This window comes from Pseudomonas migulae, assembly GCF_043225285.1.
GTDB lineage: Bacteria > Pseudomonadota > Gammaproteobacteria > Pseudomonadales > Pseudomonadaceae > Aquipseudomonas > Aquipseudomonas migulae_C.
In genome coordinates, this window is sequence record NZ_CP171224.1 from 1535987 (window position 1) to 1593657 (window position 57671).

52 protein-coding genes and 2 pseudogenes (2 of these 54 running past the window's edge) are annotated in these 57671 nt (G+C 60.8%); 28 read left to right on the plus strand and 26 right to left on the minus strand.

Annotated elements, in window-relative coordinates; translation table 11 throughout:
* The 4 genes and pseudogenes from ACF6ZU_RS07075 to ACF6ZU_RS07090 all read right to left on the minus strand — a co-directional run.
* Nucleotides 1-349: the 5' portion of a glutathione S-transferase family protein gene (locus ACF6ZU_RS07075; RefSeq protein ID WP_392891115.1), read on the minus strand. The gene continues 587 nt to the left of window position 1, outside the view; 349 of the gene's 936 nt are visible here — the first part of the coding sequence; the start codon lies at nt 347-349; the stop codon falls past the left edge of the window.
* A gap of 89 nt (nt 350-438) precedes the next feature.
* Nucleotides 439-750 (minus strand): GIY-YIG nuclease family protein, encoded by a 312-nt coding sequence (locus ACF6ZU_RS07080; protein ID WP_392891116.1) that lies wholly within the window; start codon nt 748-750, stop codon nt 439-441.
* 39 nt (nt 751-789) lie between these two features.
* Nucleotides 790-1260: a nuclear transport factor 2 family protein gene (locus ACF6ZU_RS07085; protein WP_392891117.1), complete on the minus strand. Its 471-nt coding sequence runs from the start codon at nt 1258-1260 to the stop codon at nt 790-792.
* Nucleotides 1261-1463: 203 nt separating this feature from the next.
* Nucleotides 1464-2095 (minus strand): annotated as a pseudogene (locus ACF6ZU_RS07090) (response regulator).
* A 388-nt stretch (nt 2096-2483) separates the two neighbouring features.
* On the opposite strand from ACF6ZU_RS07090, the gene ACF6ZU_RS07095 reads away from it, so the two are divergent.
* The 12 genes from ACF6ZU_RS07095 (at nt 2484) to ACF6ZU_RS07150 (ending at nt 13032) form a co-directional block, all read left to right on the plus strand.
* Nucleotides 2484-3131 (plus strand): DUF1120 domain-containing protein, encoded by a 648-nt coding sequence (locus ACF6ZU_RS07095; RefSeq protein ID WP_392891118.1) that lies wholly within the window; start codon nt 2484-2486, stop codon nt 3129-3131.
* Between the two features lie 178 nt (nt 3132-3309).
* Nucleotides 3310-3945, plus strand: coding sequence for a DUF1120 domain-containing protein (locus tag ACF6ZU_RS07100; RefSeq protein ID WP_392891119.1), 636 nt, complete (start codon nt 3310-3312; stop codon nt 3943-3945).
* A 240-nt stretch (nt 3946-4185) separates the two neighbouring features.
* Nucleotides 4186-4455 carry a DUF1120 domain-containing protein gene (locus tag ACF6ZU_RS07105; protein WP_392891120.1) on the plus strand — a complete coding sequence of 90 codons (270 nt, stop codon included), beginning with the start codon at nt 4186-4188 and terminating at the stop codon, nt 4453-4455.
* Nucleotides 4456-4581: 126 nt separating this feature from the next.
* A complete protein-coding gene (locus ACF6ZU_RS07110; RefSeq protein ID WP_392891121.1) occupies nt 4582-5214 on the plus strand; it encodes a DUF1120 domain-containing protein in 633 nt (210 codons plus the stop codon).
* A 38-nt stretch (nt 5215-5252) separates the two neighbouring features.
* Complete coding sequence (locus tag ACF6ZU_RS07115) at nt 5253-5876, plus strand: DUF1120 domain-containing protein (protein ID WP_392891122.1); 624 nt, start codon at nt 5253-5255, stop codon at nt 5874-5876.
* An 87-nt stretch (nt 5877-5963) separates the two neighbouring features.
* A complete protein-coding gene (locus ACF6ZU_RS07120) occupies nt 5964-6674 on the plus strand; it encodes a fimbria/pilus chaperone family protein (RefSeq protein ID WP_392891123.1) in 711 nt (236 codons plus the stop codon).
* A gap of 132 nt (nt 6675-6806) precedes the next feature.
* Entirely contained in the window at nt 6807-9272 is a 2466-nt protein-coding gene (locus ACF6ZU_RS07125; protein WP_392891124.1) for a fimbria/pilus outer membrane usher protein, read from the plus strand.
* 10 nt (nt 9273-9282) lie between these two features.
* A complete protein-coding gene (locus tag ACF6ZU_RS07130) occupies nt 9283-10425 on the plus strand; it encodes a DUF1120 domain-containing protein (protein WP_392891125.1) in 1143 nt (380 codons plus the stop codon).
* Between the two features lie 82 nt (nt 10426-10507).
* Nucleotides 10508-11137: a DUF1120 domain-containing protein gene (locus ACF6ZU_RS07135; protein ID WP_392891126.1), complete on the plus strand. Its 630-nt coding sequence runs from the start codon at nt 10508-10510 to the stop codon at nt 11135-11137.
* Nucleotides 11138-11228: 91 nt separating this feature from the next.
* Nucleotides 11229-11852: a DUF1120 domain-containing protein gene (locus ACF6ZU_RS07140; RefSeq protein ID WP_392891127.1), complete on the plus strand. Its 624-nt coding sequence runs from the start codon at nt 11229-11231 to the stop codon at nt 11850-11852.
* Nucleotides 11853-11945: 93 nt separating this feature from the next.
* Nucleotides 11946-12293, plus strand: a complete 348-nt coding sequence (locus tag ACF6ZU_RS07145) for a DUF1120 domain-containing protein (protein ID WP_392891128.1) — start codon at nt 11946-11948, stop codon at nt 12291-12293.
* Nucleotides 12294-12381: 88 nt separating this feature from the next.
* On the plus strand, nt 12382-13032 hold the full coding sequence (locus tag ACF6ZU_RS07150) for a DUF1120 domain-containing protein (protein ID WP_392891129.1): 651 nt from the start codon (nt 12382-12384) through the stop codon (nt 13030-13032).
* Between the two features lies 1 nt (nt 13033).
* Here ACF6ZU_RS07150 and ACF6ZU_RS07155 read toward each other — a convergent pair whose 3' ends face one another.
* From ACF6ZU_RS07155 to ACF6ZU_RS07180, 6 genes are all read right to left on the minus strand, one after another.
* The gene (locus tag ACF6ZU_RS07155) at nt 13034-14320 is read right to left on the minus strand and encodes a CynX/NimT family MFS transporter (RefSeq protein ID WP_392891130.1); all 1287 of its coding nucleotides are present in this window, start codon (nt 14318-14320) and stop codon (nt 13034-13036) included.
* Nucleotides 14310-14969 carry a FadR/GntR family transcriptional regulator gene (locus ACF6ZU_RS07160; protein WP_392891131.1) on the minus strand — a complete coding sequence of 220 codons (660 nt, stop codon included), beginning with the start codon at nt 14967-14969 and terminating at the stop codon, nt 14310-14312. Before ACF6ZU_RS07160 ends, ACF6ZU_RS07155 begins: the two co-directional genes overlap by 11 nt.
* A gap of 827 nt (nt 14970-15796) precedes the next feature.
* Nucleotides 15797-16561, minus strand: coding sequence for an amino acid ABC transporter ATP-binding protein (locus ACF6ZU_RS07165; protein WP_392891132.1), 765 nt, complete (start codon nt 16559-16561; stop codon nt 15797-15799).
* A 10-nt stretch (nt 16562-16571) separates the two neighbouring features.
* A complete protein-coding gene (locus tag ACF6ZU_RS07170) occupies nt 16572-17669 on the minus strand; it encodes an amino acid ABC transporter permease (RefSeq protein WP_392891133.1) in 1098 nt (365 codons plus the stop codon).
* A 10-nt stretch (nt 17670-17679) separates the two neighbouring features.
* Complete coding sequence (locus ACF6ZU_RS07175) at nt 17680-18861, minus strand: amino acid ABC transporter permease (RefSeq protein ID WP_392891134.1); 1182 nt, start codon at nt 18859-18861, stop codon at nt 17680-17682.
* A 65-nt stretch (nt 18862-18926) separates the two neighbouring features.
* Nucleotides 18927-19958 carry an amino acid ABC transporter substrate-binding protein gene (locus ACF6ZU_RS07180; RefSeq protein WP_392891135.1) on the minus strand — a complete coding sequence of 344 codons (1032 nt, stop codon included), beginning with the start codon at nt 19956-19958 and terminating at the stop codon, nt 18927-18929.
* A 468-nt stretch (nt 19959-20426) separates the two neighbouring features.
* On the opposite strand from ACF6ZU_RS07180, the gene ACF6ZU_RS07185 reads away from it, so the two are divergent.
* From ACF6ZU_RS07185 to ACF6ZU_RS07205, 5 genes are all read left to right on the plus strand, one after another.
* Complete coding sequence (locus ACF6ZU_RS07185; protein WP_392891136.1) at nt 20427-21083, plus strand: alpha/beta hydrolase; 657 nt, start codon at nt 20427-20429, stop codon at nt 21081-21083.
* Nucleotides 21084-21174: 91 nt separating this feature from the next.
* Nucleotides 21175-22662 carry an ATP-dependent RNA helicase RhlB gene (rhlB, locus tag ACF6ZU_RS07190; protein WP_392891137.1) on the plus strand — a complete coding sequence of 496 codons (1488 nt, stop codon included), beginning with the start codon at nt 21175-21177 and terminating at the stop codon, nt 22660-22662.
* A 271-nt stretch (nt 22663-22933) separates the two neighbouring features.
* Nucleotides 22934-23881, plus strand: coding sequence for an ornithine cyclodeaminase family protein (locus ACF6ZU_RS07195; protein ID WP_392891138.1), 948 nt, complete (start codon nt 22934-22936; stop codon nt 23879-23881).
* A gap of 127 nt (nt 23882-24008) precedes the next feature.
* Entirely contained in the window at nt 24009-25139 is a 1131-nt protein-coding gene (locus ACF6ZU_RS07200; RefSeq protein WP_392891139.1) for an NAD(P)/FAD-dependent oxidoreductase, read from the plus strand.
* Nucleotides 25140-25230: 91 nt separating this feature from the next.
* Complete coding sequence (locus ACF6ZU_RS07205; RefSeq protein WP_392891140.1) at nt 25231-25857, plus strand: transcriptional regulator; 627 nt, start codon at nt 25231-25233, stop codon at nt 25855-25857.
* An 812-nt stretch (nt 25858-26669) separates the two neighbouring features.
* Here the strand turns inward: ACF6ZU_RS07205 and hmpA are convergent.
* Nucleotides 26670-27851 (minus strand): NO-inducible flavohemoprotein, encoded by a 1182-nt coding sequence (gene hmpA / locus ACF6ZU_RS07210; RefSeq protein ID WP_392891141.1) that lies wholly within the window; start codon nt 27849-27851, stop codon nt 26670-26672.
* A 156-nt stretch (nt 27852-28007) separates the two neighbouring features.
* On the opposite strand from hmpA, the gene norR reads away from it, so the two are divergent.
* The 5 genes from norR (at nt 28008) to ACF6ZU_RS07235 (ending at nt 32486) form a co-directional block, all read left to right on the plus strand.
* Nucleotides 28008-29558, plus strand: a complete 1551-nt coding sequence (gene norR, locus ACF6ZU_RS07215) for a nitric oxide reductase transcriptional regulator NorR (RefSeq protein ID WP_392891142.1) — start codon at nt 28008-28010, stop codon at nt 29556-29558.
* A 202-nt stretch (nt 29559-29760) separates the two neighbouring features.
* Nucleotides 29761-30663 (plus strand): chemotaxis protein CheV, encoded by a 903-nt coding sequence (locus tag ACF6ZU_RS07220; RefSeq protein WP_392891143.1) that lies wholly within the window; start codon nt 29761-29763, stop codon nt 30661-30663.
* A gap of 26 nt (nt 30664-30689) precedes the next feature.
* A complete protein-coding gene (locus ACF6ZU_RS07225) occupies nt 30690-31148 on the plus strand; it encodes a GNAT family N-acetyltransferase (protein WP_392893728.1) in 459 nt (152 codons plus the stop codon).
* A 178-nt stretch (nt 31149-31326) separates the two neighbouring features.
* On the plus strand, nt 31327-31653 hold the full coding sequence (locus ACF6ZU_RS07230; RefSeq protein WP_392891144.1) for a hypothetical protein: 327 nt from the start codon (nt 31327-31329) through the stop codon (nt 31651-31653).
* 83 nt (nt 31654-31736) lie between these two features.
* On the plus strand, nt 31737-32486 hold the full coding sequence (locus tag ACF6ZU_RS07235; RefSeq protein WP_392891147.1) for a YkgJ family cysteine cluster protein: 750 nt from the start codon (nt 31737-31739) through the stop codon (nt 32484-32486).
* On the opposite strand, the gene ACF6ZU_RS07240 is transcribed toward ACF6ZU_RS07235, so the two are convergent.
* The 3 genes and pseudogenes from ACF6ZU_RS07240 to ACF6ZU_RS07250 all read right to left on the minus strand — a co-directional run bounded on the left by ACF6ZU_RS07240 (nt 32483) and on the right by ACF6ZU_RS07250 (nt 34475).
* Nucleotides 32483-33577 carry a methyl-accepting chemotaxis protein gene (locus tag ACF6ZU_RS07240; RefSeq protein ID WP_392893730.1) on the minus strand — a complete coding sequence of 365 codons (1095 nt, stop codon included), beginning with the start codon at nt 33575-33577 and terminating at the stop codon, nt 32483-32485. The genes ACF6ZU_RS07235 and ACF6ZU_RS07240 overlap by 4 nt on opposite strands.
* A gap of 207 nt (nt 33578-33784) precedes the next feature.
* Nucleotides 33785-34066: pseudogene (locus tag ACF6ZU_RS07245) on the minus strand (PAS domain-containing protein); the annotation flags it as partial.
* 151 nt (nt 34067-34217) lie between these two features.
* The gene (locus tag ACF6ZU_RS07250; RefSeq protein WP_392891148.1) at nt 34218-34475 is read right to left on the minus strand and encodes a hypothetical protein; all 258 of its coding nucleotides are present in this window, start codon (nt 34473-34475) and stop codon (nt 34218-34220) included.
* 440 nt (nt 34476-34915) lie between these two features.
* Here ACF6ZU_RS07250 and ACF6ZU_RS07255 point away from each other — a divergent pair, with 440 nt between their 5' ends.
* From ACF6ZU_RS07255 to ACF6ZU_RS07280, 6 genes are all read left to right on the plus strand, one after another.
* Complete coding sequence (locus ACF6ZU_RS07255) at nt 34916-36076, plus strand: efflux RND transporter periplasmic adaptor subunit (RefSeq protein ID WP_392891149.1); 1161 nt, start codon at nt 34916-34918, stop codon at nt 36074-36076.
* Nucleotides 36073-39177, plus strand: a complete 3105-nt coding sequence (locus ACF6ZU_RS07260; RefSeq protein WP_392891151.1) for a multidrug efflux RND transporter permease subunit — start codon at nt 36073-36075, stop codon at nt 39175-39177. The genes ACF6ZU_RS07255 and ACF6ZU_RS07260 overlap by 4 nt, the downstream gene beginning before the upstream one ends.
* Nucleotides 39178-39186: 9 nt before the next feature.
* Nucleotides 39187-39864, plus strand: coding sequence for a heavy metal response regulator transcription factor (locus tag ACF6ZU_RS07265; RefSeq protein WP_007916978.1), 678 nt, complete (start codon nt 39187-39189; stop codon nt 39862-39864).
* Entirely contained in the window at nt 39854-41218 is a 1365-nt protein-coding gene (locus ACF6ZU_RS07270) for a heavy metal sensor histidine kinase (RefSeq protein ID WP_392891153.1), read from the plus strand. Before ACF6ZU_RS07265 ends, ACF6ZU_RS07270 begins: the two co-directional genes overlap by 11 nt.
* Nucleotides 41219-41437: 219 nt before the next feature.
* Nucleotides 41438-41662, plus strand: coding sequence for a hypothetical protein (locus ACF6ZU_RS07275; RefSeq protein ID WP_392891155.1), 225 nt, complete (start codon nt 41438-41440; stop codon nt 41660-41662).
* A gap of 330 nt (nt 41663-41992) precedes the next feature.
* Nucleotides 41993-43495 (plus strand): diguanylate cyclase, encoded by a 1503-nt coding sequence (locus ACF6ZU_RS07280; RefSeq protein WP_392891157.1) that lies wholly within the window; start codon nt 41993-41995, stop codon nt 43493-43495.
* 174 nt (nt 43496-43669) lie between these two features.
* Here the strand turns inward: ACF6ZU_RS07280 and lpxC are convergent, their stop codons facing one another.
* The 12 genes from lpxC to ACF6ZU_RS07340 form a co-directional block, all read right to left on the minus strand.
* On the minus strand, nt 43670-44581 hold the full coding sequence (gene lpxC, locus ACF6ZU_RS07285) for a UDP-3-O-acyl-N-acetylglucosamine deacetylase (RefSeq protein WP_392891159.1): 912 nt from the start codon (nt 44579-44581) through the stop codon (nt 43670-43672).
* A gap of 112 nt (nt 44582-44693) precedes the next feature.
* The gene (gene ftsZ, locus ACF6ZU_RS07290) at nt 44694-45887 is read right to left on the minus strand and encodes a cell division protein FtsZ (protein WP_392891161.1); all 1194 of its coding nucleotides are present in this window, start codon (nt 45885-45887) and stop codon (nt 44694-44696) included.
* A gap of 70 nt (nt 45888-45957) precedes the next feature.
* Nucleotides 45958-47217, minus strand: a complete 1260-nt coding sequence (ftsA, locus tag ACF6ZU_RS07295; RefSeq protein ID WP_392891163.1) for a cell division protein FtsA — start codon at nt 47215-47217, stop codon at nt 45958-45960.
* 15 nt (nt 47218-47232) lie between these two features.
* Nucleotides 47233-48102: a cell division protein FtsQ/DivIB gene (locus tag ACF6ZU_RS07300; RefSeq protein ID WP_262165710.1), complete on the minus strand. Its 870-nt coding sequence runs from the start codon at nt 48100-48102 to the stop codon at nt 47233-47235.
* A gap of 4 nt (nt 48103-48106) precedes the next feature.
* Entirely contained in the window at nt 48107-49063 is a 957-nt protein-coding gene (locus ACF6ZU_RS07305) for a D-alanine--D-alanine ligase (protein WP_392891166.1), read from the minus strand.
* On the minus strand, nt 49060-50520 hold the full coding sequence (gene murC, locus ACF6ZU_RS07310) for a UDP-N-acetylmuramate--L-alanine ligase (protein ID WP_392891168.1): 1461 nt from the start codon (nt 50518-50520) through the stop codon (nt 49060-49062). The genes ACF6ZU_RS07305 and murC overlap by 4 nt, the downstream gene beginning before the upstream one ends.
* Nucleotides 50513-51583 (minus strand): undecaprenyldiphospho-muramoylpentapeptide beta-N-acetylglucosaminyltransferase, encoded by a 1071-nt coding sequence (murG, locus tag ACF6ZU_RS07315; RefSeq protein WP_392891169.1) that lies wholly within the window; start codon nt 51581-51583, stop codon nt 50513-50515. The genes murC and murG overlap by 8 nt, the downstream gene beginning before the upstream one ends.
* Nucleotides 51573-52790: a putative lipid II flippase FtsW gene (ftsW, locus tag ACF6ZU_RS07320; RefSeq protein ID WP_392891171.1), complete on the minus strand. Its 1218-nt coding sequence runs from the start codon at nt 52788-52790 to the stop codon at nt 51573-51575. The genes murG and ftsW overlap by 11 nt, the downstream gene beginning before the upstream one ends.
* Nucleotides 52787-54133: a UDP-N-acetylmuramoyl-L-alanine--D-glutamate ligase gene (gene murD / locus ACF6ZU_RS07325; protein WP_392891173.1), complete on the minus strand. Its 1347-nt coding sequence runs from the start codon at nt 54131-54133 to the stop codon at nt 52787-52789. The genes ftsW and murD overlap by 4 nt, the downstream gene beginning before the upstream one ends.
* Before the next feature lie 5 nt (nt 54134-54138).
* Nucleotides 54139-55221, minus strand: coding sequence for a phospho-N-acetylmuramoyl-pentapeptide-transferase (mraY, locus tag ACF6ZU_RS07330; protein ID WP_392891175.1), 1083 nt, complete (start codon nt 55219-55221; stop codon nt 54139-54141).
* Nucleotides 55221-56588, minus strand: coding sequence for a UDP-N-acetylmuramoyl-tripeptide--D-alanyl-D-alanine ligase (gene murF, locus ACF6ZU_RS07335; protein WP_392891177.1), 1368 nt, complete (start codon nt 56586-56588; stop codon nt 55221-55223). The genes mraY and murF overlap by 1 nt, the downstream gene beginning before the upstream one ends.
* On the minus strand, nt 56581-57671 hold the 3' portion of the coding sequence (locus ACF6ZU_RS07340; protein ID WP_392891179.1) for a UDP-N-acetylmuramoyl-L-alanyl-D-glutamate--2,6-diaminopimelate ligase. It continues 373 nt past the right edge of the window; the window shows 1091 of its 1464 coding nt (coding positions 374-1464); the start codon falls outside the window, past its right edge; its stop codon occupies nt 56581-56583. The genes murF and ACF6ZU_RS07340 overlap by 8 nt, the downstream gene beginning before the upstream one ends.

Consider the following 57671-nt stretch of genomic DNA (forward strand, 5'->3'; position numbering starts at 1 on the left):
CCACCGACTCCGGTTGAAACACCAGGCTTACGGCATGCTGGAACACCACCGAATCCGCCCACGCGGCGAACGTTGCAGCGATCATTTCCTGGCCTTCCGGGAAGAACGCCGGCAAGGCTTTTTCCTGCTCCAGACGACGGGCGATCAACGAAGTGTCGCAATAGATATCCGCGCCGATCTGCAGCACCGGCGTCCTGCGGTAGCCGCCGGTCAACGCGGTCAGATCAGGTTTCGGCATCACCGGCGAGATTTTCACCGAGCGCCAGGACAGCCCCTTGAAGCCCAGCAGCAGGCGAGCCTTCTCGGCGAAAGGGGACGTCGGGTAATGATGGAGAATCAACTCGGACATGCTCGGCTCCGCCGCACGGAAGTAGGAATCCGCAGCTTAACGCGCAATGCCTGGGCGGCCTACAGGTCTGCCTGATGGGGGCTTATCAGTCAGGTTGATAAGCCCGTCGCAGCACTTGCGACCAGGCATTCCTTGGCGCTCTTCCGGAGTTTTTTGATCAGGCGTTCCTGGCGCAATGCTTCGCTTTTGTCGCGACAGGCTTCGGTGTAGACCAGCGCCATGGCCGGGCTGGAGAGGAAGAAACGTGCGCCTTTGCCGCTTTGGTGTTTGGCGAAACGGCGCACAGGGTCATCGCTGATCCCGCAGTAGAGCGAACCGTTGGCCGCACGAACGAGGTAGACGAACCAGGGTTTGCTCACCGGAGTTTCGGTGCCGACGGGATTTTCGCTGGGGCTGGTCACGTGACGATCAAGGCTTGTAGGAAACAAGCCGCGATCTTATCAGCGCCCGCCTTGAAATGCCTTCAGCCCCTTCAACGCCTGAGCGCGAACGGCGTTTCTCACCAACGGCGTCCAGCCCAGCAGCAGCCCCTTGAAACCCAGCGCCTGGCGCGACCAGGTCCACAGATCGAAGCTGTCGTGATGCTCGCAGATCTTGCCGTCGCGAAAAACGAAGCGCGCCTGGATGTCATTGACCACCGTGTTGCCGGTCTGGCTGAACAGGTACGTCGCCACCCAATGCGCGCCGCCGGTGCGTTCATCGCTGCGCACGTTATCGAATGTCAGGGAGAAGTCCTTGGCGCGGGTGGTGAGCATGCGCCACATGTCACCGGCATCACGACCGCGCAGCTCGCCGAACGCCGGATCGCTGAACACCACGTCGTCGGTGTAACAGGCGGCCATCGCTTCGACATCGAGGCGCTGGAAAGCCTCGTAGAAGCGGGTGATCAGTGCGTTGTGGGCGTCACTCATGGGCAGGCTCCGGGAATATCATCAATAGGCCAGCACGATAAGCTGCGAAGACGGGAAAAACCATGGTCATTCACCATGAAAATAGTGGGACTTGTGTTTTCCACAGGATTAAACGAGTTGAAGCTGCAACTTAGGGCAGAGCTGTTTCAACCTGGACTTGATAGTTGATGGAAAGCTCAGCCGTTAAACAACTGAATTGCACACTAATGAACCATCCCGCTTTCACGGGCATAGGAAAAAAGATCGACGTCCGTAGAAAGGCCCAGCCGATGCATCGCCATTTTCTTTGTTTGCTGATGGTCGAAACACTGCGCTTGAAGTGACCGGCAATTTCACTGACGGTCATGCCGCTGGCAAGCATTCTTACAACCTCGTGTTCTTTTGCTGAGAGAGAAGAGGAACTTGACTGGGCCCTTGCGTCGGCTTGAAGCAAAGATGCACGCAACGACTCACTGACAAATCGCCGCCCTTCATTCACCGACTTGATCGCCATCGGCAATTCCATCGCCGACGCGCCTTTGTCGAGGATCGCCATCACACCTTCTTCGAAAGCCATTCTCAGCGCCGTGATGTTGGCAAACATCGTCACCAGAATGATCTTCATCGACGGGTAGCAACGGCGCACCCGGCTGAGCATTTTCAGACCGTCGGCCTGCAAGTCGCCCGGCATGGAAAAGTCCGTTATCAATAGGTCACAGGGCGTGGTGCACAGCAGTCTCAACAGACTGTCCGGGCCATCGGCTTCACCCACGATCACACACGCCTGATTCAGGTCTACAAGCATCCGCAGTCCAATACGGACTACAGGATGATCGTCAGCGATTATTACGCGCATTGTCGGATTTATCTTGTCTGGTGGCTGGAGTAGGCGAAAAATAGCGCCGTCCGGTGCCGGCCACAACGTGCAGTTTCGGGTGTAAAAATGCCGGACTCAATGTATTCAGGGCGCTGTAATTTATCCTATGAAATAACAAGAACCGCCCTACATTTCGAAACTACAAGTACCACACCGATAGACTACCGAAATCATTACCAGAACAAGTTTTCCACTGGTTTTTGTTGTTGCGCTCATCAAACCATGCGATTTCGTATTAGTTGCATTTGCGCTGAACAGGGTCTTCGATAAAGTCACTGCCGCTCTGTCCGACTCGTAAAAAAGCACACCACAAAACCAGGTGCTGCCGGGTTTGGCGCAGCCCAACGACTTAGCAAAGGAACAATCAATGAAGATCAACGCTCGCCTCTCAGCCATGGCGGCTGTCTGGCTGATTATCGGCGCTCCATCGGCGCTGGCCGCCAGCGATACGGAACTGACAGTCACCGGGTTCATTACCCCGGGCGCCTGCGAACCCAACCTGAGCGCTAACGGCATCGTCGATTACGGCGATGTCCCGCTGACACAGCTCGACCCCGGCAAACCGACCTGGCTTCCCCCTGTCACGCTACAGATGACGATAACCTGTGAAGAGAAAACCAAATACGCCCTGATGCCTCGCGACAATCGACCTGAGGGTCAACCGTACAGTGCGTACAATGGCTTCGGGCTCACGATGTTTGCCCCCGACATTCCCATCGGAGCCTACTTTCTGTCTGTACCGACCCCGCCTCTGGCGGACGGCGTTCCAATTGGGCGTTTGTATTCGGTAAACAACGGCGACAGCTGGCTACCAGTCGAACCATTTGAACTTTTGAAGCCCGACACGCTGTCCGCATTCGGTACTTACACGGGCAGTGACACTGCGCCGACTCCCATTAAAGAGCTGATCCTGCCCCTCGAACTGAGCACGCTGATCTATCAGACCCGCGATTTGCCAGTCACCGAAAAAACCCCCATCGACGGCTCCGCAACCTTCGAATTGATCTACTTGTAAAACCGCCAAGCCGGCGGAGTAGATATCGCTCCGCGGTATGTTGTCAGTCATCGACACCCTTCATATATCGCGCCATTCACTTTCGTATTAGTTGCATTTCCCCTCGCTCCTTCGAGCGTTAGATTGCGCCCTGCCTATACCGGGCAAACAACACTTTCTCATCAAGGAAGACCATCACATGAACAAACGTTTATCCCTGCTGACTGCCGCACTGTTGCTCACCGGTGCATCGTCAGTCTTCGCGGCATCCAGTACTGAACTGACTGTTACAGGCTTCATCACGCCAGCGGCCTGTACGCCTGCGTTGACCAACGGCGGTAATGTTCACTACGGGAAAATTTCAGCGAAGGATCTGAATCTGGATCAGCCTACCAACCTTGATCCTGAAACCATCCAACTGTCAGTGAACTGCAGCGCATCGACAGAGTTTGCAATTCATACCATCGACAACCGACCGAACACCGCTAGCGGTGGCGGTAGCGGTGCCTTCGGCCTGGGCCTAATCAACGGAAATCAGAAGTTAGGCACTTACTACCTGGATTTTGTTAATCCGGTCGCCAGTGTCCCAGTGACAACAATCATGTCACCGGACGAGGGAGACTCGTGGGTAGAGTACACAGAAGGCTACCTCAAGCCTCGAAACTGGTGGCTTGCGTTCGGTACCCAGAACAGTGGTGATTGGTCGCCGGAGCCCCTTCAAGACGTCGCGGTAGAGGTCAAAATTCATACTCTCATTGCACGCGCGGACAGCCTGACCCTGACCGACGAAGTTGAGCTGGATGGCTCCGCCACGCTCGAAATCCAGTACCTGTAATCCGACCCCGAAAAGGGCATCGCCGGATACAGGCGTTGCCCTCTCATATTAAAAATTTGCCGAACGACAAGTGCTGCCAATGCGCTGCCCACGGACAATTTTCAGCCCGCAGCACTTTTCATCAGACCGTCCGGTCATTTTCGTATTAGTTGCATTTCACCCCGTGAGCTCGACCGTTAGATTGCGCCCTGTCCGAACCGGCCAACCCCCAACAATCTTTCATCAAGGAAGAGCCAACACATGAACACGCGTTTATCCCTGCTGACTGCCGCGCTGTTGCTGACCGGCGCGTCGTACGTTTTGGCGGCGTCCAGTACTGAACTGACCGTTACTGGCCTTATTACTCCAGTCGCGTGCACGCCGAGCCTGCCCAGCGATGGCCTCGTTGATCTCGGCAAAATTTCCGCCAAAGATCTTTTTCAAGACAAGGAAACGCCTCTACCCGACAGCAGACTGCAATTGAGCGTGAAGTGCGATGCTCCCGCTGTCTTCCGCATTGCGCGGCATTGATAACCAGGCAGCGTCTGCCACGGATGCATCCATGTATGGCTTGGCCGAAGTTGGCGGAACTCAAAAACTCGGGAATTACAACGCCGGATACCCAGCGTTGTCCCATTGCTAAAAGGACGACCCATCATGGAACGATGCTCCCGTACTCTTTTGACCACCCTTTTAATCACTTCCGCACCCGCGGCCATCGCCGCCAGCAACACCGAATTGAGTGTTACCGGAACCATCACACCCAGCGCCTGTGACCCCGTCTTGTCGAACGGAGGTGTCGTTGGACATGGCAAAGTGACGGTCCGGGATCTCAATCAGAATCCGACGCAACCCACCCGACTGCAAACCGGAGAAATGCAGCTTGAGGTTCACTGTGAAGGCACTACGTATTTCACCCTGACCACGCTCGATAATCGCGAAGGTTCCTCGGCGATCAATCCGGCCTTCCACGGCCTGGGGCTGGTCAACGACACCGAAAAACTGGGCAGCGTGTCGTTCCGGTTGTTCGACCCGCTGGCAGACAGCAAGCCGGTGCAGACCATCCTGTCTCGCGACGGTGGTGGCACCTGGATGGTTTCTTCCTATTTGGGTCATGCCGGCATGACGGCCTTTGCTACACAGGGCGGCCCTCCGCATTTCCCCGTTGCCATGCGCAATCTCAGCGCCCGCCTGCGTGCCTTCACCTTCATTGCACCCACCAACGACCTGACCGTGCTTGACGAGCTGCCCATCGACGGGCACGTCACGTTGCAGCTCGAGTATTGGTGAGTGCGCTTTTTTCCAGATCTCTATTCAGGATTTACACCATGAACAAGCCACTCAACACCCTGGTCGGCGCGATATTACTCGCCACCAGTGCAAGCGTTTTTGCTGCGTCCAGCACCGAACTGACTGTTACCGGGTTCATTACTCCGAGTGCTTGTGATCCTGCTCTGTCGAATGGCGGGAACGTGCACTACGGCAAAATTCCGGTCAAGGATCTGAACGCTGATTCGGATCGCTACACCGAACTGGAGGAAAAATCCCTGCAGTTAACCGTCATGTGTCATGCACCGACTCTGATGGCGCTGGAAGCAAAGGACAACCGCGAAGGCTCGGAATTTTCGCCGGGCTCTTTTGGCCTGGGGCTGATTAACGGCAGCGAAAAATTAGGTGCCCTGCAAATGCGTGTGCCGTCACCGTCCGCCGACGGCGTTCCTTCCAGAACCATAACCTCGCCGAGGAATGGCTCGAAATGGACCGCCGTCTATTTCCTGACAGGCACCAACATGATGTCTGTAGCCAAACCCGGCACTTTTTTGCCGATACCCATTGAGTTGTACAACGCTGAGTTACTGGTTCAGGCATTTATCGCCCCAACCAGCGGGCTGGACTTGAGCAACGAAGTCCCCATCGACGGCTCGGTAACCCTGACCGTGCGTTACCTGTAAGGCACCGCCAATCCGAGGAACGGCAGAAATTCCGACAACAACCGGAACGGCTGCCGCCCTCACCTGCACTCTCAAAAGGATTCACCCATGAACTTCCCCAACCGCGCCCGAAGCCTGAGCCTCTGCCTCGGCACCCTGGCCCTCCTGCTCTGCGGTCGTGTCCTCGCCGACGGCATGGTCCCCGACACCTCCGTGGTCATCATCAACGAAGCCGACGGCGAAGCCTCGGTTTCCGTGACCAACACCGATGCCAAGACGGCCTTGATGCACGTCACCATCGAAGACATTGCCGAAGACAAGGAGTCCCTGGTGTTCGTGACCCCGCCGCTGGCCCGCGTCGACGCCACGAAAACCCAGCTTGTGCGCTTCATCCTGCAAACAGACAAACCCTTGCTGACCCAGCGCCTGAAGCGGGTGATTTTCGAAGGCATTCCTGAAGGCAAATCCGAGGTCGAACCCGGGCATGCGCGGGTCGGCGTGACGGTCCGCCAGAACCTGCCAGTGATTCTGCACCCCAAGGGCCTGGCGCCGAACCGCACGCCGTGGACCGACCTGCAATGGTCGCTCAAGGACGGTCAACTGACCGTGCGCAACGACACGCCTTACGTGGTCCGTCTCGGCCAGGAACTGCATCTGTTGCCTGCGGCGATCAACGCGATGTTACCGAAAACCTACGTGCTGCCCGGTGAACAGATCAGTGTCAAGGTGCCTGAAGGAGCGGCGACCCAAGTGCGTTTCCAACCGGCCACGGTCTACGGCTTTGCGGTGCCGCACTACGAGGCGCCGATCAAATCCTGAAATCAACCCTGAAAGCGCCATAAAGGAATAGTGCGCGCTGAAGTTTCAAGGTGACGGCCATCAAGCCGTTGCCACAGGCGTGGCTGAGCACAGCAAAACGATCAACACGCCGACATAAACCAAGTGAACCCAATGAACACAGTATTGATTTACCGTGACGGCAAAGCCGTGCCCGCGATTCGAGCCTGCACCCGCTTCCAGATGATTCGGCGGGCGCCGATGGTGTTGCTGCTGACCCATGCGCTGATGGTGCTCGACGCCCAGGCCAGTGCATCGTCGTCAGCGTCGTTCGACAAAAACACACTGATGCAACGCGGCATCGATCCGGCACTGGCAACGTTGTTGATGCAGGCGTCGCGTTTCACCGCGGGAAAACACCCGGTGACACTCAGCGTGAACGGCCAGCGCCAGGGACGCGTGGACGTTACGTTCAATGACGATGGTGCGTTGTGCTTCGATCGCGCCCTGCTTGATGCGGCCAACCTGAACGTGCCCGATCAGATGCTGGACGACGGCCGCTGTCACGATTTTCTCGGCAGCGCGCCGCAGACCATCGTCGACCCGGATCCGGCGAATCTGGCGGTGTCGCTGATCGTGCCCACCGACGCGATACGGGCGACCGAGCGGGATGTGTCCGGTTTTCAAACCGGCGGCGTTGCCGGCTTGATCAATTACGACGTCACCGGTTTGCAAAGCCGTTCCGGCGACAGTATCAGCCGCTACGCCTCGGCTAACACGGAACTGGGCTTCAACGCCGGTGACTGGATCGTGCGTAGCCGACAGGTACAGACCTGGCAGGACGACATTTCGCGCACTACGCATGTCGCGGCCTACGCTCAGCGCACCTTCGCCAGTCACGAAGCGGTGTTGCAGGCCGGTCAGATCAACATGTACAACCCGGTGCTGGCCGGCGCGCAAATCACCGGCGTGCAAGTGCTGAATGAACAGGCACTGCAGGTCGAAGGCCAGGGCTCGGTCATCGAAGGGATTGCCAACAGCCAGGCGCAGGTCGAGGTCCGGCAGAATGGTTCGTTGATCCATTCCACGGTGGTGCCCGCCGGGCCGTTTGCGCTTACCGATGTGCGCCGTCTCAACACCCGCTCCGACGTAGAAGTCACCGTCAAGGAAGCCGATGGCAGCGAGCGTACATTCACCGTGCCCGCCGCCATGCTCGGCATCGGTCTGCCCGCGCCCGGCTATTCGCTGGCGGCCGGCAAGGTGCGCAGTACCGGCGCGGAACAGGGTGAAGATCCGTGGGTGATCAGCGGCGGCTGGAGTGGTTCGATCCACCCGCAAGTGCTGCTCAGCACCGGCCTGACCGGTGCCGCCGACTATCGCGCGGCGGGTGCCGGTGTGGGTCTGTTGCCTTCACCCGAAACGCAGGTTCAAACCACGCTCACCGCTGCTGATGCCGGTGGCAGGCGAGCCAATCAGGGCCTGCAGGCGGACTTGAACGTCTCGCACCGCCTGAGCGACAGCTGGTCGCTGAATGCCGGGAGCTCCTACCGGACCCTGGGTTATCGGGAGCTGGAAGACGCCGTATTCAACAACACTGAGGACGATAGCCAGTCGCGCTACCGCGACCAACAGAGCGCGTCCTTGTCCTGGTCGCATCCGTGGCTCGGCGCGTTCGGCAGTGGCTTCAGCCGCTCCAGCTCGTTCGACGGCCAAAGCAGCAGCCGCGCCCTGGCTTCATGGGGCACCAACATCGGCGGTGTGTCGATCTCGGCGACCGCCGAATGGCAGGTCAGCGGTGCCGACCACAACGATGACAGTGTCTTCCTCAACCTCAGCATTCCCTTGGGTGAAAACCGTCGGGCACGCACCTGGGTGCGCAGTTCCGCTGGCGAATACCGCAGTGGCGCAGGTTTGAGCGAGCAGATCAATGATCAACTGGCTTACCGGGTCGGCGTCGAGCACAACACCCGCGATAAAGAAGTGCAGTCCAGCGCCGGCGTTTCACTGTTGCCGCGTTACACCCAACTGAACCTGAACTACACCCGCGACGACGCCGAGCGCTCCAGTTATCAAGGCAGCGCTCGCGGCGGTGCCGTGTTGCACGGCGGTGGCCTGACGCTGTCGCCTTACCCGGTGCGCGACACCTTTGCCCTGCTGTCGGTGGGCGACATGGGTGCGATCAAAGTGTCGACGCCCAGCGGTCCGGTCTGGACCGACTGGCAAGGTCAGGCAGTGATTCCGCAGGTGACGGCTTACGGTCGCAGCCCGGTGGAGGTCGACACCAAAACCCTGCCGCGCAACGCCGATATCAGCAACGGCCTGGCAGTGATTTCCGCCGGGCGCGGTGCCGTCGACCGGGTCGAGTTCGGCGTCAGCCTGACCCGTCGTGCGTTGCTCAAGGCCACCACCGCCAACGGTGCGCCGCTGCCACGCGGTGCCTCCGTGAACAACGAGGATGGCGAGTTCATCACTCTGGTGCAGGACGGCGGCCTGGTGTTCCTGCCCAACGTTCTCGACCGTCGCGCACTGTGGGTCAGCGCACCGGGGATGGAGCGCTGCGAGCTGCAATTCGAACTGCCGGACGAAGCCGACACCAACGCCTACTACGAAACCGCACCCGCCAAGTGCCGAGCCCTCTGAGGATGACTGCATGAACCTGTCCCGTATTTTGCTGCTGACGCTGGCACCACTGACCTTGAGCGGATTCGCGCCTCTCGCCTGGGCGCTGCCCGACGATTGCCAGTTCAACCTGAGCCAGCCGGTTCTCGATTACGGCCTGATGAATCGGGCAGTACGCCCCGATCTCGCGCCGGAACGAAACCTCGGCGAACGCCACACCCGTCTGAGCGTGAGTTGCTCCCAGCCCATCGACATGAGCCTGTTTTACCGGGCCATGGCCGCGACGGCAGAGCGCTTTCACTTCGCCGAACGCGGCAGCTATCAGATGCGCATTCGCGATGCGATGCTGGATGGCCAATCGGTGGATATCGGGTTGATTACCGGTGTCGGTCAGTCGCCCGCCGAAACGGGTGCGAGCCTGATCTGGCGCCCGGAACACGGGGTGGTTCCGGTGCAGGCCGGCGTGCCAGTGCAAGGGCGTAATTTCACGGTGCAACTCGAGCTGACCGCGTGGGTTAAAGACCAGGGGATGCAGTTGCGCGACACCGTGACCTGGGAGGCGTCCGGCGTGTTCGATGCCGTCGCTGCCGGGCGCACCAAAGAGGCGATCTTGCGCGCCCGTTTGGCCCCGGCGGCTTGCGAGCCGGTGCTTTCCAATAGCGGCGTGGTCAACTTCGGCACGCTGTCGAAAAGCGACCTCAACACAGACAAGAGCACACGCCTGCCGCCCAAGACGTTGATGTTGAGCGTCGGCTGCGATGCCCCTGCGTCGTTTTCCCTGGTCATGCATGACAACCGCGCAGGCACGGCGACGGTGAACAGCGACATTTACTACGGCCTCGGCACGGACAGTCGCAACAACAAGATCGGCCTGTACTCGCTGAACATCGACCCGGCCGACGCCAGTGCCGACAGCTTCGGCCGCCTCTATCGAACCGACTCCACCACCGCCGGCGCGGCCTGGAGCATGTCCAGCAGCAGCCCGATCCCCATCGGCAAGAACAGCTATCTGGCCTTTACCGACATCGCCGGCAGCAACGCGGGCCCGGTGCTGATCCAGAACCTCAGCACCACCGTGACCGTCGAGGCGGTCATCGCTCCCACCGACAACCTGGATTTGAGCAGCGCCATCGAGCTGGATGGCGCAGGGACGATCGAGATCATTTACCTGTAACACCCAACGCGACTCTGACGAATCCGGGTGCTTGCGTGTACCCCGGGGCAGTCAGGTCACAACCCTGGAAGTGAGTAAAAAAATGAAAAAGTACTTTGCAGCACTCTCCGCCACCGCACTGATCAGCTTTGCGCCGTTTGCACTGGCGGCTTCGAGCACTGAACTGACCGTCACGGGTTTCATCACGCCGAGTGCTTGTACGCCGTTTTTGTCCGGTAATGGAAATATCGATCTTGGCAAAATCCCGGTAAAGGATCTCAACCCGGACCCGGATCGATATACGCGCCTGCCAACACAAGCCATGCAATTCACCGTGAAATGTGATGCGGATACGAAGTTCGCACTTGACCCAACCGACAATAAAGCTGGCACTTCGTTCTACGACCCATCCGGCTTCGGTTTGGGACTGACTGATGCGGGAGAAAAGGTCGGCGAATTCTGGGTCAGCATCGAAAGTGCTCAGGCAGACGCACAACCTGCAGTTGCCATTATGTCGTATGACAAGGAGGAGCCGAACTGGCAGGCCGGCGGTTGGATCATGACAGGAGCCATTACCTCGGTCAGTGCATCCGGGACTCCAGCCCCGCTTGCCGCGACAGAAGTCGTCATGGACCTGGATATCGCACCGTTCATCGCCCCCACAAACAGCCTGACCCTGACCGACGAAGTCACCATCGACGGCTCGGTGACGATCGACGTGATGTACCTGTAACACCCTGACGCTGAACCGTTCGCGTTCAAGCGCGCGGGCGGTTCATTATCGACTGACAGAACCTCCTGGCACATTAATGAAGTATCCAAAAATGAAAAATTATCTGGCAGCACTGACCGCCACAGCATTGCTCAGCGTTGCGCCTTTTGCACTGGCGGCTTCGAGCACTGAATTGACCGTCACCGGCTTCATCACGCCGAGTGCTTGCATGCCCAGCTTTTCCGGTGATGGCAAGGTCGACCTTGGAAAGATCCCGGTAAAGGATCTCAACCCGAACCCGAACCAATTTACGCGCCTGCCAAAGCAACCTATCCAATTCACCGTGACCTGTGATGCAGCGACATTTTTCGCACTTGACGGCTTAGACAACCAGGACGGCACTGCGCTTTGGGAAGACACCTACGGTTTAGGACGGACTGACGCGGGAGAAACACTGGGCGGTTTCTATGTCAACGCCCTCACCGTTCTGGCAGATGGACAGCCCACAAATGTAATTCTGAAAAAATATGGGGAGGAAGACTGGTTTTTCAACAACAAGATTTACAAGGGATACCTCACAGCAGTGAGTGCACCCGGTATTGCACTCCCGATTGCCGCAACAAACGTAGCGATGGATCTGGAGATCGAACCGTTCATCGCCGCCACCAACAACCTGACCTTGACCGATGAAGTCCTCATCGACGGCTCTGTGACAATCGAAGTGAAGTACCTGTAACGCACTGATGCTGAACCGCCCGCAGCGTTCAAAGTCGCGGGCGGCCAAGTTCGGACAGGCAGAATCACTACATCAATAAATGAGCATCAAAAAATGAAAAGTTATCTGGCAGCACTGACCACCACAGCATTGATCAGCCTTGCACCTTTTGCACTGGCGGCTTCGAGCACTGAACTGACCGTCACGGGGTTCATCACACCGAGTTCTTGCACACCGAGCTTGTCCGACAGTGGCATTGTCCACTACGGCAAGATCTCGGCAAAAGACTTGAATCAAAACACCGCTACTCCGCTGGAAGATCGTACGGTGACGCTGTCGGTCAACTGCGATGCTCCCACCGCGATGGCACTGCTGGGCATCGACAATCGCATCGGCTCGAGCGGGGTCCTGCCGCTGAATCGCTCGAGTGGTAGCGCCCCCCTTCAGATCGAGCACCTGTAACACCGACCGAATTTGCTCAGGGCCAGACCTTGGACAAAGACTGGTTCCGGTGCCAGAACCACCCACCCCATGAAAAGGATTTTCCCCAATGAATGATTACTTCACAGCACTCTTGGCCGCTTTACTGGCCGGCGCCACCCACAGCGCACTCGCTGCATCGGCAGTGGACCTGAGCGTCAAAGGCAACATCACCCCTGAAGCATGCACGCCGAGCCTGTCTAACAATGGCCTCGTCGAATACCGAAAAGTTTCTCACCAGGACCTGAACGTCGACCGGCGCACACAGCTGCCTGACAAGACACTGGACCTGACGATCCAGTGCGACGCACCCGTACGATTTGGCTTGCTCATGCGCGATAACCGCGAAGGTTCAGCACTGGTCAACAGCCAGATTTACTACGGCCTGAATGTCGACAACAGTGGCAATAAAATCGGCGTGTATTCGCTGCACTTCGATCCGGCCAGCACCACCGTGGACGCCTGGTCGCAGGTCTATCGGACCGACTCCACCACCGACGGCCGGGCATGGAGTTCATCGAATAGCCGTTCCATACCGGTTGCCTCCAGAAGCTACCTGGGGTTCGTTGATGTGGTCGGCAGCACCGCCGGCCCGATTGCCATCCAGAACCTGACGAGCCGGGTCACGGTTGAAACGGTCATCGCGCCCACGTCCGAGCTGGACCTGAGCTCCGATGTGCGACTCGACGGTTCGGCGACGCTGGACGTTGTGTATTTATAGTTCAGACCTTTTCGCTGACCACCTGCACGTACTGCGAACGCCCGGCGCCGAGGCCGGCAATGATTGCACCGAGGCCGATCACGCCGAAGATCCAGCCCACGGCGGTCCAGCCACCGGTCCAGTCATGCACGATACCGACCGCGAACGGCCCCATCGACGCCAGGGTGTAACCGAAACCCTGGGCCATGCTCGACAGGTTGGCCGCGACGTGCGCGTCCCGCGATCGCAAGACAATCAGCGTCAACGCCAGACTGAACGTGCCGCCCTGCCCCAGACCGAGCAGGATTGCCCAGCCCCACAGGCCTTCGATCGGTGCGTACAGGCAACCGAACAGACCGCCGAGGGTCATCACCATGACGATCACGATCGCCAGCCGCTGATCCTTGCCGCGGGTGGCCAGCCATGGTGCCGCCAGTGAGCTGGCCAGTTGGACGATCACCGAACCCGAGAGCACCAGACCGGCCTGGGTTGGCGTCAAACCGCGACCGATTAGGATCGACGGCAACCAGCCGAACACGATGTACGCCAGGGACGATTGCAGGCCCATGTACAAGGTCACTTGCCAGGCCAGAGGATCGCGCAACAGCCCGCGAACCCGGTAGGCGACGTTGTGTGCACCGTGTTTCTGGCCGACCTGTGGCAACCAGAACATCGCCGCTACCAGCGCGGGAATCACCCAGAAACCGAGGCCCAGGGTCCAGCTTTTGTCGAAATGTTCGCTCAGGGGCACCGTCGCGCCCGCGGCCATCGCGGCCCCCAGGCAGAGGGCCATGGTGTAGACGCCGGTCATGGTGCCGGCGTGTTTGGCGAAGTCACGCTTGACGATGCCCGGCAAGAGCACACCGATCACGCCGATGCTCGCGCCTGCCAGCACGCTGCCGGCAAACAGGCCGATTTCGCCGAATGAACTGCGCAGAATGATCCCGCCCGCCAGCGTCAGGAGGATGCCCAATACCACGCGTTCGGCGCCGAAACGCCGGGCCAGAATCGGTGCCAGTGGGGCAAACAGACCCAGGCACAGCACGGGCAATGTGGTCAGCAAACCGGCTTGCGCCGCCGACAGGCCGAGACTTTTCGACACTTCGCTGAGCATCGGCGCCATGCTCGACAGCGCCGGCCGCAGGTTCAACGCGACCAGAATCAGACCGAGCAACAGCAGCCACGGGCGACGCAGGATCGGGTGGGTTTGCTGGACCTGTTCGTCGTCGGCCTCGGCGTCGATCAGCAGTTCTTGCAGCTCGGCGGAGCGCTTGGAAGGAGACAGGGTGTTTTCGGTTTCAAGGTTCATTGATCAGTTGCCTCGATAAAGCTTTGGCCCGTTCCGGGTCGCGTTGCTCGACGGCGTCGAGCAGTTCGATGTGCAGGTCGAACACTTCCTGGCGGCGTGGGGTGATGTTCAGGCAATGACGCAACTGAGCGCCGACGACACTGGAGAAATAGCGATACAGCTCGCTGAGGGTCGGGTTATGCGCGGCGTCCACCAGGCGACGGTGGAACACCAGGTCGCAGGCGATGTAGGTGTCGAGATCACCGTGGTAGTGACTGCCGCTGACGTTGAGCGCTTCGCGCAAGGCGAGCAGGTCCTCGTCGGTGCGGCGCAACGCGGCCAGGCCGATGGCTTCGACTTCAAGAATGTGCCGCGTCTCCCGCGCCTGCTCCAGTGAGCAGCGCGACAGCACTTTGAGGGTGTCCAGCGGATCGACCAGGGCCCGCAGGTAACTGCCGTCGCCCTGGCGGATTTCGATCAGGCCGGAAAACGCCAATACGCGCATGGCTTCGCGCACGGTGTTGCGGCTGATGCCGAGCTCGGCAGACAGCTCGGGCTCGGTCGGCAGGCGTTGACCCACCTGCCATGTGCCTTGGTTGATGCGCAGGCGCAATTGATCCAGGGCCTGATCGACCAGGGATCGCTTAATCAACGGAGAAATTTCTGACATAGGATTCGCCCTTTCATCCAATCATAGGATGAATTTTTTGACATGGTAGTCAGCTATGTCGGATAGGGCAACGGTTCACTCGTTTCTGTAGGAGCTGGCTTGCTAGCGATAGCGGTGGATCAGCCGGCATCTGTGTTGAATGACACGCCGCTATCGCCGGCAAGCCGGCTCCTACAATTTCGCGCCCGGCGCAGCATTTTTTTGCATCACACAAACCTCGTAGGAGCCGGCTTGCCGGCGATGGCGGTGGATCAGCCGGCATCTGCGTTGAATGACACGCCGCTATCGCCAGCAAGCTGGCTCCTACAATTTCGCGCCCGGCGCAGCATTTTTTTGCATCACACAAACCTTGTAGGAGCCGGCTTGCCGGCGATGGCGGTGGATCAGCCGGCATCTGCGTTGAATGACACGCCGCTATCGCCAGCAAGCCGGCTCCTACAATTTCGCGCCCGGCGCAGCATTTTTTGCATCACACAAACCTTGTAGGAGCCGGCTTGCTGCGGGCGGCGTTCCGACGATAGCGGTGGATCAGCCGGCATCTGCGTTGAATGACACGCCGATATCGCCAGCAAGCCGGCTCCTACAATTTCGCGCCCGGCGCAGCATTTTTCGCATTACACAAACCCTGTAGGAGCCGGCTTGCTGCGGGCGGCTTGCCGGCGATAGCGGTGGATCAGCCGGCATCTGCGTTGAATGACACGCCGCTATCGCCAGCAAGCTGGCTCCTACAATTTCGCGTTCGGTGTGCCATTTGTGTATGCCACAGGTTTCTGCGGGCAAAAATAAACCCGGAACAGGTCCGGGTTTATTTCACTGCCGAGGGTCGATCAATGCAGGATCTGGCTCAGGAACAGTTTGGTGCGTTCGTTCTGCGGGTTGTCGAAGAAGTCGTTCGGCGCGGCCTGTTCGACGATTTCGCCCTTGTCCATGAAGATCACGCGGTTGGCCACGGTGCGGGCGAAGCCCATTTCGTGGGTCACGCAGAGCATGGTCATGCCGTCTTCGGCGAGGCCGATCATGGTGTCGAGTACTTCCTTCACCATCTCCGGATCGAGCGCCGAGGTCGGTTCGTCGAACAGCATGATTTTCGGTTTCATGCACAACGCGCGGGCAATCGCCACACGCTGTTGCTGACCGCCGGACAGTTGCCCCGGGTACTTGTGCGCCTGCTCCGGAATGCGTACGCGTTCCAGGTAGTGCATGGCGATTTCTTCGGCCTTGCGCTTGGGCATCTTGCGCACCCACATCGGCGCCAGCGTGCAGTTCTGCAGGATGGTCAGGTGCGGGAACAGGTTGAAGTGCTGGAACACCATGCCGACTTCACGACGAATCGCTTCGATCTGCTTGAGGTCGTTGGTCAGTTCCACGCCATCGACCACGATGCGGCCCTGCTGGTGTTCTTCCAGGCGGTTGAGGCAACGAATGGTGGTGGACTTGCCGGAACCCGACGGGCCGCACAGAACGATACGCTCGCCCTGTTTAACGTTCAGGTTGATGTCTTTCAACACGTGGAACTGGCCGTACCACTTGTTCACGCCCTGCATCTGAATAATGCCATCAGGGCTCACAGGCTGTTTGATTGCTTCGCTCATTACAAAACTCCTAACGCTTGTGGCCAGTGTCGAGCTTGCGTTCCAAATGCATGGAATAGCGCGACATACCAAAACAGAAAATCCAGAACACCAGGGCCGCGAACACATAGCCTTCAGTGGCCATGCCCAGCCATTTCGGGTCGGCGGCGGCTTGTTTGACGCTGTTGAGCAAGTCGAACAGGCCGATGATGATCACCAGGCTCGTGTCCTTGAACAGCGCAATGAAGGTGTTGACGATGCCCGGGATTACCAGCTTCAGGGCTTGCGGCAGAATCACCAGGCCCATGCTGCGCCAGTAACCGAGGCCCATCGCGGCGGCCGCTTCGTACTGACCCTTGGGAATCGCCTGCAGACCACCGCGCACCACTTCGGCGACGTAGGCCGACTGGAACAGGATCACGCCGATCAGTGCCCGCAGCAGCTTGTCGAAGTTCATGCCTTCAGGCAGGAACAGCGGCAGCATCACCGAGGACATGAACAGCACCGTGATCAACGGCACGCCGCGCCAGAATTCGATGAAGGTCACGCAGACCACTCGAATCGCCGGCATGTTCGAACGACGGCCCAGCGCCAGGACGATCCCCAGCGGCAACGCGCCGGCGATACCGACCGTGGCGATCACCAGGGTCAGCATCAGGCCGCCCCATTGACTGGTCGCCACTTGGGTCAGGCCGAAAACACCGCCGTGCAACAGGCACCAGGAAACGATCGGGTACAACACCAGGAAGCTCAGGCCGTACACCGCTTTACGCGGAAAGCGCGAGATGAACAGCGGGGCCACGCCGATGACCGCCAGCCACACAGTCAGGTCCACGCGCCAGCGCAGTTCCGGCGGGTAGTAGCCGTACATGAACTGGCCGATACGCTGCTGGATGAACACCCAGCAGGCGCCCTCCTTGGTGCAGTCGGCGCGGGTGGTGCCGACCCAGTTGGCGTCGATGATGGTCCATTGCAGGATCGGTGGAACCACCAGGTAAATCAGGTAGAACGCGAACAGGGTCAACAGGGTGTTGAGCCAGCTGGAGAACATGTTCGCGCGCATCCACGCCACCACTCCGATGCTGCTGCTCGGTGGGGGCATGTCGGGTTTGAAAGTATGAGTACTCATGCGCTTTTCCTTACCGCTCGATCAGCGCAATGCGCTTGTTGTACCAGTTCATCAGCAGGGAAATGCTGATGCTGATCGCCAGGTACACGCTCATGGTGATGGCAATGACTTCGATCGCCTGCCCGGTCTGGTTCAGCACCGTACCGGCAAACAACGAGACCATTTCCGGGTAACCGATACCGGCCGCCAGCGAGGAGTTTTTCGCCAGGTTCAGGTATTGGCTGGTCAGCGGTGGAATGATCACGCGCAGGGCTTGCGGGATGATCACCTTGCGCAGGGTCGGACCGTTGCGCAGGCCCAGGGAGTGCGCCGCTTCGGTCTGGCCGTGGCTGACCGACTTGATGCCCGAACGCACGATCTCGGCGATGAACGCCGCGGTGTACACGGTCAGGGCCAGGGTCAGCGCCAGCAGTTCCGGGATCAGCACCCAGCCACCGACGAAGTTGAAGCCTTGCAGCTTGGGCATTTCCCAGTGCACAGGCGCACCGAAGATCAAGGCACAGAGCGCCGGGATCACCAGGAACAGCGCCAGGCCGACCCAGAATTTATGGAACGGCACACCGGTCGCTTCGAAGCGTTTGTTGGCCCAGCGGCTCATCAGCACGATGGCGACGATGGCCACAACGACGCTGACCACGAACGGCCAGAAACCGTCCGCCACCAACGCGGCCGGCATATTCAGGCCACGGCTGCTGACGAAGAAGGTGTCACCGAAGTTATGGCTGGCGCGCGGCCCAGGCATGGTCAGGAACACCGCGAAGTACCAGAACAGGATTTGCAGCAGCGGCGGAATGTTGCGGAAAACTTCCACATAGACAGTCGCCAGCTTGTTGATGATCCAGTTCTTCGACAGCCGTGAAACGCCGACGATGAACCCGAGGATCGTCGCCAGGATCACGCCGATGAAGGTCACCAGCAGCGTGTTGAGCAGGCCGATGACAAACACCCGGGCATAGCTGTCCGATTCGGTGTAGTCGATCAGGTGTTGAGCGATGCCGAAACCGGCACTGCGCTCCAGAAAGTCGAAACCGGAGGTAATGCCCCGGTGTTGAAGGTTGGTCTGCGTGTTGTCGAACAGGTACCAGCCCATCGCGACCACCGCCACAACGGTGATGATCTGAAATAGCCACGCACGCACTTTGGGATCGCTGAGGCTGAGCCTCTGCTTTGGTGCGCCGATTGAATTTTGCATGAAGTGCCCCGGATGTAATGGAACAGAACATCACCCGGCGGTTGGCCCACCGGGTGATAGAACCATCAGCGCACTGGTGGTGCGTATTGAATGCCGCCAGCGTTCCACAAGGCGTTCAGCCCGCGGTCGATTTCCAGCGGAGTGCTCTTGCCGAGGTTTTTCTCGAACACTTCACCGTAGTTGCCGACCTGCTTGACGATCTGCACGACCCAGTCTTTCTTCACTTTCAGGTCTTTGCCGTATTCACCGTCGGTACCCAGCAGACGAGCGACGTCCGGGTTCTTGGTGCCTTTGGCTTCAGCTTCGACGTTTTTCGAAGTGATGCCGGCTTCTTCAGCGTTGAGCATGGCGTAGCCAGTCCAGCGCACGATGGCCAGCCACTCGTCGTCGCCATTACGTACGACCGGGCCCAGTGGTTCCTTGGAAATGGTTTCCGGCAGAACCACGTAGTCTTTCGGCGAAGCCAGCTTGCTGCGCTGTGCGAACAGCTGGGACTTGTCGGAAGTCAGTACGTCGCAACGACCGGATTCCAGCGACTTGGCGCTTTCGTCGGAGGTGTCGAACGTGATCGGGGTGTACTTCAGGTTGTTACCGCGGAAGTAGTCGGAAACGTTCAGCTCGGTGGTGGTACCGGCCTGGATGCAGATGGTTGCACCGTCCAGTTCCTTGGCACTTTTAACGCCCAGCTTGTTGTTTACCAGGAAGCCGATGCCGTCGTAGTAAGTGATGAAGCCAGGGAATTTCAGACCCATGCCCGAATCGCGGGAGCTGGTCATGGTGGTGTTGCGCGACAGGATGTCGATTTCGCCAGACTGCAGCGCGGTGAAGCGCTCTTTGGCGTTCAACTGACTGAACTTGACCTTGGTCGCGTCGCCGAATACGGCAGCGGCCACAGCGCGGCAGTAGTCAGCATCGATACCGACGATCTTGCCAGTGGAGTCCGGAACCGAGAAACCAGGCAGGCCATCGCTGACGCCGCACTGTACGAAACCTTTCTTCTGCACTGCATCCAGGGTTGCACCCGCCTGAGCGAACCCGCTGACACCGAGTACTGCGGCTGCAGACACGATGGCCAGGGTGGATTTCAACATCTTCATTCAAACCTCCAGTTTTGCTCTTGTTGTGTCGGAGCTTGAGTCCTGTCGCACCCTTATGAGGCGTAGTCGACCCGTGTTGGCTTTTTTTAGGGTCAACCGACGTAGGACCTGCGCTATGAGTCTAGTAGGAGAAAATCCACATAATGGACAACTCACTTCTCACCAATCGGCCGAACGGGCTGTAGCCCTTTCACGTTCGCGAAGCCCGTAACGGCCACTGGCGAACATCCATCACCGGATTTTTTGCTATCCCACCAGGAACAATGGCCTGATAGTGTTACCGACAGGCGTGGGATTTTTCGTACAGGTGTTTGCATAGCAAAGCCCGTACCAGACAGCGCGCGGAAGCGTTTAAGCGACAGGTCAATAGCAAAACTTGTAGCCTTGCGACATCTTATTAACGGATCAACCTGGCGCGCACTCGAACCTCGCACTCAATCAGAGCGCGCGCACACAATTGGAGCAGCCATGACCGAGCCCCTCATTCTGGAACCCGTCAAGCCGGCAGATGCCTGTGTTATCTGGCTGCACGGCCTGGGTGCCGACCGTTATGACTTCCTGCCAGTGGCTGAAGCACTGCAGGAAAGCCTGCTGACCACCCGCTTCGTGCTCCCGCAGGCACCGACCTGCGCCGTCACCATCAATGGTGGCTACGAGATGCCGAGCTGGTACGACATATTGGCCATGAGTCCGGCTCGCGCGATCAACCGCGAGCAGCTGGAAGAGTCGTCGAACCGGATCATCAATCTGATCGACGTTCAGCGAGCTGCTGGAATAGACGCTTCGCGGATTTTTCTTGCAGGCTTTTCCCAGGGCGGCGCCGTGGTGTACCACAGCGCATTCCTGAAATGGCAAGGCCCGCTGGGTGGCGTGATTGCCCTGTCTACTTATGCACCGACCTTCAGCGACGAACTGGAGCTTTCCGCCAGTCAGCAGCGCATTCCGGTGCTGTCGCTGCACGGCCAGTACGATGAGGTGGTGCAGAACTCGATGGGGCGCACCGCCTACGAGTATTTGAAGCGCCATGGTGTCACCGTGACATGGCAGGAATACCCAATGGGTCACGAAGTGTTACCCGAGGAGATTCGCGACATCGGCACCTGGCTCAGCGAGCGCTTGCGTTAACGGTTAATGCGAAAAACAGGCCATTGATCCCTCCCACTACGCCGCGCCCGATTCTTGCATTACACTGGCCGGCACTTAACCTATTGATGAGATGACCGTGCTCAAAGCACTCAAGAAAATGTTCGGTAAAAGCGAGACTGAGCAGCTCGCGCCAGTCTCCAGCGCTCCGTCTCACACCCCCGGCCACCGCACCGACGGTAATCAGCCTGGCCGGACCGCCTCCGTCGCGGCACCGAAGCAAGAGCCTGTGGCGACACCGGCCCTGCAGCCTGTTGAAGAGACTCTCCCCGAGCAGCCGCGCAGCGAAGCGCCGAAACCGGTCAAACCGCGTCGCGAGCCAAAGCCCAAAGCACCGGTCATCCCCTGGAAACTCGAAGACTTCGTCGTCGAACCCCAGGAAGGCAAAACCCGCTTCCACGATTTCAAACTCGCCCCGGAACTGATGCACGCCATCCAGGACCTCGGCTTCCCATATTGCACGCCGATCCAGGCCCAGGTGCTGGGTTTCACCCTCGCCGGCAAAGACGCCATCGGTCGCGCCCAGACCGGCACCGGCAAAACCGCTGCGTTCCTGATTTCGATCATCACCCAGCTGCTGCAAACCCCGCCGCCGAAAGAGCGCTACATGGGTGAGCCACGGGCGTTGATCATCGCGCCGACTCGCGAACTGGTGGTGCAGATCGCCAAGGACGCCGCCGACCTGACCAAGTACACCGGCCTCAACGTCATGACGTTCGTGGGCGGCATGGACTTCGACAAGCAGCTCAAGCACCTCGAAGCCCGTCACTGCGACATCCTCGTCGCGACCCCGGGCCGCCTGCTCGACTTCAACCAGCGCGGCGACGTACACCTGGACATGGTCGAAGTGATGGTCCTGGACGAAGCCGACCGCATGCTCGACATGGGCTTCATCCCGCAAGTGCGCCAGATCATTCGCCAGACCCCGCCGAAGAACGAGCGCCAGACGCTGCTGTTCTCCGCGACCTTCACCGACGACGTGATGAACCTCGCCAAGCAATGGACCACCGACCCGTCGATCGTCGAGATCGAGGCGCAGAACGTGGCCAGTGAAAACGTCGAGCAGCACATCTACGCGGTGGCCGGTGCCGACAAATACAAACTGCTCTACAACCTGGTCAACGACAACGGTTGGGAGCGGGTAATGGTCTTTGCCAACCGTAAGGATGAAGTGCGCCGCATCGAAGAGCGCCTGGTGCGTGATGGCGTCAACGCCGCGCAATTATCCGGCGATGTGCCGCAACACAAGCGCATCAAGACCCTGGAAGGTTTCCGCGAAGGCAAGATCCGCGTGCTGGTGGCCACTGACGTAGCCGGTCGCGGCATTCACATCGACGGCATCAGCCACGTGATCAACTTCACCCTGCCGGAAGTCCCGGACGACTACGTGCACCGCATCGGTCGTACCGGTCGTGCCGGCGCCGATGGCGTATCCATCAGCTTTGCCGGGGAAGACGACTCCTACCAGCTACCGTCCATCGAGGCGTTGCTGGGTCGCAAAATCAGCTGCGAAACACCACCGACGCATCTGCTGCGGGCGGTAGAGCGCAAGCGTCCGTAACGCGGGTCGCACACAAAGAGGCGCAGCCGGCAACGGACTGCGCTTTTTTTTCGCCTCGATTTTTGTGATCAACAACCCCAACACTGTAGGAGCGAGCTCGCTCGCGATGGTCGTGAACGATAACGCGTAAAACCAGATGCTCCTCGGCGCCCTTGAATTTCTCGTCGGAACGCCGCCCGGAGCAAGCTCGCTCCTACAAACGGCACTTGCGATAGACAACTAAAAGTCCATAATAGACAAATTAGTTTACTTCCAGCTCCCGGAGCCGACCATGTCCAGCACGCACTACGTGATCACCCAACCCCAGGCCCGCGAACTGCTGGCCCAGGTCGACGTGCCGCAGATCCTGCGCAAACTGTTCCGCGATCTGGCGGCCGGGCAAGCGGTGCAACCGGCGCAGCAACTGGTGGAATTTCCCAAGGGTGCGGGCGACTTCATCAATTACCTGGGCGTGCTGGCCGAAGATGGCGTGTACGGGGTCAAGACGTCGCCGTACATCGTGCGCGAACAAGGTCCGCTGGTGACCGCGTGGACGCTGCTGATGTCGATGCAGACCGGCGAACCGCTGCTATTGTGCGATGCTGGCGAACTGACCACCGCGCGTACCGCCGCGACCACTGCGGTGGCAGTCGATACCCTCGCCCCGCTGGCTGCAAACCGCCTGTCGATCATCGGCAGCGGCAAGGTCGCGCTGGCGCATTTGCATTACGTCAAAGGCCTGCGCGACTGGCAGAGCATCAACCTCTACTCGCCGGGCTTGAGCGAACTGAGTGCTGAAGCGCTGGCGCAACTCAGGGGCCTCGACCCGCGGTTGAACCTCGTCGACACCTGCGAAGCCGCAGTTCAGGACGCCGACGTGATCATGCTGTGCACGTCGTCCGCCGGCCCGGTGATCGACCCGTCGAGCCTGAGCAAACCGGCGCTGATCACCTCCATCAGCACCAACGCCCCGCGCGCCCACGAAGTGCCGCCGCAGAGCCTCAATGACATGCAAGTGTTCTGCGACTATCGTCTGACCACCCCGGGTTCGGCGGGCGAGATGCTGATTGCCGGTGAGCAACATGGCTGGGACAAGAGTGCGGTTGTCGGTGACCTGCCGGATCTGCTCAGCGAAAAAGTCCAGCGCCCCGATTACGACCGGCACGTATTCTTCCGCTCGATCGGCCTCGGCCTGGAAGACATCGCGCTGGCCAATGCCATCTACCGCCTTCAGCACTGACACACACCCTGTAGGAGCCGGCTTGCTGGCGATTGCATCGCCGCGGTTTGCCTGACAGACCGCGGTGCCTGCATCGCCAGCAAGCTGGCTCCTACAAGTTCAATATCGCGGCTTACAGGAGACGTTCATGAGCCACGCAGATTTCATCATCATCGGCGGCGGGATTGCCGGCGCTTCCACCGGTTTCTGGTTATCACAGCACGCCCGGGTGATTGTGCTCGAACGCGAATCCCATCCGGCCTATCACTCCACCGGCCGTTCCGCCGCGCTGTTCACTGCCGCGTACGGCACACCGCAGGTGCGGGCGTTGACCCAGGCCAGCCGCGATTTCTTCGACGCCCCGCCCGCCGGTTTCTGTGAACATCCGCTGCTGACCCCGCGTGGCGAGATGACCGTGGATTTCACCGGCGACCCGGCCGAACTGAACAACCAATACCTGAGCGCCAAAGCCACGGTGCCGGAGATGCAACTGCTCAGTGCCGACGAAGCCTGCGCCCGCCTGCCGATCCTGCGCCGGGAAAAAGTCCACGGCGCGATCTACGACCCGACCGCCAGCGACATCGACACCGACGCCTTGCACCAGGGTTACCTGCGCGGCATCCGCCGCAACACCGGTGCAGTGCACACCGACACCGAAGTCCTGAGCCTGACCCGTGACGCCAACGGCGTGTGGCAAGTGGAAACAACCAACGGCCAGACCTTCAGCGCCCCGGTCATCATCAACGCCGCCGGCGCCTGGGCCGACAAGATCGGTGAACTGGCCGGCGCCAAACCGCTGGGCCTGCAACCGAAACGCCGTGCGGCGTTCATCTTCGCCGGGCCGGAAGGCGTGGACATCCACCACTGGCCGATGCTGGTCAGCCTCGACGAATCGTTCTACATGAAGCCCGACGCCGGCATGTTCCTCGGCTCGCCGGCCAACGCCGATCCGGTGGAACCCCACGACGTGCAGCCTGAAGAACTGGACATCGCCATGGGCATCTACCAGATCGAAGAAGCCACCACCCTGACCATCCGCCGCCCGACCCGCACCTGGGCCGGTCTGCGCAGCTTCGTGCCCGACGGTGATTTGTTGTCCGGCTTCGATCCGCAGGTGCCGGGCTTGTTCTGGGTCGCAGCGCAAGGCGGCTACGGCATCCAGACGTCGCCGGCCATGGGTCAGGCCAGCGCCGCCCTGGTGCGCGGCGAAGCCTTGCCCGAGCAACTCACGCGTTTCGGCCTGGACGCCGGCATGCTCTCCCCTGCTCGCCTGGGCTGATCGGCGTCCTCAGGTGACGGGCCGACACGATTGCGGCAAACTTCCAGCGCCCTTTTTGCAGGGCGCTGACGCTGCCTGGAGCTCCATTGTTATGAACGCACCTGTAAAAGACCCGGCCCTGGACAACTTCCGCGCGATTGCCGACGCCATCGCCACGTTGTTCTTCCCCCATGCCGAGGTGGTGCTGCACGATCTGCGCACGCAAAAGATCGATTACATCGCCAACAACCTGTCCAAACGCGAAATCGGCGATGACGCTGCGCTGGAGGACATGCTCAGCGATGGCATCAGCGAACGAAACATCGGTCCGTACGAAAAACTGAATTGGGACGGTCAGAAGATTCGCAGCCTGAGCAGCGTATTGCGCGACGCGGACGGTCACCCGCTGGCGGTGCTGTGCATCAACCTGAATATTTCCCTGTTCGAAAACGCCAAGGCTGCGCTGGATCTGTTCCTGTCGCCGAGCAAGCTGATTCCGCAACCGGATTCGCTGTTCCGCGATGACTGGCAGGAACGGATCAACACCTTCCTCCACGGCTGGCTGCGCGAACGCCAGCTGAGCCTGAACCTGCTGACCCGCGACCACAAACGCGAGCTGGTGCTGGCCCTGCATGCCGAAGGCGCCTTCAAAGGCAAAAGCGCCTCCAACTACGTGGCGAACGTGCTGAATATGGGACGCGCAACGGTGTACAAACATCTGAAGGAATTGAAGGGCTGAAACAGCCCCGCAGGAGCACGGCTTGCCGGCGAAGGCGATCCTAAGGACGCTATCGCCAGCAAGCCGGCTCCTACAAATTTGCATCCCCATCAACATTTTGCGGCTGACGCAGAACCCGTAGGAGCCAGCTTGCTGGCGATGGCAATTTCGAGGACGCCATCGCCGGCAAGCCGGCTCCTACAAATTTGCATCCCCATCAACATTTGGCGGCTGACGCTGAACCTGTAGGAGCCAGCTTGCTGGCGATGGCAATTTCGAGGACGCCATCGCCGGCGAGCCGGCTCCTACAAATTTGCATCCCCATCAAAATTTTGCGGCTGACCCAGACCCTGTAGGAGCCAGCTTGCTGGCGATGGCAATTTCGAGGACGCCATCGCCGGCAAGCCGGCTCCTACAAATTTGGATACCCATCAAAATTTTGCGGCTTACGCAGAACCCGTAGGAGCCAGCTTGCTGGCGATGGCAATTTCGAGGACGCCATCGCCGGCAAGCCGGCTCCTACAGATTTGGATACCCATCAACATTTGGCGGCTGACGCAGAACCCGTAGGAGCCAGCTTGCTGGCGATGGCGATTTCGAGGACGCCATCGCCGGCAAGCCGGCTCCTACAAATTTGCATCCCCATCAACATTTGGCGGCTGACGCAGAACCTGTAGGAGCCAGCTTGCTGGCGATGGCAATTCGAGGACGCCATCGCCGGCGAGCCGGCTCCTACAAATTTGCATCCCCATCAAAATTTTGCGGCTGACCCAGACCCTGTAGGAGCCAGCTTGCTGGCGATGGCAATTTCGAAAACGCCACCGCCACCAAGGTTATTCCAGTGCCGAAGCCGGGCCGAAGAATTCGTAGCGGCTTTGCTTCTCCGGTACGCCCAAGGCTTTCAGGTGGCGCTTGATCGCCGCCATGAAACCTTTAGGCCCCAGGAAGTACGCATCCAGATCACGCTGCTGCGGCAACCACTCGCCCAACTGTTCCTGGCTCAACAACCCGACCTTGTGCGCCGCCGGGCTGACGCCGTCATCTTCGGCGTAGCAATAAAAGTGCTTGAGTTGCGGGTGACGCGCGGCCAACCCATCGATCCAGTCACGGAAGGCATGCACGCTGCCGTTACGCGCACAGTGGATGAAATGCACCGGCCGCTCGGTTTGCAGTGCCGCTTCGAGCATCGCCAGGGTCGGAGTGATGCCAACGCCGCCGCTGATCAGCACCAGCGGTTTGTCGCTGTCGGTCAGGGTGAATTCGCCCGACGGCGGGAACAGCTGAATGCTCGAGCCAACGTGCAGTTGATCGTGCAGATGGTTCGACGCACGACCACCGTGTTCACGCTTGACGCTGATCCGGTACTGACCCTTGTTCACCAGCGCCGACAGCGAATAGTTACGACGAATCTCTTCGCCATCGAGGATCAGTTTCATGCCGATGTACTGACCGGGCTCAGCGGCCAGGATCGGGCCTTTATCCGCCGGTTCAAAGTAGAACGAAGTGATCTCCGCGCTCTCTTCCATCTTGGCCGCAACGATGAATTCCCGCGCCCCGCGCCAGCCGCCCGGTGCCTGTTCTTTCTGGTCGTAGATGCTGGTTTCCGCACCGATCAGGATGTCGGCCAGTTGGCCGTAGGCCGCGCCCCAGGCGCTCATCACTTCCGGCGTGGCGATTTCTTCGCCCAACACTTCGGAAATCGCGCGCAGCAGGCAGGTGCCGACGATCGGGTAGTGTTCCGGCAGGATCTGCAGGGCCACGTGCTTGTTGATGATCTTGGCCACCAGGTCGCCTAACTGGTCGAGCTGATCGATGTGCCGCGCATACATCAACACGCCGTTAGCCAGGGCGCGGGGCTGGTCACCGCTGGCCTGGTGGGCCTGGTTGAACAGCGGGCGGACTTCCGGGTATTCGGACAGCATCATCCGGTAGAAATGCGTGATCAACGCTTCGCCGCCGCTTTCCAGCAACGGCACAGTGGATTTGACGATTGCACGGTCTTGAACGCTAAGCATAAGGTGACTCCTGAGCAACGAGGGTTTCTAACTGATTGCCTTATGCTTATCAGCTTTCATGCCAAGTATTTAATCGTTACAAATCAATAAGTTAAAAACAATATAGTCATAACGACACAGGCTGACTTATAGTCATCGCGACTACATGGAGTCACTATGACTGCAAAATCCCTGCTTACCGCCCTGCTCCCCCTGGTATCGGACCTGTCCCGCGAACTCCCCGAGGGCGAGCGCTATCGGCGCCTGCTCGAGGCCATGCGCGCCCTGCTCCCCTGCGACGCCGCCGCACTGTTACGCCTGGATGGCGAGTGGCTGGTGCCGCTGGCCGTCGACGGGTTGAGCACCGACACCCTTGGCCGACGCTTCAAGGTCAGCGAACACCCGCGCTTCGTGGCCCTGCTCAGCAGCCCCGGCCCGACCCGCTTCGCCGCCGACAGCGACCTGCCCGATCCTTACGACGGGCTGGTCGATGGCCTCGACGATCACCTCGAAGTCCACGACTGTATGGGTTGTCCCCTGTTTATCGACGAGCGTCCGTGGGGGCTGATCACCCTCGACGCCCTCGATCCGGAACGTCTGGAACCGATCGAACTGGACGCCCTGCAAGCCTTCGCCAGCCTCGCCGCCGCCACGGTCAACGCCGCCGAGCGCATAGAGCGGCTGGCCAATCGGGTCGAAGACGAGCACCAGCGCGCCGAGGTTTATCGTCAGGCCAGCGGTCAGCAGAACCGCGAGATGATCGGCCAGAGCAAGGCCCACAAACGGCTGGTGGAAGAAATCAGCCTGGTGGGCGGCAGCGACCTGACCGTGCTGATCACCGGTGAAACCGGGGTCGGCAAGGAGCTGGTGGCGCAGGCGATTCACGCCGCGTCACCCCGGGCGGACAAACCGATCATCAGCCTCAACTGCGCCGCGCTGCCCGACACCCTGGTGGAAAGCGAACTGTTCGGCCATGTGCGCGGCGCCTTCACCGGCGCGACGAGCGACCGCCGCGGCAAGTTCGAACTGGCCAACGGCGGCACGCTGTTTCTCGATGAAGTCGGCGAGCTGTCGCTGACCGTACAGGCGAAATTGCTGCGCGTGCTGCAAAGCGGGCAATTGCAGCGGCTGGGGTCGGACAAGGAACACCAGGTCGACGTGCGACTGATCGCCGCGACCAATCGTGATCTGGCCGAGGAAGTACGCAGCGGCCGCTACCGTGCCGACTTCTATCACCGTTTGAGCGTTTACCCGCTGCTGGTGCCGGCCCTGCGGGATCGCGGGCGCGACGTACTTCTGCTCAGCGGTTTTTTCCTGGAGCAGAACCGTTCGCGCATGGGCCTCAACAGCCTGCGCCTGAACAGCGATGCCCAGGCGGCATTGCTCGCCTATGACTGGCCGGGCAACGTGCGGGAGCTGGAACACTTGATCGGGCGCAGTGCGCTGAAAGCCTTGGGGCACTGCAAGGAACGGCCAAAGATTTTGAGCTTGAGTGCGGCGGACCTGGAGTTGCCCATTGGCGGCGTTGAAGTCGTAGCCGAGCCCGCCGCTGCCACTTCACCGGCGCTGGTGACCGGGGATTTGCGCGAAGCGACCGAACATTATCAGCGCCAGTTGATCGGCGCGTGCCTGGAACGGCACCACAATAACTGGGCGAGCGCAGCGCGGGAGCTGGGGCTGGATCGGGCAAATCTCGGGCGGATGGCCAAAAGGCTGGGCATGAAATGAACGCTTTTGTAGGTGCCAGCTTGCTGGCGATGGCGCCCTCGAACACGCCATCGCCGGCAAGCCGGCTCCTACAATGTCGAGATAGCATTTTTCCGTACATCGGCATTTAGCCTAAAGCCTGCCCCCATCAAGTCGATAACCCGGCATCGATAGCTTTTGGCGACTGTCCTTCGCCCATCACCTTTTTCCACAGAAGGTTTTTATGTCCACCACCAAAGCCCGCGCAGACTCACTTTCGCTTCTGCTGTTTACCTTGCGCAGCGGCAAGCTGATGGCGATCAACCTGCTCAAAGTCAGTGAAATCATCCCCTGCCCGCCGCTGACCAAGCTGCCGGAGTCGCACCCACACGTCAAAGGCATCGCCACCCTGCGCGGCGCGTCGCTGTCGGTGATCGACCTCAGCCGCGCCATCGGTGAGCGGCCGCTGGAAGATCCGAACGGTGGCTGCCTGATCGTCACCGACGTCAGCCGCTCCAAACAGGGCCTGCACGTTCAGGCCGTGAGCAAGATCGTCCACTGCCTGACCACCGACATCCGTCCGCCACCCTTCGGCTCCGGCGGCGTGCGTTCGTTCATCACTGGCGTGACTTCGGTCGACGGCACGCTGGTGCAGGTGCTGGACATCGAAAAAGTCATCCACGGCATCGCCCCGGCCCAGATTGAAATGGCCCCGACCGAGCTGAGCATGGAAGACGCCGAAGTACTGGGCAACGCGCGCATCCTGGTGGTCGACGACAGCCAGGTGGCGTTGCAGCAGTCGGTGCACACCCTGCGCAACCTCGGCCTGCAATGCCACACCGCCCGCAGCGCCAAGGAAGCCATCGACTGCCTGCTGGACCTGCAAGGCACGGCGCAGCAGATCAACCTGATTGTCTCGGACATCGAAATGTCGGAGATGGACGGCTACGCGTTCACCCGGACCCTGCGCGAAACGCCGGACTTCTCGCACCTGTACGTGCTGCTGCACACCTCGCTGGACAGCGCGATGAACAGCGAAAAAGCACGGCTTGCCGGGGCCAACGCGGTGCTGACCAAGTTCTCTTCGCCGGAACTGACCAAATGCCTGATCGAAGCGGCCAAAGCCGTGGCCGAACAAGGTCATTGAGTTTGGCCGAAGCCTTTTGCTTTCTGATGCGGCGCAACCTGGCGGAGGTTGTGCCCGCCATCACCTGGCCTCAGGGCATCGTCCTCAGCGAATACCGTCCCGAACTGGCAGAAGCCGTTCATCGCCTGATGGAACTAGGTTTTCTGGAAGGTGGCGGTCGGGTGCCGGCGCTGGACGTCTGGCAACAGCGGTTCGAGACCGATCCCGAGTACGACCCTTCCCTGTGTTTCATTGCCCTGGATGCCGAGGGCATCGTTGGCGTGTGCCAGTGCTGGACCAGCGCCTACATCAAGAACCTGGTGGTGCATCCGCGTGCTCAGGGTCGGGGATTGGGTCGTGCGTTGCTGCTGCATGCATTCGAGGTGTTTAGGCAGCGCCGCGAAGGGTTTGTGGATTTGAAGGTGCTGGAAGATAACGTTCGAGCGCAGCGGTTGTATGAATCGGCCGGAATGTATGTCGTTCGCCGGGAGCCGGTTCCAGTCTGACAGACCGCCTTCGCCGGCAAGCCGGTCTCGCTCCCACACTTGACCGTATTTAATTGAAAGAACTCGGTCGAATGTGGGAGCGAGACCGGCTTGCCGGCGATAGGGCCGACACATTCAAACTAAATCCATCGGGCATACTCCAACCTCGGTCAACACATGCCCAAGGATGCTTGAACCCATGAAAGCCGTAACCCTCACCTTCCTCTGCCTCACCGTCCTGGCCACCCAGGCAAACGCCTCCAGCCCCGACGCTTGGGCCGCTTTCGACAAAGCCGTGCTCGCCAGCTGCACCAAGGCCAGCGGCCTGAAAAACGCCAAGCCCGTCGGCAACGCCGCGCAATTCGACGACCGGGTCGAGTACACCGCCCTCCTGCTGCAAGGCCAATACCCGCAAAAACACATGAAAGGCCAGCAAGGCACTGAGCTGTGCCTCTACAACAAGAAAAGCAAAACCGCCTACGTGACCGAATGGGACTCCATCCGCGCGCCCGCAAAAGCTAAGTGAATGGCGCGCAACTTGCTTCGATGCAGTCCTTTGCGGTGGCATTCTGTCGCCGTTTCGGGCCCTGACAGGCGACTGATCCTTCGATGAATACGACGTTTTCCTGCGTAGGTTGCGGCAAATGCTGCAACGACCACCACGTGCCCCTGACCCTGGCCGAAGCCCGGATGTGGGCGGCCGACGGCGGTCAGGTGATCGTGCTGGTGGAGGGTTTCCTGGGCAATGGCCTGGGCCTGCCGGTGCAGCAACGCGAACACGCCGAACGCCGTTCGGTGGCGGTTCAGAGCGGCGCGTCCGAAGCGTACGTGGCCATCACGTTTGCCGCGTACAACGTCGGCCCCTGCCGGAATCTTGACGAAGACAACCTCTGCCGCATCTACGAACGCCGGCCACTGGTGTGCCGCATCTACCCGATGGAGATCAATCCGCACATCCCCCTTAACCCGGCGATCAAGGAATGCCCGCCCGAGTCGTGGGAAAAAGGCCCGGACCTGATCATCGGCGGCGAACTGGTCGATCAGGAACTCGCGGGGCTGATCCAGCGCTCCCGTCAGGCGGATCGCGACGACATCCGCACCAAGGACGCGATTTGCGCGTTGCTGGGGATTCGGACCACCGCGCTCAAGGGCGATGGATTCACCGCTTATCTGCCGGACATGAGCGCGTTTGCCGCCGTCATCGACCAGGTCGCGCAGCAGCCGCTGGCGGTGTCGGGCAGCGACTGGCAGTTCCACGTGTCTGGCGACGACATCGCCGGTCAAGTATTGGCATCTGGCGCTCAAGTGACCACCGAACCGGCGCTCAACTACGCGTTTATCTCCCTGCGCGCGGCTTAACGGCGTTCGCGCCAGAACTCTTGCGCCAACTGGCGCAAGTCACCCGCCAGCCCGGCGACATCAGCGGAATTGGCCTGGCTCTGCCGCCCTTCATTCACCGAGACCTCGCAAGCCGAGCGGATGCTGCTGATGTTGCGGTTGATGTCTTCGCTGACGGTGCTTTGCTCTTCCACCGCCGAGGCGATTTGCAGGCTCATCTCGGTGATCTGGTTGACCCGCCGACTGATCGCCTCCAGCGCATCGGCGGCGCGCCGGGCCTGATCGACACTGCTTTCCACCTGCTCACTGCTTTGCTGCATCACCACCACCGCGTCGCGCGTGCCGTTTTGCAGGGTGCTGATCATGCGCTGGATCTCGTTGGTCGATTGCTGGGTGCGCTGGGCCAGGCCCCGCACTTCGTCGGCCACCACCGCAAAACCGCGCCCAGCATCCCCGGCCCGCGCCGCCTCGATGGCCGCGTTGAGCGCCAGCAGATTGGTTTGCTCGGCAATGCTGCGGATCACTTCCAGCACCCCGGTGATCTCGCTGCTGTGCCCTTCCAGCTGATGAATCACCTCGGTGGCGTGCGCCAGTTCCTCGGCCAGACGCAGCACCGCATGGCGACTCTCGCTGACCAGTTGATGCCCCTCGCGGGTTTCGCTGCCGGCCAGGTTGGCGGCCTCGGAGGCCTGCTGCGCATGGCTGGCCACCTGGGCAACGCTGGCGGACATCTGATGAATCGCCGCCGCCACCTGATCGGTTTCAGCCTGCTGGCCCAGTGTGCTGCTGTGACTGCTTTGCAGGTGCTCGACCAACTCCGCCGCGTGCCCGGCCAGGCGCTGGGACGCGTCGCCGATGCGCCCCACCACTGCACCGACCTGGGCTTCGAGCATCTGCAAGGCAAATTCGATCTGGCCGAACTGATCTCGCCGACCGGTGTAAATATGCTGACTCAACGGGTTATCCGCAATCTGCCGGGCGCGCTCGGTCAAGGCCTTCAGCGGGCGCAGCATCAGGATTGCCCCCATCGCCGCCAAACCGCTGCCGACAACAAACGCCAGCAGCCCAACCAGCGCGGTTGACGGGTTGAGCCAGGCTTCGATGCCCACCACGCCGGCCAGCGTCGCGCTGAACAGCATCGCCACTTTCACACCCGGCGCGAGCACGGGCAGGCGCTGCAACAACGGCACGTGACCGTCGCGCAAGTGTGCGTAGGCTTTTTCCGCGGCTTCGATCTGCCGCGCCGAAGGTCGGGTCCGCACCGATTGATACTCCACCGCCCGGCCATTCTGCGTCACCGGCGTGGCATAGGCGCTGACCCAATAGTGATCGCCGTTCTTGCAGCGGTTCTTCACCAGCCCCATCCACGAACGGCCACTTTTGAGGGTCTGCCACATGTGCGCGAAGGCGGCTGCCGGCATGTCCGGGTGACGCAGCAGGTTGTGCGTCGAGCCCAGCAATTCTTCACGGCTGTAGCCGCTGATCCGGATGAAATCGTCGTTGGCGTAGGTGATCGCGCTGCTCAGATCCGTGGTCGAGAGGATGTTCGCATCAGCCGCAACGTCGACATTACGGCCGGTCACCGGGAGATTGATCTTCATGGAAAGCGCGCTCGTTGTTGGGAAAGAGTCGGCAGGGCTGCTGACTCTAAGCGCACTGATTCCACAAACGTTGATCTGGCTCAGGATATGAGCACTTAGCCATCACCGCGATTGAAAACCGCGGTCGATGGTTAATGGAGGGAGTGAGAACTCAGCGCTTGCCCATCGAGCGACGGGTGCCGGGAGGCGCTGCGCCGGGGGTCTTGGTGTGGCCGTTCTTGGCGCCGTTCTTGTACCACGGCTGGCTGGCGGTCTTGGCGGCAGCCAGTTCACCCGGCTTGAACGGGAACTTGAACGCCGGGATCGCGGCTTTGGTTTCGCTGTCTGCGCTGGAGTCGACGCTGTCTGGCAGGTCTGCCGGGGCGTCGCTCAGGGCGTCGGCAACCGGCGGTTGTGTCGGGGAAGTCATGAAAGCTCCGGGTGATGCAAGAAAGTCGGGCCCGGTCAGCGAGCCGCGAAAGGCGGCAGTATACCTTCACACGCTCCCTGTAGGAGCGAGCCTGCTCGCGAAAAACTTCCGGGCGGTGCATTCATTCAGATGGCCCGCGTTATCGTTGACGTCCATCGCCAGCAAGCTGGCTCCTACAGTTGGAATGCGATCTCCTGTGGGAGCGAGCCTGCTCGCGAAAAACCTCCAGGCGGTGCATTCATTCAGATGGCCCGCGTTATCGTTGACGTCCATCGCCAGCGAGCTGGCTCCTACAGGGGATCGCGGTAGGTGGGCTGCCACATATCCCAAACTGACAGCGCCGTCAGTTAGCAGTCACCTTCCTGACCGTCGAACAGGTTTATAAAGGCAGGTATAACCCTGACCAAACTCCGTCCATCCAGCCCCGGCGCCCCACTCGCATGCGAATTCAGAAAAAAACCGCCCTGATTGCAGGTCTGCTGATTGTCCTGGCAGCGCTGGGCACGTGGTACGTCACCAAACCTGCCACGGCGAAACTCGCCGCACCGACGGCAATCCCGGTTCGGGTGGTGAATGTCGCCGAAAAAGACGTTCCGCGCTACGTCAGCGGCATCGGTTCGGTGCTGTCCCTGCACAGCGTGGTGGTGCGCCCGCAAATCGACGGCATCCTCACCAAAATCCTGGTCAAGGAAGGCCAGCTGGTCAGCAAGGGTGACCTGCTCGCCACCATCGATGACCGCTCGATCCGCGCCAGCCTCGATCAGGCCCGCGCGCAACTGGGCGAAAGCCAGGCGCAGCTGCAAGTGGCGCTGGTCAACCTCAAGCGTTACAAACTGTTGAGCGTTGATGACGGCGTATCCAAGCAGACTTACGACCAGCAGCAAGCGCTGGTCAACCAGCTAAAGGCCACCGCCCAGGGTAATCAGGCGTCGATCGATGCCGCGCAGGTACAGCTTTCCTACACACAGATTCGCTCGCCGGTCAGTGGTCGCGTCGGTATTCGCACGGTGGATGAAGGCAACTTCCTGCGCATGACCGACACCCAGGGCCTGTTCACGGTGACCCAGATCGACCCGATCGCCGTGGAGTTTTCCCTGCCGCAGCAAATGCTGCCGACCCTGCAAGGCCTGATCAACGATCCGGAGCATGCCCAGGTCAAGGCCTACATCGGCGCCGACACCGACGGCGAAACCGGCAACCTGCTGGGCGAGGGTCACCTGACCCTGATCGACAACCAGATCAACGCCAACACCGGCACCATTCGAGCCAAGGCCGAGTTCAACAACCCCGGACAGAAACTCTGGCCGGGCCTGCTGGTGACGGTAAAGATTCAGACAGCACTGGAGAAGGATGCGCTGGTGGTACCGCCCACCGTCGTACAGCGCGGCCTCGATCAACACTTCGTGTACCGGGTCAACGGTGACAAGGTCGAAACCGTCCAGGTGCAGATGGTTTATCAAGGCAGCGGCCAGGACATCATCAAAGGCGTGAAACCCGGCGACATCCTGGTCAGCGATGGCCAATCCAGGCTCAAGCCCGGTTCGACCGTTCAGGTGCTGACCGAGCCACCGCAAGTGGTCCAGTCGGAGGCGAAACCATGAAGGCCCACGGCGGGGTTTCGGCGTGGTGCATCGATCATCCGGTAGCGACGATCCTCCTGACTTTCGCCCTGGTGTTGCTCGGTGTGATCGCCTTCCCGCGCCTGCCGATCGCGCCGCTGCCGGAAGCCGAATTCCCGACCATCCAGGTCGCCGCGCAACTGCCCGGCGCCAGCCCGGAAACCATGGCCTCCTCAGTGGCCACGCCCCTTGAAGTGCAATTCAGCGCCATCCCCGGCGTGACCCAGATGACCTCGAGCAGCGCCCTCGGTTCGACCAACCTGACCCTGCAATTCACCCTCGACAAAAGCATCGACACCGCCGCCCAGGAAGTGCAGGCCGCGATCAACACCGCCGCTGGCAAACTGCCCAAGGACATGCCGACCCTGCCGACATGGCGCAAGGTCAACCCGGCCGACAGCCCGGTGCTGATCCTCAGCGTCAACTCGACGCAAATGCCCGGCACCGAACTCAGCGACCTGGTGGAAACCCTGCTGTCGCGTCAGATCAGTCAGATCGATGGTGTAGGCCAGATCAACATCACCGGTCAGCAACGTCCGGCCATTCGCGTACAAGCCTCGGCGGACAAACTCGCGGCCATCGGCCTGACGCTGGCCGACATTCGCCTGGCGATCCAGCAGACCAGCCTCAACCTGGCAAAAGGCGCGCTGTATGGCGAGTCGAGCATCTCGACGCTGTCCACCAACGACCAGTTGTTTCACCCGGACGAATACAGCCAGCTCATCGTTTCCTACAAGGACGGTGCACCGGTTCACCTGAAGGACGTGGCGAAAGTCGTCAACGGTTCGGAAGATGCCTACGTTCAGGCCTGGGCCGGTGACAAACCCGGCGTGAACCTGGTGATTTCCCGGCAACCGGGGGCCAACATCGTCGAAACGGTGGACCGCATTCAAGCCGCCCTGCCCGCGCTCGAAGCCATGCTGCCGGCGTCGGTGCAGGTCAAGGTGCTGGTCGACCGGACCCAGACCATTCGTGCGTCGCTGCACGAAGTGGAAATCACCCTGCTGATCGCGATCATGCTGGTGGTGGCGGTGATGGCGCTGTTCCTGCGCCAATGGTCGGCGACGCTGATCGTCTCGGCGGTGCTGGGTGTGTCGCTGGTCGCCAGTTTCGCCCTGATGTACATCATGGGTTTCAGCCTGAACAACCTGACGCTGGTGGCGATCGTGGTCGCCGTGGGGTTTGTGGTCGACGATGCGATCGTGGTGGTGGAGAACATTCACCGTCACCTGGAAGCCGGCGACGGCATGCGCGAGGCCGCGATCAAGGGTGCTGGCGAGATCGGTTTTACCGTGGTTTCGATCAGTTTCTCGCTGGTGGCAGCGTTCATTCCGCTGCTGTTCATGGGTGGCGTGGTCGGGCGGCTGTTCAAGGAATTCGCCCTGACGGCGACCTCGACCATCATGATTTCGGTGGTGGTCTCGCTGACCCTGGCGCCGACCCTCGCCGCCCTGTTCATGCGTGCGCCGGTGCACCACGCCCACAGCAAAAAAACCTTTGGCGAACGCTTGCTGGGCGGCTACGAAAAACTGCTGCGCCGCGCCCTCGCCCATCAGAAATTGATGATCGGCGTGTTCGGCTTGTCCCTGGCCCTGGCCATCGCCGGCTACATCTTCATTCCGAAGGGTTTCTTCCCGGTGCAGGACACCGGTTTTGTCCTCGGCACCACAGAAGCCGCCGCCGACATTTCCTACGGCGACATGGTGAAAAAACACCTGGCGATGGCAGAAATCGTCGCCGCCGATCCGGCCGTCGAGGCCTTTTCCCACTCGGTCGGGGTCTCGGGCAGTAACCAGACCATCGCCAACGGCCGCTTCTGGATCTCCCTGAAAAAACGCGGCGATCGCGATGTCTCGGCCAGCCAGTTCATCGACCGGATTCGCCCGCAACTGATGAAAGTCCCTGGCATCGTGCTGTACCTGCGCGCCGGCCAGGACATCAACCTCAGCTCCGGACCGAGCCGCGCGCAATACCAATACGTGCTCAAGAGCAACGACGGCGCAACCCTCAGCACCTGGACCCAACGCCTCACGGAAAAACTGCGCGCCAACCCGGCGTTCCGCGACATTTCCAACGACCTGCAACTGGGCGGCAGCATTACCCACATCAGCATCGACCGCAGCGCCGCCGCGCGTTTCGGCCTGACCGCCAGCGATGTCGATGAAGCGCTGTATGACGCCTTCGGCCAGCGCCAGATCAACGAATTCCAGACCCAGATCAACCAGTACAACGTGATCCTGGAGCTGGACACCAAACAGCGCGGCAAGGCCGAAAGCCTCAATTACTTCTACCTGCGCTCGCCGCTCAGTGGGGAAATGGTGCCGCTGTCGGCGCTGGCGAAGTTCGATGCGCCGACGGTGGGCCCGTTGTCGATCGCCCATGACGGCATGTTCCCGGCCGCCAACCTGTCGTTCAACCTGGCGCCCGGCGTGGCGCTCGGCGACGCGGTGATCATGCTCAACCAGGCCAAGGCCGAGATCGGCATGCCGGCGGCCATGAGCGGCAATTTCCAGGGCGCGGCCCAGGCGTTCCAGAGTTCGCTGGCCAGCCAGCCGTGGCTGATCCTTGCGGCGCTGGTGGCGGTGTACATCATTCTCGGCGTGCTCTACGAGAGCTTCGTCCATCCGCTGACCATCATTTCGACACTGCCATCGGCGGGGCTCGGGGCGGTGATCATGCTGTGGATCTGCGGCCAGGACTTTTCCATCATGGCGTTGATCGGGCTGGTGCTGCTGATCGGGATCGTGAAGAAAAACGGCATCCTGATGATCGACTTCGCCCTCGACGCCCAGCGCAACGGCGGCCTGCCACCGGAAGAAGCGATCTACCAGGCGTGCATCACACGGTTCCGGCCGATCATCATGACCACACTCGCCGCCCTACTCGGCGCGCTGCCGCTGATGCTCGGCTACGGCACCGGTGCCGAACTGCGCCAGCCATTGGGGATCGCGGTCGTCGGCGGCCTGCTGGTGAGCCAGGCGCTGACGCTGTTCACCACTCCGGTCATATACTTGTGGCTGGAGCGACTATTTCATCGGCCCAAAAAACCAGCGCCTGTACCGGCACTGGCGACCACAGACTGAGGCGGGGTCATGCGCGTTCTGATTATCGAAGACGAGGAAAAAACCGCGGATTATCTGCACCGCGGCCTGACGGAACAGGGTTACACCGTGGACCTGGCGCGGGATGGCGTTGAAGGCCTGCACCTGGCGCTGGAAAGCGACTACGCGGTGATCGTCCTCGACGTCATGCTGCCGGGCCTCGACGGCTTCGGCGTACTGCGCGCCTTGCGGGCGCGCAAGCAAACCCCGGTGATCATGCTGACTGCCCGGGAGCGGGTCGAAGACCGGATCAAGGGCCTGCGCGACGGTGCCGACGATTACCTCGGCAAACCGTTTTCCTTCCTCGAACTGGTGGCGCGCCTGCAAGCCCTGACCCGGCGCAGCGGCGGCCATGAACCGGTGCAGGTGAGTATCGCCGACCTGTGGATAGATTTGATCAGCCGCAAGGCGACCCGCGCCGGCACGCGTCTGGACCTGACCGCCAAGGAGTTCTCGCTGCTCAGCGTGCTGGCCCGCCGACAGGGTGAAATCCTCTCGAAAACCGCGATTGCGGAAATGGTCTGGGACATCAATTTCGACAGCGACGCCAACGTCGTCGAAGTCGCGATCAAACGCCTGCGGGCCAAGCTCGACGGACCGTTCGACGAGAAACTGCTGCACACGATCCGCGGCATGGGTTATGTGCTGGAGAGCCGTGGTGTCCAGTAATTCGATTGCCCTGCGCCTGAGTGGCATGTTCACGCTGGTGGCGCTGCTGGTGTTCCTGTTGATCGGCTGGGCGCTCTATCAACAGGTCGACAAGGGCCTGGGCCTGTTGCCCGAAGCCGAGCTGGATGCGCGGTACAGCGTGCTCGAATCCACCGTCGGCCGTTACGGCACGCCGGAACACTGGGTGAAGATCAACAACAAACTCAAGTTGCTGGGCGAGGAAGACAAACGCATCAGTTTCTGGATCATCAGCGGTGATCCGCACTACGAATACGGCAACCTGACGCCGCAGATCCGCGCCTTCGCCGAAGGGCCGCTGGGCATGCGCGACTTGCAGTTGCCGGATCAGCCTTACCCGCAGAAAGTGCTGGTCAGCCAATTCCCGGCCAAGGATCAGCGACCGCCGTTGCGCTTCATGATCGGCATCGACACCGAGACGTTTTTCCAGACCCAGCATCATCTGTTGATCGCGCTGATCAGCCTGGCGATTGTCGGTGTACTGCTGGCCTCGGCGCTGGGTTACTGGGTGGCGCGGATCGGCCTCAAACCGTTGATCAAATTGTCCCACGAAGCCCAGCGACTGGCGCCGCCGTTGCGTTCCGGGCGCTTGCGTTTGTCGTCGCTGCCGCCGGAGCTCAATCAGTTCGTCAACTCCTTCAACTCCACGCTGGAGCGGGTCGAGCAGGCCTATTCACGACTGGAGTCGTTCAACGCTGACGTCGCCCATGAGCTGCGTTCGCCGCTGACCAACCTGATCGGCCAGACCCAGGTCGCGCTGACCCGGGGCCGTTCCGCCGAGCATTACTTCGAAGTGCTGCAATCGAACCTCGAGGAGCTGGAACGGCTGCGTTCGATTATCAATGACATGCTGTTCCTGGCCAGCGCGGATCAGGGCAGCAAGGCGACCAAACTGACCTCGACGTCGCTGGCCGATGAAGTGGCGACGACCCTCGAGTACCTGGATTTCATCCTTGAAGACGCGCAGGTTCAAGTGCAGGTCAGTGGCGATGCGCAAGTGCGGATCGAGATCGCGCATTTGCGCCGGGCGCTGATCAACCTGCTCAGCAACGCGGTCCAGCACACCGAGCCGGGGCAGGTGATCCAGGTGCGGATCGAGGTCGCGGAGCATCAGGTCAGCATCGGCGTCGCCAACCCTGGATCGCCGATTGCCAACGAACATCTGCCACGGTTGTTCGAGCGTTTTTATCGGGTCGATGCCTCGCGCAGCAACAGCGGCAACAACCACGGCCTCGGGCTGGCCATCGTCAAGGCGATTGCGCTGATGCACGGCGGCGATGTCTTCGTGCGCAGCGACCACGGCATGAATACCTTCGGCATCCACCTTCCCGTCTGAGCCACCTTGTAGGAGCCGGCTTGCCGGCGATTGCGGTGTGACAGTCAACGTTGATGTCGCCTGACGCATCGCAATCGCCAGCAAGCTGGCTCCTACACAAGTCGGTGATCTTTGCTTTTATCGCAACAGTCCTTTATTGGATTGGCTCTGTTTCCCGTTGGCCAGAATCCTTATCTTTGCGCCACCAAACAGCACTTGCCAAGCAAGAAGGTTTTAAAGATGTCCAACACTATGGGTATTGCCAGCGCTTTCGTTTTGTCCTCATTGTTCCTCTCCCCGTTCGCCGTCGCTGAAGAGTCGCAGACGTTCGTCGCGCACAATGCAGCCCGCGCTGCAGCGTACGAAGAGCACCAGAGCGAAATGACGGCCAAGGCTCCAGACGCTGCGCAAACCCCTCAAGCATCATCTGTCCAGGCCCAGCCACAGGTTGAAAAAGACAGCTGATCGCACCGTATCGCTCTGTTTCCCTCGACACTTTTCCTCGGCTCTTCCTGTAGAAAAGTTGTCTTCAAAGCCGCTGCTGTCAGCGGCTTTTTTTTGTTTGCGTTTTGTTGATCGTTACAGCCATCGCAATGATGCGGATCGGCATACCGGCGAACACCGGACGATCTTCGACTACCAGCCCAATGTCTTCTAAGCTTGAATAAATGTAGGAGCGAGCCTGCTCGCGATGGATTCAGGAGCACCGCGTTTTTTCAGAAAACACGCGTCACCGTTGACGTCCATCGCGAGCAGGCTCGCTCCTACAGAAGTCATCAAGCAGATAACGTCCTCATGCCCGCGAGCCACCTCACACAGGCATCACGCAAGACCGGTCGCCCGGAACTCATGGTGATTCTCGGCAGCTCCCTGACCGTCATCGCGATTCTCGCCATCGTCACCTTCCTGCTTATCCGTGAGCACGCCAACGCCCAGCAGGCGGCCGTCCGCAGCGCGACCACGGTGGCGCAACTGATCGACGCCGATGTGCTGCGCACCGTCGAACTCTATGACTTGACCCTGCAAGGCCTGATCGCCGCCTCGCAACGGGACGACCTGAAACAGGTTTCACCGCAGGTCCGTCATCTGGTGCTGTTCGACCGCTCCACCACGGCCCGCTTCAAGGGCGACATCCTGTTGCTGGACCCGCATGGCGAGGTGCTGGCCGACTCGTCGCTGACCGAACCCAAGCCCGGCAACTTCGCCGATCGCGATTATTTTCTCGCCCATGCTTTCAACCGCGACACCGGCATGTTCATCAGTCGCCCCTTCAAACCCCGCTGCGACTGCGATGACCGCGACGAATGGCGAATCAGTTTCAGCCGCCGCATCTCGTCGGCAACGGGTGAATTCCTCGGGGTCGCGGTGGCGTCGATGCGCCTGGCCTACTTCGACAAGCTGTTCAACAGCCTGAACATCGGCAACGGCAGCGCCCTGTCCATCATCAACGACGACGGCATACTGCTGGCGCAGAAGCCTCGCCTGCAAAATGACTCGATCGGCAAAGACTTCGCCAACCGCCCCAATGTCCAGCGCATCCTGCGTGAACGCAGCGGCAGCTTCGACAGCGTGTCGAGCGTCGACCAGACGCAACGCCTGTATACCTTTTCCAGAGTGGGCAACCTTCCGTTGACGGTGATCGTCGCACTCTCCGCCAACGACGTGTTCGCTGCCTGGAACCGCACCGCGATCGTGATCAGCGGTGCCACCGGCGTGTTGTGCATCGGCCTGCTCTGGCTGACCTGGCTGTTGTGCCGGGAACTGCGCCTGCGCCATATCGCCGAGCAGGAACTGGCGCAACTGGCGGCCACCGACGCTTTGACCGGTGTCGCCAACCGTCGAACGCTGGACCAGACCCTGCGCCACGAGTGGTTTCGCGCCCAACGCTCGGGCAAGCCGTTGTCGGTACTGATGATCGACGCCGATCACTTCAAGGCGTTCAACGATCAGCATGGCCATCAGGCTGGCGACGATGCGCTGCGCGTGCTGGCCAAGGTGATCGCCGAGAATATTCGACGGCCGGCGGACCTGGTCGCCCGTTATGGAGGCGAAGAGTTTTCGGTGATCCTGGCGGAAACTGACAGCGCCGGTGCGCAACAGATCGCCGAGCACATCCGCGTCGCGGTGGAGCAATTGCCGTTCGTGGCGGGCATTGAATCGCCGATTACGGTGAGTATCGGCATCAGCACCTGGACCACGGCCACCAATACCAGCCTGGAGCAGTTGTTGTTTGCGGCGGACAAGGCGCTGTATCAGGCCAAGGAAGGTGGGCGGAATCGGGTGGTGGCTACGCAGTGAGATCGGTGGTGATGCGGCTGGCCCCATCGCGAGCAGGCTCGCTCCCACAGGGGAATGCATTTCAAATGTGGGAGCGAGCCTGCTCGCGATGAGGCCGGCCCTGACACCGTTTAAATCGGGGCATAAAAAAAGGCCACCCGAAGGCAGCCTTTAAAAACTAGAGAGGTTTTTTACTTACACCGCCGCAACCGGACGCATGTAAGAGATCGGTGCAGTGCTGGCGTCTTCGAAAGTCACGACTTCCCAAGCATCTGTCTGCTCAATCAACTTGCGCAGCAGCTGGTTGTTCAATGCATGTCCGGACTTGAAGCCCTTGAACTCACCAATCAGGCTATTGCCCAGCAGGTAGAGGTCACCAATTGCATCGAGGATCTTGTGCTTCACAAATTCGTCTTCGTAGCGAAGGCCGTCTTCGTTCAGTACACCATCCGCGTCGACCACAATAGCGTTTTCAACGCTGCCGCCGAGTGCGAGGTTGTGCTTGCGCAGGTACTCGATGTCACTCATGAAACCAAAGGTACGGGCGCGGCTGACTTCTTTTACGAACGAAGTGCTGGAAAAATCCACGCTTGCACTTTGTGTGCGGTTACGGAAAACCGGGTGATCGAAATCGATCTCGAAACTCACCTTGAAGCCTTCGAAAGGGACGAAAGTGGCGCGCTTGTCGCCGTCTTCCACTGTCACTTCCCGCAGGATCCGGATGAATTTCTTGGCTGCGTCCTGTTCTTCCAGGCCGGCCGATTGAATCAGGAATACGAAAGGTCCAGCGCTACCATCCATGATCGGGACTTCGGACGCGGAGAGCTCGACGTAGGCGTTATCGATGCCCAGGCCGGCCATGGCCGAGAGCAAGTGCTCCACCGTGTCCACTTTCACGTCACCGTTAACCAGCGTCGTCGACATGGTTGTCTCGCCGACGTTGGCAGCACGAGCCGGGATCTCGACCACTGGATCGAGGTCGGCACGGCGAAAGACGATTCCGGTGTCGATCGGTGCAGGTTTGAGGGTCAGGTATACCTTCTCCCCGGAGTGCAGACCTACACCGGTGGCACGGATAATATTTTTCAGTGTGCGTTGTTTAATCATGGCTTGGGCCGCTTCAGCGCAAATTGCGAACTGGTATCAACAAAGGCTGGCGATGATAGCAGACCAGACCTTTGCTGAACACCAATCACCTTCATAGCCCTGATACATTCCATTAATCGGCCTGACGACGCAGGAAAGCCGGAATGTCCAGGTAGTCCAGGTCATCCTGCGGATTCATCTTCGCGGCAGTCGCAGCACCGGCCTGAGCCTGGTTGCGCATGACGGTCGGACGGTCCAGGTCACGGTAGTTCACCGCTGGAGCTTCCTGACGAGCGGGCGCCGATTGTTGCGGCTGAGCGGCCATGGAAGTGTGAACGGTGTTGTCGATGACCTTCACAGGCTTCTCGATTTTCGCGCCCAGACCGGTGGCAACGACAGTCACGTGCAGCTCGTCGCGCATGTCCGGATCGATGACGGTACCGACCTTGACCATCGCGTGCTCGGAAGCGAAGGCTTCGATGATGCTACCCACGTCGGAGTACTCACCCAGGGACAGGTCAGGACCGGCGGTGATGTTCACCAGGATGCCGCGTGCACCTTGCAGGTTCACGTCTTCCAGCAACGGGTTGCGGATGGCCGCTTCGGTGGCTTCGCGTGCACGGTTCGGACCGCTGGCGCAGCCAGTGCCCATCATCGCCATGCCCATTTCGCTCATCACGGTACGTACGTCGGCAAAGTCGACGTTGATCATGCCCGGACGCTTGATGATGTCGGAGATACCGCGAACGGCACCGGCCAGTACATCGTCAGCCTTGGCGAAAGCCGACAGCAGGCTGGCGTCCTTGCCGAGGATGGTCAGCAGCTTCTCGTTGGGAATGGTGATCAACGAGTCGACGCTTTCGGACAGCAGACGGATGCCTTCGTCGGCCAGCTGCATGCGCTTGCGACCTTCGAACGGGAACGGACGGGTCACCACCGCAACGGTGAGGATCCCCATTTCCTTGGCCACTTCGGCAATGATTGGCGCCGCACCGGTACCGGTACCGCCGCCCATGCCGGTGGTGATGAACACCATGTTGGTGCCCTGCAGGACTTCGGCAATGCGCTCACGATCTTCGAGAGCGGCCTGACGACCTACTTCAGGGTTGGCGCCGGCGCCGAGACCTTTGGTCACGCTGGTGCCCAGTTGCAGGATGGTCCGCGCGCTGATGCTCTTCAGCGCCTGGGCATCAGTGTTGGCGCAGATGAATTCGACGCCTTCAATGTTGCTCTTGACCATGTGATTGACAGCGTTGCCGCCGCCTCCGCCAACACCGATAACCTTAATGACCGGGCTTGCGGGGATGTTGTCTACGAGTTCGAACATTTTCCCTCTCCTTTGATTCTCTAGTTTTTTCGCCTACTGCCTGTATCTACAACGGTGCTGCGGTAATTCTTCAGAAGTTGCCTTGTACCCAGCTCTTGATGCGGTCGAGCAAGGCGGCTTTCGGTTCGTCATTGCTGTAGCTGTCGCGGCTGCTGATGCCCGAGAACGAAATCCCGTCGGACTGCTTCTGCAGGCCGTACATCAACAGGCCAACGCCCGTGGAATAGATCGGGTTGCGTACCACGTCATCGAGGCCCTTCACGCCGTGAGGCACGCCGAGGCGCACAGGCATGTGGAAGATTTCCTCGGCCAGTTCGGTGGCGCCTTCCATCTTCGACGTACCGCCGGTCAGCACGATGCCGGCCGGGATCAAGTCTTCGTAGCCGCTGCGGCGCAGTTCGGCCTGGATCAGCGTGAACAGTTCGTCGTAACGCGGCTCGACCACTTCGGCCAGGGCCTGACGGGACAGCTCGCGCGGGGGACGGTCGCCAACGCTTGGCACCTTGATGGTTTCACCGGCACCGGCCAGTTTGGCCAGGGCGCAGGCGTAGCGAATCTTGATTTCTTCGGCGTACTGGGTCGGGGTGCGCAACGCCATGGCGATGTCGTTGGTCACCTGATCGCCCGCAATCGGGATCACCGCGGTGTGACGGATCGCGCCTTCGGTGAAGATTGCGATGTCGGTGGTGCCGCCGCCGATGTCTACCAGGCAGACGCCCAGCTCTTTTTCGTCGTCGGTCAGTACCGAGTACGCAGACGCCAGTTGCTCGAGAATGATGTCGTCGATTTCCAGGCCGCAGCGACGCACGCATTTTTCAATGTTCTGTGCGGCGTTGACGGCGCAGGTGACCACGTGGACCTTGGCCTCCAGACGCACGCCGGACATGCCCAGTGGCTCGCGGACGCCTTCCTGGTTATCGATCACGTAATCCTGCGGCAGGGTGTGCAGCACGCGCTGGTCGGCCGGGATTGCCACGGCCTGGGCAGCGTCGAGGACGCGCTCGAGGTCGGCGGAGCTGACTTCGCGATCACGGATGGCCACGATGCCGTGGGAGTTCAGGCTGCGGATATGATTGCCCGCCACGCCGACGAACGCCGAATGAATCCGGCAACCGGCCATCAGCTGCGCTTCTTCGATGGCGCGCTGGATCGATTGCACGGTGGACTCGATGTTCACCACCACGCCCTTCTTCAGGCCGCGGGACGGATGAGTGCCGATCCCGACGATTTCCAGCGTGCCGTCGTCCGAGACCTCGCCTACCAGCGCCACCACCTTGGAGGTGCCGATATCGAGACCGACGATCATTTTCCCGCTTTGCACGTTTGCCATGGGTCCTGCCTCTTCTTAATTCTTCGCGACAGCGGGTTGGGCTGTCGTGGGCGCTACAGGTTCCCGCCAGCCAACAGCGAGGCCGTTGGCGTAGCGCAGATCGATGCGCGCAATGTTCGTAATCTGTTCTTTAAGCGTCTTGTCGTAGATGGCAATGAAACGGCGCATCTTTTCCACCAGGTTGCCGCGGCCCAGCAGCAGTTCGATCCCCGGGCCCGAACTGCCGGCACCGGTGGTCAGGAACCAGCTGCCCCGTTCACGCAACTCCAGGCGTGCAATCGAGAAGCCCAGCGGCCTGAGCATCTGGCTCAGTACCTGGTATTGCTGCATCACTTGCTGTTGAGCCCGTTGTGGGCCGAACAGCTGTGGCAAGTGTTCGTAGTTCGCCAGCTCACGCGGTGTGAACGCCTGGCCCTGGTTGTTCAACAGCGACTCGTCGCCCCAGCGGGCCACCGGCAGTTGTTCTTCCAGGCGGATCACCACTTGATCCGGCCACACCCGACGCACTTCGGCGTGGGCAATCCATGGCATCTGTTCCAGCTCGGTGCGCATGCTCGCCAGGTCGATGGTGAAGAAGCTCGACGCCACGTACGGGGCGATTCGCTGCTGCACCGCTTGCTGGCTGATGTAACTCAGGTCGCCCTGCACCGCGACCTTGGTGATCGGCCGGTCGGCGTACGGCAACAAACGCTGTGCGCCTTCGTACGTACCGAAGCCCAGGGCCACCAGCAGCACCGGCCAGAACAAGGCTTTGAGAAAACCAAAATTGGCTTTCGGCAGGCGCGCGGACATCGGCTCTTTCGCCACCATTCGGCTGGCACCCCGTGGCACCGGCTTGCGGCCGGGTGCTGGAGGAGGCTGATGTCTGAGCTGTGCGCCTTGCATGGTCTTAACCCCGCGCCTCGATGCTTGCTGCGAGAATCGCCAGAACCAGTTGCTGGAAATCCAGACCGGCAGCACGGGCCGCCATCGGCACCAGGCTGTGATCGGTCATGCCCGGTGCGGTGTTGACTTCGAGAAACCAGAACTGCCCTTCGGCGTCCTGCATCACGTCTGCCCTGCCCCAACCGGCGATACCCAGCGCCTCACAGGCTTTCGCCGTGAGGTCCATCAGTTCTTTTTCCTTGTTGCTGTCGAGGCCGCACGGGATCCGGTACTGGGTATCGTTAGCCACGTACTTGGCGTCGTAGTCGTAGAAACTGTGCGTCGTGCCCAGGGCAATCGGTGGCAACACCTGGTCACGCAGGGTGGCGATGGTGAACTCCGGACCTTGAATCCATTGCTCGACCAACACTTGCGAATCGTAGGTACTGGCCGCTTTCCAGGCGTCGATCAATTCGGACGCGGAAGTCACTTTGGCCATACCGATACTTGAACCTTCATGGGCCGGTTTGACGATCAAAGGGAAGCCCAGTTCCGTCGCCGCCGAAATACAATCGGCTTCGCTGCTCAGTACGGCGTGACGAGGCGTCGGAATGCCGAGGCTGTGCCAGACCTGCTTGGTGCGCAGTTTGTCCATGGCCAGTGCCGAGGCCAGAATGCCGCTGCCGGTGTACGGAATGCCCAGGCATTCCAGCAGGCCTTGCATGCTGCCGTCTTCACCGCCACGGCCGTGGAGAATGATGAAGGCGCGGTCGATTTTTTCGTTGAGCAAACGCTGCAGGAGGTCATCGCCCACGTCGAGACCGAACGCGTCCACACCGGCGCTTTGCAGCGCCTGGAGAACTGCGTTACCTGACTTCAGGGACACCTCGCGCTCGGCACTCTTGCCACCGAACAGCACGGCGACGCGGCCGAAATCCTTCGGCGCGATCGTGGAGACGAGGTTGGCGTAAGCAGCAGTCATTTCAACTTCCCCACACTTGGCGCGGCAACGGCGCCAGCGAACAACGGACTCTTCAACAGTTTTGGTGCAAGGCCACCGATATCACCGGCGCCCTGGCACAGCAGGATGTCGCCGGCACGCAGCAACGGCTTGACCACTGGCGCGAGGTCGACACCACGCTCGATGTAGATCGGGTCGAGCTGGCCGCGCTGACGGATGCTGTTGCACAGCTTGCGGCTGTCAGCGCCCGGGATCGGCTCTTCGCCCGCCGGATAGACTTCCATCAGCAGCAGAACGTTGGCGTCGGCCAGTACGTTGACGAAATCGTCGTACAGGTCGCGCGTGCGGCTGTAACGGTGCGGCTGGTAAACCATCACCAGACGGCGCTCCGGCCAGCCACCGCGAACGGCCTTGATCACGGCGGCAACTTCGGTCGGGTGGTGACCATAGTCGTCGACCAGCATCACGCTGCCGTCTTCGACCGGCAGTTCGCCGTACACCTGGAAGCGCCGACCGACACCCTGGAACCCGGACAGGCCCTGGACGATGGCCTCATCGCTGACGCCTTCGTCGGTGGCGATGCAGATGGTCGCCAGCGCGTTCAAGACGTTGTGGTTGCCCGGCATGTTCACCGAGACATCCAGTGGCTCGCGATCAGGACGCAGCACGGTGAAGAAGGTCTGCATGCCCTGCTGGCGCACATTGATTGCGCGCACGTCGCAGTCGTCGCCGAAGCCGTAAGTCACGGCCGGGCGTTTGACCAGCGGCAGGATTTCACGCACCACCGGGTCGTCCAGGCACACCACCGCCAGACCGTAGAACGGCAGGTTGTGCAGGAACTCGACGAAGGTTTTCTTCAGTTTGTTGAAGTCACCGTCGTAGGTCGCCATGTGGTCGGCGTCGATGTTGGTGACCACGGCCACCAGCGGTTGCAGGTGCAAGAAACTGGCGTCGCTTTCATCCGCTTCGGCGATCAGGTACCGGCTGGTGCCGAGCTGGGCATTGGTCCCCGCGGCATTCAGACGGCCACCGATGACGAACGTCGGGTCCAGGCCACCGGCAGCGAACACCGAAGCGATCAGGCTGGTGGTGGTGGTTTTGCCGTGGGTACCGGCGACGGCGATGCCGTGGCGGTAGCGCATCAGCTCGGCCAGCATCTCGGCGCGCGGCACCACGGGAATGCGGCGTTCCAGCGCGGTGGCCACTTCCGGGTTGGAGGTGTTCACGGCACTCGACACCACCAGCACGTCGGCGGCAGCAGCGTTCTCGGCGCGGTGGCCGATGAAAATATGGGCACCGAAGGATTCGAGACGCTCGGTAACCGGCGAAGCCTTCAGGTCGGAACCGGACACTTCATAGCCCAGGTTCAACAACACTTCGGCAATCCCGCACATGCCCACGCCGCCAATTCCGACGAAGTGGATGCGACGGATGCGGCGCATTTCCGGTTGCGGCATGGCTTTCTGATTCTCAACCATGGGCCACCTCCAGGCAGGTATCGACCACGTTACGGGTGGCGTCAGGTTTGGCCAGGCGGCGTGCCGCATTGGCCATGTCGGTGAGACGTTGTGGTTGCATCAGGACCTCTGTCAGGCGTGCGGCTAGATCCGCTGCGCCAGTCGTTCTTTGCGGCATCAGGAAGGCAGCGCCTTCACGGGCCAAATAATCGGCGTTGCGGGTCTGGTGATCGTCGATCGCGTGGGGCAAAGGCACCAGCATCGAGGGCAGACCGGCGGCGGCCAGTTCACTGATGGTCAATGCGCCTGCGCGGCACACCACCAGGTCGGCCCAGCCATAGGCTTGGGCCATGTCTTTGATGAAAGGCTGCACTTGCGCCTCGACGCCAGCCGCGCGATAGCGCTCTGCAGTCACTTCATCGTGGTTTTTGCCGGCCTGATGGAACACTTCCGGGCGCAGGTCGGGGGCGACGTGCGACAGGGCTTCAGGCAGCAACTTGTTCAACGGTTCTGCGCCCAGGCTTCCGCCCAGGATCAGCAAACGCGCCTTGCGACCGGCCAGGGCTGGTCGCGGTGTGTCGAGGAACAGCTCGGTGCGCACCGGGTTACCGGTGGTCCGTCGGCTGTCCGACAGGGTAAAGGTGTCGGGGAACGCTTCACAGACTCGGGCGGCCAACGGCACCAGCAACCGATTGGCGGTACCGGCCACGGCGTTCTGTTCATGAACGATCACCGGCACGCCGGCCAGTTTGGCCGCGACGCCACCTGGGCCGGTCACATAACCACCGAAGCCGACCACACACACCGGCTGCAACTGACGAATGATTGCCCGCGCCTGCCAGACGGATTTGAGCAACATGAACGGCGCCTTGAGCAGGGACAACTTGCCCTTACCGCGCAGACCGCTGGCATTGATCCGGTGCAGCTCGATGCCGGCCATCGGCACCAGTTCGTTCTCGATGCCGCGCGGTGTCCCGAGCCAATGCACGGTGTAACCGCGGGCCTGGAATTCGCGGGCACAGGCCAGCGCCGGGAACACGTGGCCACCGGTGCCGCCCGCCATGATCAAGACGTTAGCGCCCATGGGGTGGCTCCTCGGCGAAGTCGCTCTCATGGAACTCCATCTCTTCACTGCCAAGGTGGGTTCGACTCTCCCACTCGATGCGCAGCAACAAGCCGAGACAGGCACAGCAAATCACCAGCGAGCTGCCGCCATAACTGAGGAACGGCAAAGTCAGGCCCTTGGTCGGCAGCAGGCCCACGTTCACGCCGATGTTGATCAGGAACTGACCAATCCACAGGAACGACAGACCGTAGGCGATGTAGGCGGCGAAGAACTGCTTGGCCTTCTCGGCCCAATAGCCGATGTACATGCCACGAATACAGACAAAGACGAACAGCGCCACGGTGCACAGGGAACCCACGGCACCCAGCTCTTCGGCCAGGACCGAGAACACGAAGTCGGTGTGGGCTTCCGGCAGGTAGAACTGTTTCTGCACGCTGTTGCCCAGGCCAACGCCCAGCCACTCGCCGCGACCGAACGCGATCAGCGCTTGCGACAACTGATAACCGGCACCGAACTGGTCGGCCCACGGATCGGCAAAGTTGGTCAGACGCGCCATACGATACGGCTGCACCTGAATCAGCAGCACCACCGCGGCGACCGCGAGGACCACCATCAGGGAAAACCGGAACAGCCCGACGCCACCGAGGAACAGCATCGCCGCCGCCGCCCCCATCATCACGACGGTGGCACCGAAGTCCGGCTCCATCAGCAGCAGCCCGGCCATCGGCAGCAGCACGATGAACGGCTTAAAGAAACCCATCCAGCTTTCGCGCACTTCTTTCTGGCGACGCACCAGGTAGCCGGCGAGGTAGATCACCACGAACACCTTGGCGATCTCGGAAGGCTGAACGTTGAAGAAACTGAAACCGATCCAGCGCATCGAACCGTTCACTTCACGGCCGATCCCCGGAATGATCACCATCACCAGCAAACCGAACGCACCGATCAGCATCAGCCAGCCCAGGCGCTGCCAGGTGGCGATCGGAATCATCATGGTCACGACGCACGCACCCAGGCCCAGCACCACATAGATCAGGTGGCGAGTCATGTAGTACAGGGCACTGCCCGACTGCACGGCGCCCACTTCGGTCGAAGCCGAGGCGATCATGACCAGTCCGAGACCGAGCAAGGCCAGGCAACCGGCAAGCATCGGGAAGTCGAGGTCGATACCGCGCCCGGTAATCAGCGGCGAAGGGAAAGGCTTGATGATGTTGAGCAGGCTCATACCAATTCCTCCACTGCCTGGACGAACTGGTGACCGCGGTCTTCGTAATTCTTGAACATGTCGAAACTGGCGCAGGCCGGCGACAACAGCACCACGTCGCCCGGTTGTGCGGCGGCACGGCATTGCTCCACGGCTTCGACCAGAGAGCTGACGCGGATCAGCGGCACGGCATCGCCAATGGCCTCGCCGATCTTGTCGGAGTCGCGCCCCATCAGAATCACCGCGCGGCAGTTGGCAGCCACCGGATCGCGCAAATCATTGAACTCGGCACCCTTGCCGTCGCCCCCGGCGATCAGCACGACCTTGCCGTCGATGTCCGAACCCAGGCCTTCGATGGCCGCCAGTGCGGCACCGACGTTGGTGGCCTTGGAATCGTTGTAGTACGCCACGCCATCGAGGTCACGGACCCATTGGCAGCGATGTTCCAGCCCGGCGAACGTGCGCAGGCTCGAGAGCATGGCGTCGAACGGCAGGCCGACCGCATGCCCCAACGCCAATGCCGCCAGGGCGTTGGACTGGTTGTGGGCGCCGCGAATTTTCAACTCGCGGACCGGCATCAGGTTCTGGAATTCGAAAGCCAGGTACTTCTCACCGTTTTCTTCGCGGATACCGAAGGCCTTGAAGTCAGGCTTGCTCAAACCGAAGGTCCAGCACGGTTGGCCCTCGCCCATCAACGGACGGCTCAGGGCGTCCTGCCGGTTGACCACGAACTGCTTCGCGCCCCGGAAAATCCGGTGCTTGGCCAGGTGGTAAGCCGGCAGGCCGCTGTAGCGGTCCATGTGGTCTTCGCTGATGTTGAGCACGGTCGCCACTTCGGCGTTGAGCTCATCGGTGGTTTCGAGCTGGAAGCTCGACAGCTCCATCACGTACAGCTCGACGTCGTCGCGCAGCAGGTCCAGCGCCGGAGTGCCGAGGTTGCCGCCGACAGCGACACGCTTGCCCGCCGCAGCGGCCATCTCGCCCACCAGCGTGGTCACGGTGCTTTTCGCGTTGGAACCGCTGATGGCCACGATCGGCGCCTTCGCGTTACGCGCGAACAGCTCGATGTCGCCGGACAACTTCACGCCACGGGCGGCGGCAGCCTGCAGGGCCGGGGTCGCCAGCGCCAGGCCGGGGCTCACGTAGAGCTCGTCGGCACGACACAGGAATTCGACGTCCAGCTCGCCACAACGCACTTCCACGTGCGGATAGTCACGCTTGAGCGTGGCCAGTTCCGGTGGATTTTCCCGCGTATCGGCCACGGCAAACGACGTGCCCCGGTTCGCCAGGAAGCGAACCAGGGACATGCCGCTCTTGCCGAGGCCGACAACGATGCGGAAGTGGTCAGAAGCGATCAGAGACACTCGTTCTACCTCAGCTTCAGGGTGGCAAGGCCGACCAGTACGAGAATCACGGTGATGATCCAGAAACGGACGATCACACGCGGCTCGGGCCAGCCCTTGAGTTCAAAGTGGTGGTGAATCGGCGCCATACGGAACACGCGGCGACCGGTCAGCTTGAAAGAGGCAACCTGAATGACGACGGACAGGGTTTCCATCACGAACACGCCGCCCATGATGAACAGGACGATTTCCTGACGGACGATCACCGCGATGGTGCCCAGGGCCGCGCCCAGCGCCAGTGCGCCGACGTCGCCCATGAAGACCTGTGCCGGATAGGTGTTGAACCAGAGGAAGCCGAGGCCCGCACCGATCAACGCACCGCAGAACACGATCAGTTCACCGGCACCGGGTACGTAAGGGATCAGCAGGTATTCGGCGAATTTCACGTTACCCGACAGGTAGCAGAAAATCCCCAGGCCACCGCCCACCATCACGGTCGGCATGATCGCCAGGCCGTCGAGGCCGTCGGTCAGGTTGACCGCGTTGCTCGAACCGACGATCACGAAGTAGGTCAGGACGATGAAGCCTGCGCCCAGCGGAATGCTGTAGTCCTTGAGCATCGGCAGTATCAGGGTGGTTTCTACCGGGGTCGCGGCGGTCTTATAAAGGAAGATCGCGGCGCCGAGGCCGAACACCGACTGCCAGAAGTATTTCCAGCGGCTCGGCAGGCCCTTCGAGTTTTTCTCGATGACCTTGCGATAGTCGTCGACCCAGCCGATGGCACCGAACAGCAAGGTCACCAGCAACACGGTCCACACGTAGCGGTTGCTCAGGTCAGCCCAGAGCAAGGTGCTGACGCCGATGGACGACAGGATCAGCGCGCCACCCATGGTCGGCGTACCGGATTTGGACAGGTGCGATTGCGGACCGTCGTTACGGACGGACTGACCGATCTGACGGTTCTGCAGGGTGCGGATCATCCACGGGCCATAGCACAGCGACAGGACCAGCGCAGTCAGCACACCGAGAATCCCGCGCAGGGTCAGGTACTGGAAGACCGCGAAGCCTTTGTAGAACTGTTGCAGATACTCCGCTAGCAGCAGCAGCATTAATGTTTCTCCAGACTGGGCCCGCACAAAGCGGCGACGATGTTTTCCATCGCAGCGCTGCGCGAGCCCTTGATCAAAATGGTGGTGTTTGTGTCTTGTTCGGCACCGAGGGCCTTGATCAGCTCAGCCTGAGTGCTGAAGTGATGAGCCTGATCGCCAAAAGCGTTGACGGCGTGAGCCATCAACGGCCCGACCGCGTAAAGCGCGGAAACCTTGCCACGGGCGTACTCGCCCACGTCGCGATGCCCCTGCTCCGCCCAGTCGCCCAACTCGCCGATATCCCCGAGCACCAGAACGGTGCGGCCGGAAAAGCCGGCGAGTATATCAACGGCCGCACACATCGAGGTGGGGTTGGCGTTGTAGGTGTCATCGATCACGCGCATGCCATTGCTGGCCAATTGCGCGACGGTGCGGCCCTTGACCGGCTGCACCGCGCCAAGGCCGGTGGCGATGCCGAACAGCGACACACCCAGGGCGTGAGCGGCAGCGGCGGCGGCCATGGCATTGGCCACGTTATGGGTGCCGAGCAGGTTCAGTTGAACGCGCTCCACACCTTCGGGACTGTGCAGATTGAACGCCGGGCAACCGCGAGCGTCGCGGTCCAGGTCGCTGGCGTAGAAATCGGCGCTGACGTTGCTCAGGGCGAAGGTCAGGACCTTGCGACCGGCAGCGCGTTTCTTCCAGATCTCGAAGGCCTTGTCGTCGAGATTGAGAACGGCGACACCATCAGCGTCCAGCCCTTCAATAATCTCGCCCTTGGCCTCGACGATTTTCTCCGGCCCGCCGAACTCGCCAACGTGGGCGGTCCCGGCATTGTTGAGCACGGCGACATGGGGTTTGGTCATGCCGACGGTGTAGGCGATCTCGCCGAGCCGCGAAGCACCGAGTTCGATTACGGCGGCGGTATGTTCCGGCGCCAGTTCAAGCAGGGTCAGCGGTACGCCGAGGTCATTGTTCAGGTTGCCACGGGTTGCCAGCACCGGACCGCGGGTCCGCAGGATGCTCGCCAGCATTTCCTTGACCGTGGTCTTGCCGCTGGAACCGGTGATGGCCGCGACCGGGTGGGCAAACGCCGCACGGTTCATCGCACCCAATTGGCCCAGGGCCTGACGGGTGTCCTTGACCACCAGTTGCGGCAGCGCGCTGTCGGCGACTTCGTGCTCCACCAGAGCGCCCACGGCACCTTTGTTGGCCACGTCGTTCAGGTAGTCATGGCCATCGAAGCGCGGACCGGTCAGCGCAATAAACAGCTGGCCGGGCTTGATCGCACGGCTGTCGATGCTGACGCCATTGAACGTGGCATCGGCCACATTCAACTGGCCATTCAAGGCGCCGGTCAGTTCGCTCAGTTTCAGATTCTTAAGCATGAGCCACCTCCCACGCGGTCAGGGCATGATCGGCTTCGACCAGATCAGAGAAGTCATGACGCTCGCCGTTGATTTCCTGATAGTCCTCGTGACCTTTACCGGCCAGGACAATCACGTCATCCACCGAAGCGCCGGCGATCAACTGGGCAATCGCCTGGCCACGACCGGCCACGAAAGTGACGTTGTCCACATTGGTGAAACCGGCGCGGATGTCATCGAAGATCACTGCAGGGTCTTCGGTGCGCGGGTTGTCATCGGTCACCAGCACGCCATCGGCCAGGCGCTCGACCACTTCCGCCATCAGCGGACGCTTGCCGCGATCGCGATCACCGCCGCAGCCGAACAGGCACAGCAAGCGACCTTTGGCGTGAGGGCGCAGGGCCGTCAGAACTTTTTCCAGTGCATCCGGGGTGTGGGCGTAATCGACCACCACCAGCGGTTGAGTGCCGCCACCAAGACGCTGCATGCGTCCGGCCGGGCCTTCGAGTTTCGGCAGGACCTTGAGGATTTCGTCCAGCGCATAGTCGAGGCCGAGCAAGGCGCCGACCGCGGCCAATACGTTGCTCAGGTTGAAACGACCGAGCAAGGTGCTGCGCAGATGGTGCTCGCCCTGCGGCGTGACCAGCGTAGCGCGCACGCCTTCGTCGTCGAATTGCGCTTCGCGGCAGAACAGGTAGGCGCTGCTGTCGAGCAGGCTGTAGGTGATCAGCCGCGATTCGCGTTTTTCCGCCGCCAGTTGCCGGCCGAAATCGTCGTCGAGGTTAACCACCCGGCATTTCAGATCGTTCCAGGCAAACAGCTTGGCCTTGGCTTCGCCATAGGCCTGCATGGTGCCGTGGTAATCCAGATGATCGCGGGACAGGTTGGTCATCACCGCCACGTCGAACGCCAACGCGGTGACGCGCCCCTGATCCAGACCGTGGGACGACACTTCCATCGCCACGGCTTTGGCGCCGGCCTTTTTCAGGTCGGCCAGGGTCGCTTGCACCGCGATCGGGTTCGGCGTGGTGTGCAGGCCGCTTTCCAGCGCGCCATGGAAACCGGAGCCCAGCGTGCCAACAATGCCGCAGTGCTGGCCGAGCA

Coding starts and splice junctions, on each gene's coding strand:
- ACF6ZU_RS07160 (WP_392891131.1), bottom strand. CDS start 14,969: ATGTCAGAAATTTCTCCGTTGATTAAGCGATCCCTGGTCGATCAGGCC.
- ACF6ZU_RS07265 (WP_007916978.1), top strand. CDS start 39,187: ATGCGCGTTCTGATTATCGAAGACGAGGAAAAAACCGCGGATTATCTG.
- ACF6ZU_RS07195 (WP_392891138.1), top strand. CDS start 22,934: ATGTCCAGCACGCACTACGTGATCACCCAACCCCAGGCCCGCGAACTG.
- ACF6ZU_RS07085 (WP_392891117.1), bottom strand. CDS start 1,260: ATGAGTGACGCCCACAACGCACTGATCACCCGCTTCTACGAGGCTTTC.
- ACF6ZU_RS07180 (WP_392891135.1), bottom strand. CDS start 19,958: ATGAAGATGTTGAAATCCACCCTGGCCATCGTGTCTGCAGCCGCAGTA.
- ACF6ZU_RS07250 (WP_392891148.1), bottom strand. CDS start 34,475: ATGACTTCCCCGACACAACCGCCGGTTGCCGACGCCCTGAGCGACGCC.
- ACF6ZU_RS07110 (WP_392891121.1), top strand. CDS start 4,582: ATGGAACGATGCTCCCGTACTCTTTTGACCACCCTTTTAATCACTTCC.
- mraY (WP_392891175.1), bottom strand. CDS start 55,221: ATGCTGCTGCTGCTAGCGGAGTATCTGCAACAGTTCTACAAAGGCTTC.
- ACF6ZU_RS07135 (WP_392891126.1), top strand. CDS start 10,508: ATGAAAAAGTACTTTGCAGCACTCTCCGCCACCGCACTGATCAGCTTT.
- ACF6ZU_RS07300 (WP_262165710.1), bottom strand. CDS start 48,102: ATGCAAGGCGCACAGCTCAGACATCAGCCTCCTCCAGCACCCGGCCGC.
- ACF6ZU_RS07230 (WP_392891144.1), top strand. CDS start 31,327: ATGAAAGCCGTAACCCTCACCTTCCTCTGCCTCACCGTCCTGGCCACC.
- ACF6ZU_RS07275 (WP_392891155.1), top strand. CDS start 41,438: ATGTCCAACACTATGGGTATTGCCAGCGCTTTCGTTTTGTCCTCATTG.
- ACF6ZU_RS07155 (WP_392891130.1), bottom strand. CDS start 14,320: ATGAACCTTGAAACCGAAAACACCCTGTCTCCTTCCAAGCGCTCCGCC.
- ACF6ZU_RS07260 (WP_392891151.1), top strand. CDS start 36,073: ATGAAGGCCCACGGCGGGGTTTCGGCGTGGTGCATCGATCATCCGGTA.
- ACF6ZU_RS07205 (WP_392891140.1), top strand. CDS start 25,231: ATGAACGCACCTGTAAAAGACCCGGCCCTGGACAACTTCCGCGCGATT.
- ACF6ZU_RS07095 (WP_392891118.1), top strand. CDS start 2,484: ATGAAGATCAACGCTCGCCTCTCAGCCATGGCGGCTGTCTGGCTGATT.
- ACF6ZU_RS07220 (WP_392891143.1), top strand. CDS start 29,761: ATGTCCACCACCAAAGCCCGCGCAGACTCACTTTCGCTTCTGCTGTTT.
- murF (WP_392891177.1), bottom strand. CDS start 56,588: ATGCTTAAGAATCTGAAACTGAGCGAACTGACCGGCGCCTTGAATGGC.
- ftsW (WP_392891171.1), bottom strand. CDS start 52,790: ATGAGCCTGCTCAACATCATCAAGCCTTTCCCTTCGCCGCTGATTACC.
- ftsA (WP_392891163.1), bottom strand. CDS start 47,217: ATGGCAAACGTGCAAAGCGGGAAAATGATCGTCGGTCTCGATATCGGC.
- ACF6ZU_RS07115 (WP_392891122.1), top strand. CDS start 5,253: ATGAACAAGCCACTCAACACCCTGGTCGGCGCGATATTACTCGCCACC.
- lpxC (WP_392891159.1), bottom strand. CDS start 44,581: ATGATTAAACAACGCACACTGAAAAATATTATCCGTGCCACCGGTGTA.
- ACF6ZU_RS07255 (WP_392891149.1), top strand. CDS start 34,916: ATGCGAATTCAGAAAAAAACCGCCCTGATTGCAGGTCTGCTGATTGTC.
- ACF6ZU_RS07200 (WP_392891139.1), top strand. CDS start 24,009: ATGAGCCACGCAGATTTCATCATCATCGGCGGCGGGATTGCCGGCGCT.
- murG (WP_392891169.1), bottom strand. CDS start 51,583: ATGGGCGCTAACGTCTTGATCATGGCGGGCGGCACCGGTGGCCACGTG.
- rhlB (WP_392891137.1), top strand. CDS start 21,175: ATGACCGTGCTCAAAGCACTCAAGAAAATGTTCGGTAAAAGCGAGACT.
- ACF6ZU_RS07225 (WP_392893728.1), top strand. CDS start 30,690: ATGCGGCGCAACCTGGCGGAGGTTGTGCCCGCCATCACCTGGCCTCAG.
- ACF6ZU_RS07165 (WP_392891132.1), bottom strand. CDS start 16,561: ATGAGCGAAGCAATCAAACAGCCTGTGAGCCCTGATGGCATTATTCAG.
- norR (WP_392891142.1), top strand. CDS start 28,008: ATGACTGCAAAATCCCTGCTTACCGCCCTGCTCCCCCTGGTATCGGAC.
- hmpA (WP_392891141.1), bottom strand. CDS start 27,851: ATGCTTAGCGTTCAAGACCGTGCAATCGTCAAATCCACTGTGCCGTTG.
- ACF6ZU_RS07125 (WP_392891124.1), top strand. CDS start 6,807: ATGAACACAGTATTGATTTACCGTGACGGCAAAGCCGTGCCCGCGATT.
- ACF6ZU_RS07120 (WP_392891123.1), top strand. CDS start 5,964: ATGAACTTCCCCAACCGCGCCCGAAGCCTGAGCCTCTGCCTCGGCACC.
- ACF6ZU_RS07175 (WP_392891134.1), bottom strand. CDS start 18,861: ATGCAAAATTCAATCGGCGCACCAAAGCAGAGGCTCAGCCTCAGCGAT.
- ACF6ZU_RS07305 (WP_392891166.1), bottom strand. CDS start 49,063: ATGACTGCTGCTTACGCCAACCTCGTCTCCACGATCGCGCCGAAGGAT.
- ACF6ZU_RS07150 (WP_392891129.1), top strand. CDS start 12,382: ATGAATGATTACTTCACAGCACTCTTGGCCGCTTTACTGGCCGGCGCC.
- ACF6ZU_RS07105 (WP_392891120.1), top strand. CDS start 4,186: ATGAACACGCGTTTATCCCTGCTGACTGCCGCGCTGTTGCTGACCGGC.
- ACF6ZU_RS07280 (WP_392891157.1), top strand. CDS start 41,993: ATGCCCGCGAGCCACCTCACACAGGCATCACGCAAGACCGGTCGCCCG.
- ACF6ZU_RS07130 (WP_392891125.1), top strand. CDS start 9,283: ATGAACCTGTCCCGTATTTTGCTGCTGACGCTGGCACCACTGACCTTG.
- ACF6ZU_RS07140 (WP_392891127.1), top strand. CDS start 11,229: ATGAAAAATTATCTGGCAGCACTGACCGCCACAGCATTGCTCAGCGTT.
- ACF6ZU_RS07235 (WP_392891147.1), top strand. CDS start 31,737: ATGAATACGACGTTTTCCTGCGTAGGTTGCGGCAAATGCTGCAACGAC.
- ACF6ZU_RS07185 (WP_392891136.1), top strand. CDS start 20,427: ATGACCGAGCCCCTCATTCTGGAACCCGTCAAGCCGGCAGATGCCTGT.
- ACF6ZU_RS07145 (WP_392891128.1), top strand. CDS start 11,946: ATGAAAAGTTATCTGGCAGCACTGACCACCACAGCATTGATCAGCCTT.
- murC (WP_392891168.1), bottom strand. CDS start 50,520: ATGGTTGAGAATCAGAAAGCCATGCCGCAACCGGAAATGCGCCGCATC.
- ftsZ (WP_392891161.1), bottom strand. CDS start 45,887: ATGTTCGAACTCGTAGACAACATCCCCGCAAGCCCGGTCATTAAGGTT.
- ACF6ZU_RS07170 (WP_392891133.1), bottom strand. CDS start 17,669: ATGAGTACTCATACTTTCAAACCCGACATGCCCCCACCGAGCAGCAGC.
- ACF6ZU_RS07100 (WP_392891119.1), top strand. CDS start 3,310: ATGAACAAACGTTTATCCCTGCTGACTGCCGCACTGTTGCTCACCGGT.